The 57,671-nt window shown below is 31.5% G+C and carries 66 protein-coding genes (2 of these 66 cut by a window edge); 1 reads left to right on the forward strand and 65 read right to left on the reverse strand.

Going from position 1 to position 57,671, the window contains the following annotated elements; genetic code table 11:
• The 24 genes from malQ to cdaA form a co-directional block, all read right to left on the reverse strand.
• Positions 1 to 1,231, reverse strand: partial view of a 4-alpha-glucanotransferase gene (gene malQ / locus T483_RS0109315; protein WP_026886621.1) — the 5' portion only. 260 nt of this gene lie to the left of the window's left edge; only the first 1,231 of its 1,491 coding nucleotides appear in the window; it begins with the start codon at positions 1,229 to 1,231; its stop codon lies off the left edge, out of view.
• A 303-nt stretch (positions 1,232 to 1,534) separates the two neighbouring features.
• A complete protein-coding gene (locus tag T483_RS0109320; protein WP_026886622.1) occupies positions 1,535 to 2,434 on the reverse strand; it encodes a carbohydrate ABC transporter permease in 900 nt (299 codons plus the stop codon).
• Complete coding sequence (locus tag T483_RS0109325; protein ID WP_026886623.1) at positions 2,434 to 3,300, reverse strand: carbohydrate ABC transporter permease; 867 nt, start codon at positions 3,298 to 3,300, stop codon at positions 2,434 to 2,436. The genes T483_RS0109320 and T483_RS0109325 overlap by 1 nt, the downstream gene beginning before the upstream one ends.
• Positions 3,301 to 3,408: 108 nt before the next feature.
• The gene (locus T483_RS0109330; protein ID WP_026886624.1) at positions 3,409 to 4,722 is read right to left on the reverse strand and encodes an ABC transporter substrate-binding protein; all 1,314 of its coding nucleotides are present in this window, start codon (positions 4,720 to 4,722) and stop codon (positions 3,409 to 3,411) included.
• A gap of 369 nt (positions 4,723 to 5,091) precedes the next feature.
• Positions 5,092 to 5,355 (reverse strand): GIY-YIG nuclease family protein, encoded by a 264-nt coding sequence (locus T483_RS0109335; protein ID WP_023974783.1) that lies wholly within the window; start codon positions 5,353 to 5,355, stop codon positions 5,092 to 5,094.
• Positions 5,356 to 5,478: 123 nt separating this feature from the next.
• Positions 5,479 to 6,483 (reverse strand): ketol-acid reductoisomerase, encoded by a 1,005-nt coding sequence (gene ilvC, locus T483_RS0109340; protein ID WP_026886625.1) that lies wholly within the window; start codon positions 6,481 to 6,483, stop codon positions 5,479 to 5,481.
• 174 nt (positions 6,484 to 6,657) lie between these two features.
• The gene (gene ilvB / locus T483_RS0109345) at positions 6,658 to 8,322 is read right to left on the reverse strand and encodes a biosynthetic-type acetolactate synthase large subunit (RefSeq protein WP_026886626.1); all 1,665 of its coding nucleotides are present in this window, start codon (positions 8,320 to 8,322) and stop codon (positions 6,658 to 6,660) included.
• A gap of 69 nt (positions 8,323 to 8,391) precedes the next feature.
• The gene (gene leuB, locus T483_RS0109350) at positions 8,392 to 9,474 is read right to left on the reverse strand and encodes a 3-isopropylmalate dehydrogenase (protein ID WP_026886627.1); all 1,083 of its coding nucleotides are present in this window, start codon (positions 9,472 to 9,474) and stop codon (positions 8,392 to 8,394) included.
• Between the two features lie 140 nt (positions 9,475 to 9,614).
• Positions 9,615 to 10,100 (reverse strand): 3-isopropylmalate dehydratase small subunit, encoded by a 486-nt coding sequence (leuD, locus tag T483_RS0109355; RefSeq protein WP_026886628.1) that lies wholly within the window; start codon positions 10,098 to 10,100, stop codon positions 9,615 to 9,617.
• Between the two features lie 13 nt (positions 10,101 to 10,113).
• Positions 10,114 to 11,373: a 3-isopropylmalate dehydratase large subunit gene (leuC, locus tag T483_RS0109360; protein ID WP_026886629.1), complete on the reverse strand. Its 1,260-nt coding sequence runs from the start codon at positions 11,371 to 11,373 to the stop codon at positions 10,114 to 10,116.
• Between the two features lie 13 nt (positions 11,374 to 11,386).
• Positions 11,387 to 12,982: a citramalate synthase gene (gene cimA, locus T483_RS0109365; protein ID WP_026886630.1), complete on the reverse strand. Its 1,596-nt coding sequence runs from the start codon at positions 12,980 to 12,982 to the stop codon at positions 11,387 to 11,389.
• Positions 12,983 to 13,046: 64 nt separating this feature from the next.
• On the reverse strand, positions 13,047 to 13,556 hold the full coding sequence (ilvN, locus tag T483_RS0109370) for an acetolactate synthase small subunit (protein WP_026886631.1): 510 nt from the start codon (positions 13,554 to 13,556) through the stop codon (positions 13,047 to 13,049).
• Between the two features lie 540 nt (positions 13,557 to 14,096).
• The gene (locus T483_RS0109375; protein WP_026886632.1) at positions 14,097 to 14,522 is read right to left on the reverse strand and encodes a hypothetical protein; all 426 of its coding nucleotides are present in this window, start codon (positions 14,520 to 14,522) and stop codon (positions 14,097 to 14,099) included.
• A 310-nt stretch (positions 14,523 to 14,832) separates the two neighbouring features.
• On the reverse strand, positions 14,833 to 16,179 hold the full coding sequence (gene glmM / locus T483_RS0109380; protein WP_026886633.1) for a phosphoglucosamine mutase: 1,347 nt from the start codon (positions 16,177 to 16,179) through the stop codon (positions 14,833 to 14,835).
• Between the two features lie 215 nt (positions 16,180 to 16,394).
• The gene (locus T483_RS0109385) at positions 16,395 to 16,703 is read right to left on the reverse strand and encodes a YerC/YecD family TrpR-related protein (RefSeq protein WP_023974792.1); all 309 of its coding nucleotides are present in this window, start codon (positions 16,701 to 16,703) and stop codon (positions 16,395 to 16,397) included.
• Between the two features lie 416 nt (positions 16,704 to 17,119).
• On the reverse strand, positions 17,120 to 17,956 hold the full coding sequence (locus tag T483_RS0109390) for an AIM24 family protein (protein WP_026886634.1): 837 nt from the start codon (positions 17,954 to 17,956) through the stop codon (positions 17,120 to 17,122).
• Between the two features lie 42 nt (positions 17,957 to 17,998).
• Entirely contained in the window at positions 17,999 to 18,820 is an 822-nt protein-coding gene (gene folK, locus T483_RS0109395) for a 2-amino-4-hydroxy-6-hydroxymethyldihydropteridine diphosphokinase (protein ID WP_026886635.1), read from the reverse strand.
• 12 nt (positions 18,821 to 18,832) lie between these two features.
• Positions 18,833 to 19,642: a dihydropteroate synthase gene (gene folP, locus T483_RS0109400; protein WP_026886636.1), complete on the reverse strand. Its 810-nt coding sequence runs from the start codon at positions 19,640 to 19,642 to the stop codon at positions 18,833 to 18,835.
• 16 nt (positions 19,643 to 19,658) lie between these two features.
• Positions 19,659 to 20,132, reverse strand: coding sequence for an HD domain-containing protein (locus tag T483_RS0109405; protein WP_026886637.1), 474 nt, complete (start codon positions 20,130 to 20,132; stop codon positions 19,659 to 19,661).
• A gap of 147 nt (positions 20,133 to 20,279) precedes the next feature.
• Positions 20,280 to 21,347, reverse strand: a complete 1,068-nt coding sequence (gene buk, locus T483_RS0109410; RefSeq protein ID WP_026886638.1) for a butyrate kinase — start codon at positions 21,345 to 21,347, stop codon at positions 20,280 to 20,282.
• 144 nt (positions 21,348 to 21,491) lie between these two features.
• Entirely contained in the window at positions 21,492 to 22,409 is a 918-nt protein-coding gene (ptb, locus tag T483_RS0109415) for a phosphate butyryltransferase (protein WP_278247418.1), read from the reverse strand.
• Positions 22,410 to 22,674: 265 nt separating this feature from the next.
• Positions 22,675 to 24,276 carry an NAD(P)/FAD-dependent oxidoreductase gene (locus tag T483_RS0109420; protein WP_026886640.1) on the reverse strand — a complete coding sequence of 534 codons (1,602 nt, stop codon included), beginning with the start codon at positions 24,274 to 24,276 and terminating at the stop codon, positions 22,675 to 22,677.
• A 171-nt stretch (positions 24,277 to 24,447) separates the two neighbouring features.
• A complete protein-coding gene (locus T483_RS0109425; RefSeq protein WP_026886641.1) occupies positions 24,448 to 25,668 on the reverse strand; it encodes a CdaR family protein in 1,221 nt (406 codons plus the stop codon).
• Positions 25,641 to 26,489, reverse strand: a complete 849-nt coding sequence (gene cdaA / locus T483_RS0109430) for a diadenylate cyclase CdaA (RefSeq protein ID WP_026886642.1) — start codon at positions 26,487 to 26,489, stop codon at positions 25,641 to 25,643. The genes T483_RS0109425 and cdaA overlap by 28 nt, the downstream gene beginning before the upstream one ends.
• Before the next feature lie 241 nt (positions 26,490 to 26,730).
• Between cdaA and T483_RS0109435 the strand changes: the two genes are divergently transcribed.
• Positions 26,731 to 27,336, forward strand: coding sequence for a cell wall hydrolase (locus tag T483_RS0109435; protein WP_026886643.1), 606 nt, complete (start codon positions 26,731 to 26,733; stop codon positions 27,334 to 27,336).
• Between the two features lie 70 nt (positions 27,337 to 27,406).
• Here the strand turns inward: T483_RS0109435 and iadA are convergent, their stop codons facing one another.
• The 41 genes from iadA to rplP form a co-directional block, all read right to left on the reverse strand.
• Complete coding sequence (gene iadA / locus T483_RS0109440; protein WP_026886644.1) at positions 27,407 to 28,582, reverse strand: beta-aspartyl-peptidase; 1,176 nt, start codon at positions 28,580 to 28,582, stop codon at positions 27,407 to 27,409.
• 161 nt (positions 28,583 to 28,743) lie between these two features.
• A complete protein-coding gene (locus tag T483_RS0109445; protein ID WP_026886645.1) occupies positions 28,744 to 30,009 on the reverse strand; it encodes a tetratricopeptide repeat protein in 1,266 nt (421 codons plus the stop codon).
• Positions 30,010 to 30,160: 151 nt separating this feature from the next.
• Positions 30,161 to 31,780: a phosphoenolpyruvate--protein phosphotransferase gene (ptsP, locus tag T483_RS0109450; RefSeq protein WP_026886646.1), complete on the reverse strand. Its 1,620-nt coding sequence runs from the start codon at positions 31,778 to 31,780 to the stop codon at positions 30,161 to 30,163.
• A gap of 230 nt (positions 31,781 to 32,010) precedes the next feature.
• Positions 32,011 to 33,045, reverse strand: a complete 1,035-nt coding sequence (locus tag T483_RS0109455; RefSeq protein ID WP_026886647.1) for a ribonucleotide-diphosphate reductase subunit beta — start codon at positions 33,043 to 33,045, stop codon at positions 32,011 to 32,013.
• 263 nt (positions 33,046 to 33,308) lie between these two features.
• On the reverse strand, positions 33,309 to 35,540 hold the full coding sequence (locus tag T483_RS0109460; protein ID WP_026886648.1) for a ribonucleoside-diphosphate reductase subunit alpha: 2,232 nt from the start codon (positions 35,538 to 35,540) through the stop codon (positions 33,309 to 33,311).
• 196 nt (positions 35,541 to 35,736) lie between these two features.
• Positions 35,737 to 37,092 (reverse strand): sensor histidine kinase, encoded by a 1,356-nt coding sequence (locus tag T483_RS0109465; RefSeq protein ID WP_026886649.1) that lies wholly within the window; start codon positions 37,090 to 37,092, stop codon positions 35,737 to 35,739.
• Entirely contained in the window at positions 37,064 to 37,756 is a 693-nt protein-coding gene (locus T483_RS0109470; protein ID WP_023974808.1) for a response regulator transcription factor, read from the reverse strand. The genes T483_RS0109465 and T483_RS0109470 overlap by 29 nt, the downstream gene beginning before the upstream one ends.
• A 63-nt stretch (positions 37,757 to 37,819) precedes the next feature.
• Positions 37,820 to 38,581 (reverse strand): tetratricopeptide repeat protein, encoded by a 762-nt coding sequence (locus T483_RS0109475; RefSeq protein ID WP_026886650.1) that lies wholly within the window; start codon positions 38,579 to 38,581, stop codon positions 37,820 to 37,822.
• Positions 38,582 to 38,621: 40 nt separating this feature from the next.
• Positions 38,622 to 39,179, reverse strand: coding sequence for a Fe-S-containing hydro-lyase (locus T483_RS0109480; RefSeq protein ID WP_026886651.1), 558 nt, complete (start codon positions 39,177 to 39,179; stop codon positions 38,622 to 38,624).
• Between the two features lie 207 nt (positions 39,180 to 39,386).
• Positions 39,387 to 40,229: a fumarate hydratase gene (locus T483_RS0109485; RefSeq protein WP_026886652.1), complete on the reverse strand. Its 843-nt coding sequence runs from the start codon at positions 40,227 to 40,229 to the stop codon at positions 39,387 to 39,389.
• Positions 40,230 to 40,802: 573 nt separating this feature from the next.
• Positions 40,803 to 41,465 (reverse strand): N-acetylmuramoyl-L-alanine amidase CwlD, encoded by a 663-nt coding sequence (cwlD, locus tag T483_RS0109490; protein ID WP_026886653.1) that lies wholly within the window; start codon positions 41,463 to 41,465, stop codon positions 40,803 to 40,805.
• Positions 41,466 to 41,898: 433 nt separating this feature from the next.
• The gene (gene rpsI / locus T483_RS0109495; protein ID WP_026886654.1) at positions 41,899 to 42,291 is read right to left on the reverse strand and encodes a 30S ribosomal protein S9; all 393 of its coding nucleotides are present in this window, start codon (positions 42,289 to 42,291) and stop codon (positions 41,899 to 41,901) included.
• Between the two features lie 26 nt (positions 42,292 to 42,317).
• Complete coding sequence (rplM, locus tag T483_RS0109500) at positions 42,318 to 42,752, reverse strand: 50S ribosomal protein L13 (protein WP_008426634.1); 435 nt, start codon at positions 42,750 to 42,752, stop codon at positions 42,318 to 42,320.
• A gap of 160 nt (positions 42,753 to 42,912) precedes the next feature.
• Positions 42,913 to 43,647, reverse strand: coding sequence for a tRNA pseudouridine(38-40) synthase TruA (gene truA / locus T483_RS0109505; protein WP_026886655.1), 735 nt, complete (start codon positions 43,645 to 43,647; stop codon positions 42,913 to 42,915).
• Between the two features lie 16 nt (positions 43,648 to 43,663).
• Positions 43,664 to 44,470, reverse strand: a complete 807-nt coding sequence (locus T483_RS0109510; RefSeq protein ID WP_026886656.1) for an energy-coupling factor transporter transmembrane component T family protein — start codon at positions 44,468 to 44,470, stop codon at positions 43,664 to 43,666.
• 8 nt (positions 44,471 to 44,478) lie between these two features.
• Entirely contained in the window at positions 44,479 to 45,348 is an 870-nt protein-coding gene (locus T483_RS0109515; RefSeq protein WP_026886657.1) for an energy-coupling factor transporter ATPase, read from the reverse strand.
• Positions 45,333 to 46,184, reverse strand: coding sequence for an energy-coupling factor transporter ATPase (locus tag T483_RS0109520; RefSeq protein WP_026886658.1), 852 nt, complete (start codon positions 46,182 to 46,184; stop codon positions 45,333 to 45,335). Before T483_RS0109520 ends, T483_RS0109515 begins: the two co-directional genes overlap by 16 nt.
• Positions 46,185 to 46,419: 235 nt before the next feature.
• Complete coding sequence (gene rplQ, locus T483_RS0109525; protein WP_011967534.1) at positions 46,420 to 46,761, reverse strand: 50S ribosomal protein L17; 342 nt, start codon at positions 46,759 to 46,761, stop codon at positions 46,420 to 46,422.
• 12 nt (positions 46,762 to 46,773) lie between these two features.
• Positions 46,774 to 47,721 carry a DNA-directed RNA polymerase subunit alpha gene (locus T483_RS0109530; RefSeq protein ID WP_026886659.1) on the reverse strand — a complete coding sequence of 316 codons (948 nt, stop codon included), beginning with the start codon at positions 47,719 to 47,721 and terminating at the stop codon, positions 46,774 to 46,776.
• A gap of 102 nt (positions 47,722 to 47,823) precedes the next feature.
• Positions 47,824 to 48,444: a 30S ribosomal protein S4 gene (gene rpsD / locus T483_RS0109535; RefSeq protein WP_026886660.1), complete on the reverse strand. Its 621-nt coding sequence runs from the start codon at positions 48,442 to 48,444 to the stop codon at positions 47,824 to 47,826.
• A 30-nt stretch (positions 48,445 to 48,474) separates the two neighbouring features.
• Positions 48,475 to 48,870 (reverse strand): 30S ribosomal protein S11, encoded by a 396-nt coding sequence (rpsK, locus tag T483_RS0109540; RefSeq protein WP_011967531.1) that lies wholly within the window; start codon positions 48,868 to 48,870, stop codon positions 48,475 to 48,477.
• Between the two features lie 15 nt (positions 48,871 to 48,885).
• Positions 48,886 to 49,254, reverse strand: coding sequence for a 30S ribosomal protein S13 (gene rpsM / locus T483_RS0109545; protein ID WP_026886661.1), 369 nt, complete (start codon positions 49,252 to 49,254; stop codon positions 48,886 to 48,888).
• 216 nt (positions 49,255 to 49,470) lie between these two features.
• The gene (rpmJ, locus tag T483_RS0109550; RefSeq protein WP_003156543.1) at positions 49,471 to 49,584 is read right to left on the reverse strand and encodes a 50S ribosomal protein L36; all 114 of its coding nucleotides are present in this window, start codon (positions 49,582 to 49,584) and stop codon (positions 49,471 to 49,473) included.
• A gap of 57 nt (positions 49,585 to 49,641) precedes the next feature.
• Positions 49,642 to 49,860, reverse strand: a complete 219-nt coding sequence (gene infA / locus T483_RS0109555; RefSeq protein ID WP_002582630.1) for a translation initiation factor IF-1 — start codon at positions 49,858 to 49,860, stop codon at positions 49,642 to 49,644.
• A 7-nt stretch (positions 49,861 to 49,867) separates the two neighbouring features.
• The gene (locus T483_RS0109560; protein ID WP_026886662.1) at positions 49,868 to 50,149 is read right to left on the reverse strand and encodes a KOW domain-containing RNA-binding protein; all 282 of its coding nucleotides are present in this window, start codon (positions 50,147 to 50,149) and stop codon (positions 49,868 to 49,870) included.
• 87 nt (positions 50,150 to 50,236) lie between these two features.
• Positions 50,237 to 50,986 carry a type I methionyl aminopeptidase gene (gene map / locus T483_RS0109565; protein WP_026886663.1) on the reverse strand — a complete coding sequence of 250 codons (750 nt, stop codon included), beginning with the start codon at positions 50,984 to 50,986 and terminating at the stop codon, positions 50,237 to 50,239.
• Positions 50,986 to 51,636 (reverse strand): adenylate kinase, encoded by a 651-nt coding sequence (locus T483_RS0109570; RefSeq protein WP_026886664.1) that lies wholly within the window; start codon positions 51,634 to 51,636, stop codon positions 50,986 to 50,988. Before T483_RS0109570 ends, map begins: the two co-directional genes overlap by 1 nt.
• Before the next feature lie 25 nt (positions 51,637 to 51,661).
• Positions 51,662 to 52,960, reverse strand: a complete 1,299-nt coding sequence (gene secY / locus T483_RS0109575) for a preprotein translocase subunit SecY (RefSeq protein WP_026886665.1) — start codon at positions 52,958 to 52,960, stop codon at positions 51,662 to 51,664.
• Between the two features lies 1 nt (position 52,961).
• On the reverse strand, positions 52,962 to 53,402 hold the full coding sequence (rplO, locus tag T483_RS0109580) for a 50S ribosomal protein L15 (RefSeq protein ID WP_026886666.1): 441 nt from the start codon (positions 53,400 to 53,402) through the stop codon (positions 52,962 to 52,964).
• Between the two features lie 21 nt (positions 53,403 to 53,423).
• Positions 53,424 to 53,603 (reverse strand): 50S ribosomal protein L30, encoded by a 180-nt coding sequence (gene rpmD, locus T483_RS0109585; RefSeq protein WP_011967524.1) that lies wholly within the window; start codon positions 53,601 to 53,603, stop codon positions 53,424 to 53,426.
• 12 nt (positions 53,604 to 53,615) lie between these two features.
• On the reverse strand, positions 53,616 to 54,113 hold the full coding sequence (gene rpsE / locus T483_RS0109590) for a 30S ribosomal protein S5 (RefSeq protein WP_011967523.1): 498 nt from the start codon (positions 54,111 to 54,113) through the stop codon (positions 53,616 to 53,618).
• Between the two features lie 20 nt (positions 54,114 to 54,133).
• On the reverse strand, positions 54,134 to 54,493 hold the full coding sequence (gene rplR, locus T483_RS0109595; RefSeq protein WP_026886667.1) for a 50S ribosomal protein L18: 360 nt from the start codon (positions 54,491 to 54,493) through the stop codon (positions 54,134 to 54,136).
• 18 nt (positions 54,494 to 54,511) lie between these two features.
• Positions 54,512 to 55,054, reverse strand: coding sequence for a 50S ribosomal protein L6 (gene rplF, locus T483_RS0109600; protein WP_026886668.1), 543 nt, complete (start codon positions 55,052 to 55,054; stop codon positions 54,512 to 54,514).
• A gap of 68 nt (positions 55,055 to 55,122) precedes the next feature.
• Positions 55,123 to 55,521: a 30S ribosomal protein S8 gene (rpsH, locus tag T483_RS0109605; protein WP_008426597.1), complete on the reverse strand. Its 399-nt coding sequence runs from the start codon at positions 55,519 to 55,521 to the stop codon at positions 55,123 to 55,125.
• Positions 55,522 to 55,553: 32 nt separating this feature from the next.
• Positions 55,554 to 55,739: a type Z 30S ribosomal protein S14 gene (locus T483_RS0109610; RefSeq protein WP_026886669.1), complete on the reverse strand. Its 186-nt coding sequence runs from the start codon at positions 55,737 to 55,739 to the stop codon at positions 55,554 to 55,556.
• 16 nt (positions 55,740 to 55,755) lie between these two features.
• Positions 55,756 to 56,295, reverse strand: coding sequence for a 50S ribosomal protein L5 (rplE, locus tag T483_RS0109615; protein ID WP_026886670.1), 540 nt, complete (start codon positions 56,293 to 56,295; stop codon positions 55,756 to 55,758).
• Positions 56,296 to 56,317: 22 nt separating this feature from the next.
• A complete protein-coding gene (rplX, locus tag T483_RS0109620; protein WP_011967519.1) occupies positions 56,318 to 56,632 on the reverse strand; it encodes a 50S ribosomal protein L24 in 315 nt (104 codons plus the stop codon).
• Positions 56,633 to 56,647: 15 nt separating this feature from the next.
• Positions 56,648 to 57,016 (reverse strand): 50S ribosomal protein L14, encoded by a 369-nt coding sequence (gene rplN, locus T483_RS0109625; protein ID WP_026886671.1) that lies wholly within the window; start codon positions 57,014 to 57,016, stop codon positions 56,648 to 56,650.
• A gap of 28 nt (positions 57,017 to 57,044) precedes the next feature.
• Entirely contained in the window at positions 57,045 to 57,299 is a 255-nt protein-coding gene (rpsQ, locus tag T483_RS0109630) for a 30S ribosomal protein S17 (RefSeq protein WP_026886672.1), read from the reverse strand.
• A 23-nt stretch (positions 57,300 to 57,322) separates the two neighbouring features.
• A complete protein-coding gene (rpmC, locus tag T483_RS0109635) occupies positions 57,323 to 57,535 on the reverse strand; it encodes a 50S ribosomal protein L29 (RefSeq protein ID WP_009167820.1) in 213 nt (70 codons plus the stop codon).
• On the reverse strand, positions 57,535 to 57,671 hold the final stretch of the coding sequence (gene rplP, locus T483_RS0109640; RefSeq protein WP_008426579.1) for a 50S ribosomal protein L16. The gene runs 298 nt beyond the window's last position; the window shows 137 of its 435 coding nt (coding positions 299-435); its start codon lies off the right edge, out of view; its stop codon occupies positions 57,535 to 57,537. The genes rpmC and rplP overlap by 1 nt, the downstream gene beginning before the upstream one ends.

The raw sequence follows: 57,671 nt of genomic DNA on the forward strand, positions 1-57,671 counted from the left end.
GAACTTCTTCTTTAGGTGCTGTTGTTTCAATCCATCCTCGTACAGTATCATTATCATGTGTACCAGTATAAACTATAAAGTTGTTTTCATAATTATGAGGTAAAAAAGGATTTGAGCTATCTGTATCAAACCCAAATGTTAATATCTTCATTCCTGGGAATCCCGTATCATTTCTAAGTTTTATTGTTTCTTCAGTGAGTGTACCCAGATCTTCTGCAATTATATTGACGTCCCCAAGATGATTTTTAATTGCATTGAAAACTTTTATTCCAGGGCCTTTAACCCATTCACCATTTTCTGCTGTTAGGTCTCCATAAGGAATTGACCAATATGATTCAAATCCCTTAAAATGATCTATCCTTAGTACATCATATAAGTTCAAACTTTGTCTTATACGATCAACCCACCATCTATAGTCCGTTTTCTTCATATAGCACCAATCATAGATTGGATTTCCCCATAATTGTCCTGTGGCAGCAAATATATCCGGAGGACATCCAGCAACTTTTAATGGTTTTAGTGTCTTTTTATTAAGTAGGAATGCCTCAGGATTCCCCCATACATCAGCACTGTCCTCTGCCACATATATAGGCATATCTCCTATTATTTCAATTCCCAAATTATTAATATAGGCTTTTAAATGATTCCATTGTTTATAGAACTCATATTGCAAAAACTTCCAAAATCCCATTTCATCTTCTAGTAAGATTTTATACCTATTTATTGCCTCTGGTTTTCTTAACCTAATGTCTTCATCCCATTCATACCAGCTCTTCAAATCAAAATGTTTTTTTACTGACATATACAATGCATAATCATCAAGCCAATAGGCCTCAGCTTCTTGAAACTTAATTAAGCCCTTATCTTGTCTTAATTTAAATTTTTCGTATGCTATTTTTAATACCCTTAATTTTTCTTTAAAAATCAAACCATAATCTATATCCTCTGAATTTTCCCCAAAGCTCACTGAATAATAATCGCTTGCATCTAAAAATCCATCCTGTCTTAAAATATCAAAATCTATAAAATATGGATTCCCAGCAAATGCCGAGAAAGATTGATATGGTGAATCTCCAAAACTTGTAGGCCCAAGCGGTAGTATTTGCCAATACTTCTGACCAGCCTTTTTTAGAAAATCTCCAAACTTATATGCTTCTTTACCAAATGTCCCTATTCCATACTTTCCTGGCAGAGAAGCAATGTGCATTATTATACCACTACTTCTATTCATATCTTCCTCCTAATTTCCACCTTTTGCTTAAAATTTATTTTTATAACCGCCCTCTGTTCTTCTCACGCTTTAAGCAATCGCTTGCACAAAGAATCACATTAAATTAAACTAATAAAATATAGCCGTCAAAGACCAAACCCCATATCAAAAGCATTTTAATTTTTTAGGTTTTTTAACTAAAATTTAAATTATATTTCCTTAATTTCAGTAAATTCTTTAACTAGGATAAGTTGAATTTTGATTAAAAAACCTTACCTATTACCTCTCTATACCTTCACGTTATTCTCAATTCTTTATTAATAACTATTTTATAGATCCTTGAACAATACCTGCAATAATATGCTTTTGAACAAAGAAATAGAATATGATTATTGGAATTATTGCTAAAATTAACGCTGCCATTGCTAATTCCCATTGCTTTGAGAATGCTCCGAAGAAGTTGTTCATCGCTAATGGTATAGTATTTATCTTTCCATTTATAGTTAGGAACGGAAGTAAGAAGTCATTCCATATCCATATACTATTTAAAACTGTAACTGTAACAGTGATTGGCTTCAATAATGGTAATATAATTTTCACATATGTTTGCCATTTACTGCATCCATCTATGGTTGCGGCTTCTTCAACTTCTTTTGGAACTCCTTTAATAAAGCCATGATATAAAAATATGCTCATACTAACGCCAAACCCTATATACATAAATATGAGTCCATAGTGCGTTCCTAGCATTTGAAATGGTCCAAATTGAATTTTTGCCATCCATTTTACAAGTGGTATCATTACTGCTTGAAATGGAACGATCAGCCCTGAAGTAAATATATAAAATATTATCTTACTCTTTCTTGACTGATCCCTTACTAACACCCATGCACCCATTGATGACAAAAGAATTATTAGTACCACACTCCCTATAGTTATTATCATAGAATTTGCAAATGAACTTATTATACTCATTTTTTTCATAGCATCTAAATAATTCTGAAAGTTCCATGTGTCAGGAAGACCAGTTGTGTTTGAAAAAATCTCTCTTCTTGTCTTAAATGAATTTATAAGCATCAAGTAAAATGGTGTCATATATGCTATCAATAGTAACCATGAAAATACTTCTAATAGTTTTAATCTGCCAGTATAACTATCTAGTGTCTTTAGCTTTTTATTTGCTTTAACTTTTTCTATGTTATTAACAACTTTACTTGGCTCCATTATACCTCTACCTCCTTTTTCTTATTAAAGTAAACTTGAGTTAAAGAAATAGTAGTTACTAGTACAAAGAATATAATAGCTTTTGCTTGTCCTATTCCCATATTGTTCACAATAAACGCTTCATTGTAAATATTTAATGCTAACATTTCAGTGGTTTTCATTGGTGTAAGTGAAAAATTCAAATCAAATAACTTAAATGAATTTGCTAAAGTTAAGAATAAGCAAATTGTAACCGCTTGTCTAACCATAGGTATTGTTATATTTTTAAATGTATGCCATCCATTAGCTCCATCAATATGAGCTGCTTCTATTAAATCAGTTGGAACATTTTCAAGGGCTGCCACATAAATAACCATTATATACCCAGCATATTGCCATGTTGAAACGATTAGCATTGCTAGCATTGCCGTAGTTGGAGCTTGTAAAAGTGATGTTGAAAGCGTCGCACTTCCCAATGCTTTACCGACTCCTGTAAATACTGAATTGAACATAAATTGCCATATAAAACCTAAAATTAATCCTCCTATTAAGTTTGGCATAAAGAATCCTGTTCTTAAGAAACTACTAGTTTTTAATTTTCTTGTTACTATATACGCTAGTCCAAACCCCATTATATTTATAGTTATTACACTTGCAATTGTATATAATACTGTTATTTTTAGAGAATAGATAAATTGTGCATCTTTAAAAATTCCTGTATAATTTTTTATTCCAACAAAATCATAATGAGGATTAGCACCATTCCAATTTGTAAATGTATAATATATACCTATTATAAACGGAATTATTACAACCATTGTCATAGCGAATAAAGCTGGTCCAACAAAAATCCAAAAATCTTTAATATCTCGTGATTTCTTACTCATACACTTACTCCTTTCCTAATAATATTTAGCGCTGTCTTATAATTTAAAATACTTATACAAAATTCATGAGGAGGTATTAATCCCCTCATGAATAAATCTTATCTAATATTATTTGGCTTTTGTAGCATCCTGAATTCCTTGTAACATATCTTTCTTTGCTTGTGGCCCCATATCAGTATTAATAAATTTAGAGAATAAAGGAGCTAAGCTATTCTTGTTAAATCCATCTGGTAGGTTAGTAAATGCCCAAGGAAGAGTCTTTCCTTCTTTGTTATATTCAGAAATTGATTTATTTAATTCATTATCACTTTCAACTGTGAAGTTTGTAAATGCTGGGATCATATTCATATCCTTAACTAATGCCTCTTGACCAGTTTGACTTGTAACCATCCAATCTAAGAATTCTTTAGCTTCTTTATTAATTCTAGAATCTTTATTTACTACCCAATACATTGGAACACCTACTGAAATAGATCCACTCATTTTTGAATCATTATTAATTGCAAGTGGTGCAAATCCCATGTGAAATTTTTCATTTGGATCCATTATTTTACTTACATCTCCTGCTACCCAGTTACCTTGATGCAAGAATGCAGTTCTTCCAAGTGCAAAATTACCAACTTGAGTACTATAATCTATAGTGTCTAGATTCCTTCCTCCACCATATTTACAAAGTAATTCAACTAAATTCATCCAGTCATTAAATTGCTTATTATTAACTATATCTGCTTTACCTGCAAGATAGTCCTTTGTAAATTGAGCTGGATTATCTTGAGTTGCAAGTGGTATATTAAATGTATGATTACCAGTAACCCAGAATTCTTTTGTTGTATAAGAAACAACATTATCAAGTCCTAATTCCACTTTTTTACTATCTAATGTCTCAAATGCTGCTTTTAATTTATCAAAAGAATCTAAGGATTTGGGATCGATACCAGCCTTGTCCAAAATGTCTTTATTATATAACAAGCCATACCCTTCTGTTGCTGCTGGCATTCCATATACTTTTCCGTCGATAGTTACTGTATCTAGTGTTCCTTTAACAGCATTTTTAACCCAGCCTTGATCACTTAAATCATCAATTTTATGTTTCCAAGTTTCATAATCCCCAGCACCTTGAATCATAAATATATCTGGTTCCGTACCTTTGGCGAACTCTGCCTTTAACGATGCTCCATAATCAGCTCCACCGCCCACTGAAGTAACTTCGACTTTTACACCTTTTTCTTTCTCATATTTTTTAGCAAGTTCTTGAAGTGCATCATTAATTTCAACCTTTAATTGATATACTTTAATTGTTTTTCCGCTTCCAACATCGCTTGAACTTTGCGAACTTACTCCTGATGAGCTTCCGCATCCAACCATAGTCCCAGCCAATAATGTAGAAGCTAAAATTGTTGATAATATTTGTTTTGTTTTCATTTAAATACCCCTCCATTAAAACTTTGTTTAGCATCCTGAATAACTTTCAAAAATACTAAGCATTTATTTATATAACACATATCTAGAAGTCAATTTAGATATATAATGTTACTCAATTGCCATCTTCGCAATCGTTTGCGAAACCTTTAAAAAAATTTAGTCTTTTTAGCGTATTAAGCTATCCAGACTCCATTTGTTAACCTTTTCTCAAGTAAATCTACTTCTTAATGATATAAGTATATCAACCAAAGAAAACTTTTACAACCTATATTTTCCTTTGTTTTCGATTAAATTTAATAACTTTCCTATGTTTTATTAAGATTTACTCAATTATAGACCATTTTATAAAAACGGTTGCATGATTTTTTTTTATTTATATTTACTTTTACCATTATAAATACTGATTAATATTAGCTTATCTTTTCTTGTTAGTTTTTTTATCTGGTACTCTCTTTTCATTGCATCTTTTTTATTTTCAAATACTTCATGATATACTAATTTAACAGGTCCCCTACCCTTCGTATATTTTGCTCCACATCCTTTTGAATGCATTTGAATTCTTTTGTCTAAGTTATTTGTCCACCCTGTATAAAGTGTTCTATCTGAACATTCTACAATATATACATAATTCATATATTACCTCAACTCTTGATCTATAATTTAACATGTTAATAAAATTCAAAATCTTCGCTAATAAAATTATATCAAAAAAGAAGACGATCATCTACGAATCTCGTCTTCTAAAAACTTTAAATATTAATCTACCTTTGCTGTATCAATCCAGCTCATCATACCTCTTAGTTCCTTACCAACCTTTTCGATTGGATGTTCTGCTTCCATTCTTCTTCTTGCATTAAATCCTGGTCTATTAGTTGCATTTTCTAACAACCAGTTCTTAGCAAATGTTCCATCTTGAATTTCAGTAAGAACTTTCTTCATTTCCTTCTTAGTCTCATCAGTTATTATTCTTTTACCAATTTGGTAATCTCCGTATTCAGCAGTATCTGAAATTGAGTATCTCATCATGCTTAATCCACCTTGATATAATAAATCAACAATTAATTTCATTTCATGCATACATTCAAAGTAAGCATTTTCTGGAGCATATCCTGCTTCTACTAAAGTTTCAAATCCAGCTTTGATAAGTTCTGAAACACCACCACAAAGTACTGCTTGCTCTCCGAAAAGATCTGTTTCTGTTTCATCTTTAAAAGTAGTTTCAAGAACACCAGCTCTTGCTCCACCAATTCCATTTGCATATGCTAAAGCATATTGTTTTGCTTTTTCCGATGCATCTTGGTGTATTGCTATTAAGCAAGGTACCCCAGCGCCTTCTGTATATGTTCTTCTTACTAAATGTCCTGGACCTTTAGGTGCAACCATGAATACATCAACAAATGATGGTGGTTTAATTTGTCCAAAATGTATGTTGAATCCATGAGCAAATACTAATGCATTTCCTTCTTCTAAATTAGGAGCTATTTCTTCATTATATATTTTGGCTTGTTTTTCATCTGGTAATAAAATCATAATAAGATCAGCTGCTTTTGCTGCATCTGCAACTGTTGCAACTTTTAATCCTGCTGCTTCAGCTTTTTCCCAAGACTTACTTCCATTATATAAACCAACAATAACATCTATTCCACTTTCATGAAGATTTAACGCATGTGCATGACCTTGGCTACCATAACCAATGATAGCAACTTTCTTTCCTCTTAATAAATTTAAATCTGTGTCTTTTTCGTAATACATTTTTGGCATTTTTATGACCCTCCTAGTTATTATTTGGCACATTGAACAAAATAATATCCCAAAGATGTGACATATATTTTGTATCAGACAAGGAAGCAAGTTTTACTAATATTAAGAACACTTGCTGCACAGTATGATGCAAAACAGACAAACATACCGGTCTATTATTTTATTGATTGTGCCTTAGATATCTTCTTCACTTATTATTTGATTAATTGGTGCACCAGGTGCAACCATAGGAAAAACTTTTTTATCACTGTTTATTAAATAATCTATAAGAACTGGACCTTCTGAATCCAGAGCTTTTCTAAGTATATCGTCTATTTCATCTACTTCAGTTATTCTAAATGCTTTAGCTCCAAAAGCCTCAGCAAGCTTAACATAGTCCGTCGGTCTATCTAACGTTGTCTCAGAATATCTTCCTTCATAGAAAAAATCTTGCCATTGCCTTACCATCCCTAGACAATTATTGTTCATAACAACTTGAATTAATGGAAGATTATTTTTAACAGCAGTAACTAATTCATTACAGTTCATTCCAAAGCTTCCATCCCCTGCAATGTTGAATACTCTTCTATCAATTCTGCCTATCTGAGCTCCAATTGCTGCCCCCAGACCATATCCCATGGTTCCAAGTCCACCGGATGTTATAAATGTTCTTTCACTTTTAAAATTGAAATATTGAGCGGTCCACATTTGATGTTGCCCAACTTCAGTAGATATTATGAAATCTCCATCATTTAATTCATTTAATTTATCAAATAATAATTCTGGAGTTAACTCTGAATTCGATGCTATTTTCTTATTTTCTTTCAAATTATTTATTGTATTAAACCATTCCTCATTTTTCTTTTCATCAATTAGTGGTATTAATTGGTTTAATGCCACTTTTAAATCTCCTACAATACATGTATCAACTTTTATATTTTTATTTATTTCTGCCGGATCAACATCTATTTGTAAAATCTTTGCATTCTTTATATGATTTTGATTACCTATAACTCTATCGCTAAATCTAGCTCCAAGAGTTATTAATAAATCACACTTAGTTGCAGCAATATTTGATGCTTTTGTCCCATGCATTCCTATCATACCAGTGTATAATTCATGATCATTTGGAAACTCAGACATGCACATAAGCGATGTTGATACAGGAGAATTAATCTTTTCTGCAAATCTTATTAATTCAGATGTTGCTTCAGATATACCTATCCCTCCACCTGCGTATATTAGAGGTTTTTTGCTTTGATTTATTAACTCAACAGCTTCCTGCAATGATTTTTCTGTAATATGCTCTGATTTTCTAACAATCTCTTTAGGAATTATCTTATTATATTGAGTCTTTTCAGCAGTAACATCTTTTGGAATATCTATTAATACTGGACCTGGCCTACCTTCCTGTGCTATATAAAAAGCTTCTCTTATTATATCCTGAAGTTCATTAATATCCCTTACAATATAATTATGTTTTGTTATAGGCATTGTAATTCCAGTTATATCAACCTCTTGAAAACTATCCTTTCCAAGTAATGGCTTCGCTACATTTCCAGTGATAGCAACCATTGGAACTGAATCCATATATGCAGTAGCAATACCTGTTACTAAGTTGGTAGCTCCAGGTCCTGAAGTTGCAAGACAAACTCCAACTTTTCCAGTGGCCCTTGCATATCCATCAGCTGCATGTGATGCTCCCTGCTCATGACAAGTGAGAACATGACGAATTTTATCCTTATATTTATATAGCTCATCATATATATTTAATACTGCCCCACCTGGATATCCAAATATAGTCTCTACTCCTTCATCAAGCAATGACTTTATTAATATTTCAGCCCCCGTCAATAACATTTTATTCACTCCTTTGCTTATAAAATGATCTCTGTTTGATAACTAGCAATGTATAAATTGATTTAGATTCTATTTTATTGCCTCTAATTTCTCACGAACTAGATTTCCCATTTCAACTGTTCCAACCTTTTTCTTACCCGCAGTCATTATATCACCAGTTCTATAACCATCTTCTAGAACACCAAGAACTGCTTTTTCAATTAATTTAGCTTCTTCTTCTAATGAAAAACTATATCTTAGCATCATTGCTGCAGAGAGAATAGTTGCTAACGGATTAGCAATTCCTTGTCCTGCGATATCAGGAGCGCTTCCATGAATTGGTTCATACATTCCAAGGGTTCCTTCACCAAGAGATGCTGAAGGTAACATACCTATTGAACCTGTAACCATACTTGCTTCATCTGATAATATATCCCCAAAAATGTTAGATGTAACAATTACATCAAATTGATTTGGGTCTTTTACTAGCTGCATAGCAGCATTATCAACATACAAGTGGTTCACTTCCACTTCTGGGTAATCCTTAGCCATCTCATTAACTACACTTCTCCAAAGTCTCGAACTTTCTAATATGTTAGCTTTATCTACACTTGTAAGCTTCTTATTTCTTTTCATTGCTGTTTCAAATCCTATTTTAGCAATTCTAGTTATTTCATTTTCATTATATCTTTCAGTATCATAAGCACTCTTTACTCCAGCGACTTCTTCCAATCCTCTTTCTCCAAAGTAAATTCCGCCTGTTAGTTCTCTAACTATGCAGATATCTATGCCATCTTTAACAATACTATCTTTAAGTGGTGATTCGTTTTTTAGCGGAGCATATAGTACTGCTGGTCTTAAATTACAGTAAAGATTTAGTGCTCCCCTTAATCCTAACAACGCTTGTTCCGGCCTTATCTTAGCAGTGGGATCATCCCACTTAGGTCCCCCAACAGCTCCAAGTAGAACTGCATCACTTTTTTTACAAGCTTCTAAAGTTGATTCTGGAAGTGGAGTTCCTTCTTTATCTATAGCACATCCACCTGCTAATACATATTCATATTCAAATCTATGTCCAAACTTATCCCCAATAACTTTTAAAACTTTTATTGTTTCATCTACCACTTCCGGACCAATTTCATCTCCTGGTATTACAGCTATATTATATTTCATTATGCTAATCCCCCTCTTATAATTATCTATTTCTTATTGCCTTTTTCACTAAAACTTAATTATGAATTCGAGTTATTGCTATCTTTATCTTAAGAAAATATATTAATTTAATTTGATTATGCTCTTAAGAATAAATTTTTCTATTTATTTTTTATATACCCAATTAATCCATCGTTATCGATGATCTTTTGCATAAATTCTGGGAATGCTTCTCCTTGATATTCTTGACTCTTAGTTAAATTTCTAATAAGACCTGTAGAGAAATCAACTTCTAATTCATCTCCTGCATCAATATTTTTTACAGCTTCTTCACATTCTAAAATTGGTAAGCCAATATTGATTGCATTTCTATAAAATATTCTTGCAAAAGTTGATGCAATTACGCAGCTAACCCCGGCTGTTTTAATTGCTAAAGGTGCATGTTCCCTTGAGGAACCACATCCAAAGTTTTTATTTGCAACAATTATATCCCCACTTCTTACATTTTTAACAAAATCCACATCTATATCTTCCATGCAATGTGCAGCAAGTTCTTTAGCATCCGAAGTGTTTAAATATCTCGCTGGAATTATTACGTCTGTATCTACATTATCTCCATATTTGAATACTTTACCTTTTACGCTCATTAATAAATACCTCCTACACCAATTCAGGATCAGTTATTTTTCCAGTTAAAGCAGATGCTGCTGCCACTGCTGGACTTGCTAGATATACTTCTGACTCAACGTGTCCCATTCTTCCTACAAAATTTCTGTTTGTTGTTGATACACATCTTTCACCTTTAGCTAAAATCCCCATATGTCCACCTAAGCATGGTCCGCAAGTCGGTGTTGAGAATGCTGCTCCAGCCTCAACCAAATCTGTAACTATTCCTTCTTTTATTGCTTGTAAATAAATCTTTTGAGTTCCAGGAATAACTATGCATCTGATACCCTTTTTAACTTTCCTTCCTTTTAAGATATCTCTAGCTATTCTTAAATCTGAAATTCTACCATTAGTACATGATCCAATTACAACCTGATCAATAGCTACATCACCAGTATTATCAATTGTTCTCGTATTATCTGGTAAATGTGGAAATGAAACCGTTGGTCTTAATGTGCCTAAATCAATTTCAAATACCTTATCATACTCTGCATCTTCATCAGCTTCATAAACCTTCCATTCTCTAGACGCATGGTCTTTTAAATATTCCTCAGTTTTATCATCAACTGGGAAGATTCCATTCTTTCCACCAGCTTCTATTGCCATATTAGCCATTGTAAATCTATCATCCATTGAAAGATATTGTAATCCTTCGCCTACGAATTCCATTGATTTGTATAGAGCCCCATCAACACCAATCATTCCGATTATGTGCAAGATTATATCCTTACCACTCACCCATTTTGCAGGCTTATTCTTAAGAACAAATTTTAAAGCCGATGGTACTTTAAACCAACACTTTCCTATAGCCATACCAGCTGCCATATCTGTTGATCCTATTCCTGTTGAAAAGGATCCAAGTGCGCCATAAGTGCATGTATGTGAATCAGCCCCTATAACAACATCTCCAGCGACAACCAATCCTTTTTCAGGAAGCAAGCAATGTTCAATTCCCATTTCTCCAACTTCAAAGAAATTTTCTATTTCCATCTTTTGAGCAAATTCTCTAATATATTTAACCTGTTCGGCTGCTTTTATATCTTTATTAGGAGTAAAGTGATCTGGAACTATAGCTATTTGGCTTTTACTAAACACCTTATCTGTTCCGAATTTCTTAAATTCATTTACAGCTACTGGAGTTGTAATATCATTTCCTAATACTAAATCAAGATTTGCTTCAATTAATTGTCCAGCTTTTACAGATTCCAATCCTGCATGCGCTGCTAAGATTTTTTGAGTCATTGTCATTCCCATGTTTTAGTCCCCCTTAAAAATATGCTTTTACTTTTCTTTCAATATCTTTTATTAATTTATATTCTATTGAATCTACTAGAGCTATCCAACTAGCTTGAATTACATCACGAGATACCCCAACAGTACTCCAACTTTCAATCCCATCTGTTGATTCAATCAATACTCTTACCTTTGCCTCAGTTGCACTTTCTGAATCCAAAACTCTAACTTTATAATCCACTAATCTTGCCTGTTTTAATTCTGGATAAAACACTTCAAGCGCTTTCCTAATAGCCTTATCTAAAGCATTCACTGGTCCTTCGCCTTCTGCTGCTGTCATCTCATTTTGTCCATCAACTGTAATATTTATTACTGCTGTTGATGAAAAATCCTCTGATCCATAGGGTTGTTCATCAATGATCTTAAAATGATTCAATTTAAAGAACGGTTTGTACTTTCCAATAATTTTTCTTATAACTAATTCAACTGTTCCTTCTGCTCCCTCAAACTGATACCCATCATACTCTAGTTCTTTCAATCTATCTGTAATTTTTTGAACTGATTTATCATCCTTAGATATATTAGGAAATATCTTTTGTATTTCCTGTAAAATTGTACTTTTACCACTTACCTCAGATACTAAAAATCGTCTTTTATTTCCTACCAACTCTGGCTCTATATGTTCATATGACTTTGGTGATTTAGTTACTGCATCTATATGCATTCCACCTTTATGAGCAAACGCTGAATTTCCTACAAATGGATCTTCATCTGATAATGTGATATTACAAATTTCAGCAATATACCTAGATGTTTTTGTTAGATTTACTAGCTCGTTATCATTTAATACTTTATATCCAAGCTTTAGTTTTAATGCAGGAATTATTGTACTCAAATTCGCATTCCCGCATCTTTCTCCTATTCCAATAAAAGTTCCTTGAACCTGACTTGCTCCTGCCTCCACTGCCATAATCGAATTTGCAACTGCCATCCCCATATCGTCATGACTATGAATTCCTAGCTCCACCTTAATTGCTTCTTTTATTCTTTTAGTTATGCTATATATCTCTTGAGGTAAAGTTCCTCCGTTAGTATCACATAACACAACCACTTTTGCCCCTGCTTCTTCTGCTGCCTTTAAAGTTGCCATTGCATACTCTTTGTTAGCTTTATATCCATCATAAAAATGTTCTGCATCAAATATTACTTCTTTCCCCTTAACACACAAATACTCAATTGTATCTTTTATCATATTTACATTTTCATCTAAAGAAGTTTTTATAATATCTGTTACTTGAAAGTCCCATGACTTTCCAAAAACAACAATTGTATCTGCTCTCGATAATAGTAAATCCTTTAAATTTTTGTCATCTTTTACGTTAACTTTAGGCCTTCTTGTCGATCCAAATGCTACGACCTTTGCATTCTTAAGTTCCACATTCTTAAGCCTTTTGAAGAATTCCATATCTTTTGGATTTGATCCCGGATTACCAGCTTCAATATAATCTACCTGTATCTCATCCAAAACTTTTACTATTTTGATTTTATCTTCTAATGAAAATGAAATTCCTTGACCTTGGGCTCCATCTCTTAGAGTAGAATCAAATATCCTTACCTGATTCCGGGCCATATATCATTATCCCCCTTTTTATTTTATTGCTTTATTGCTTTTAATTATTTGCAGTTATTATTCATCAGTAAGATTCAATTGAATTCTTTATAGTTTTCTCGCCTCTTTGCAGTGCTGTCACACCTGTTCTAACCAATTCTTCTATTCCATATTCATCCATTAAATTTATTAATGCTGATATTTTATTTTCATCCCCAGTTAATTCTATTGTTAAGGTATCTGTAGACAAGTCAACTATCTTGCTTCTAAAAATATTCACAGTCTCATTTATTGCTGCTCTATTTTCTGCATTTGCTTTTACTTTAATTAATACTAATTCCCTATAAACAGAGTCATCAGCTTTAAAGTTTATAACTCTTATCACATCTTCTAGTTTGCTCAATTGCTTCTTGACCTGCTCCAAAACATTATCGTCGCCCATAAGTGTGATTGTCATTCTTGAAATTGAAGGATCTTCAGTTCTACCAACAGTTAAACTATCAATGTTATATCCTCTTCTTGAAAACAATCCACTGACTCTACTCAAAACACCAGATGAATTCTTCACTAAGACAGATAATACATGCTTTTCCATCGCCTTCCCCCCTTAAAAATGGTTAAAAAAATCCACCCTTAATGATATAAATCATAAGAAGTGGGATAATATTCCGCCTTATATAATATCACTAGGTTCTAACAAACCCTTGCATATAACGGATGCACACCGGATATCTTTTACTCAAGGAACATTGTTCCCCTTTCTGGATTCTGCTCAGGAGTGATAATTATAAAGCTAAAGTATCGATTCTCACCAACCATCGACTCTCTGCAACTTATCTACTAGATAATTTTCTCCATCTCAGCATTTTTTATAGCTTAAGGACATATTTGATTTTCCTGTTAGACTAAATTGTACTCTCGGTTCTTATTGTTGTCAACGTTTTAGTAATATATTTTTCATTATCATTTTTTTATATATTTACAGCATACCAAAATTGACTATTTAATATTTTTTTGCGTATTTTTTTGTTTATTTATCAATACTTTATGACTTAATTTAATTATATTAATTATTAATATAGTTTTAATTAACAATTTAAATAAGAGCATCTTTTCTGACTTTTACCCCTAATTTCTACATTTTGCTAATTTTGCTTCCATAATCCTCCATATATTCAACCTCTTGAATGTTTGCTAAAACTGTATCCAGACTGTAATTGTATATGTTAAAGTTTATTTTGGCTTCGCATAACCTTGAAATTATTTCTTCTTTCTCATCTTCAAAGACTAACTCCTTATTAATTTCTTCAATGAATGATGCGGTTTTATATATTTCGCATTTTGCTCCCTCTTCAGCACCCAACTGTGTAAATACGTTGTACCTATATTCATCTCCGCCTATTTCAGTCGCATCGTTATAACCATCTTTATGGAAGACATCATCAAGCCTTAGTTCATAATATATATTGATATATGCTTTTGCTCCTTCTATGTCGTTAAATCCCTTACAGTTACCAGTTGGCATTACTACTAGATATTCATTATAAGGTTCTTTGTCCATATAAATACCTCCTTTTATCAACGTACTATTTTATATATTAATCTATTTATCCCCTTATTCATCACTTGTTATTCACAAAAAATTATGTGTAAAATTTAACAATAAAACCCGTATTTGTTTAAAATCAAAAAATACTTTTATAATGCATACTTTTGTATGTCCGCATCAAGCTTATAGTTTTACTTTACCTTACTTATGATAAACTTATAGGAATTTTTAATTAGTTTCATCTCCTCCGAATAGCTAAAAAAAGAGGAACTCATTTAATAGAATTCCTCTTAACAAAGTTATATATACTTTATTTATTTCATTAATTGTATTTCTTCTCGATTAAATTTGCTAAATTGTGAGCCATTTGATCTATTTCAACTTGATTTTCTCCCTCAAGCATTACTCTTACTAGCGGTTCAGTTCCAGATGGTCTTATAAGTACTCTTCCAACACCATTTAAAGCTTCCTCTATTTTTCTTATTTCATTTTGTATTTCATCATCTGTCAAATATAAATCTTTTTTATCATTTGGTATTGTTGCATTAGCTAAAACCTGTGGTAACTCTTTCATTATTGAACATAATTCAGATAATGTTTTTTCCTTTTTCTTAACTATCCCTGCAATTTGAAGCGCTGTTACTAATCCATCTCCAGTTGAATTATAGTCTAAAAATATAACATGCCCTGATTGTTCTCCACCTAAGACATATTTGCTTTTAACCATTTCTTCTAAAACATACCTATCTCCAACAGCAGTCTTTATAATGTTTATTTCTTCATTTTTACATGCAATATCTAGTCCAAGATTACTCATTACAGTTACAACTAATGTATCATCTTTTAGCTTACCAAGCTCTTTTAAATATTTTGCACATAGCATTAATATAAAATCGCCATTTATTAAATTACCTTTTTCATCGACAGCTAAGCATCTATCTGCGTCTCCATCAAAGGCAAAACCTAAATCGCATTTCTTTTTAATTACATACTCCATTAATTCTTCTGGATGCGTCGATCCACAATTTTCATTTATGTTTGTTCCATCTGGATTGTCATTAATTACGAATACATCAGCACCTAGTTCTCTAAATGCTTTTACTGATGATTTATATGCTGCTCCATTTGCACAATCTAAAGCTATCTTTAATCCTTTCAAGCTATAAGGTATAGTGTTCTTAGCAAATTCAATATAATCATCTAACGCTGATACTTCAATTGTCTCTCTTCCCAAATCTGTTCCTGTTGGACTTGGAACTCCTTCAAAATCACTTTCAATAACTCTTTGAATCTCATCTTCCAATTCATCCGAAAGCTTGTACCCTTTATCGTTAAAAAACTTGATCCCATTATATTCTACCGGATTGTGTGATGCAGAAATCATAACACCAGCATCTGCTCCATATTTCCTTGTCAAGTATGCAACAGCTGGTGTAGGTACTACGCCAAGCACTATTGCTTCAGCTCCAACTGATAATATTCCTGCTATTAATGCTGATTCTAACATATCTCCTGATATTCTCGTATCTTTTGCCACTAATATTTTAGGCTTATGAGCTCCTTCTGTTAATACATATGCTCCTGCTCTTCCAAGATCATATGCAATTCTTGCTGTTAATTCTGTATTTGCAACTCCTCTAACGCCATCAGTTCCAAACATTCTACCCATAATTTTACCTCACTTTTTTATTCTGTTATAGTCACTCAATTACTATAATATACTTAATCACTTACAATGGATAATATTATTTGTAATTTCTTCAGTGCCTACCTTAAATAGTATAATATTTTTAACACCTATTTACAATCTTCTCTTTATGTTATAATATTACTATTTCACAATAAATTACATATAATAATTATATTTTTAGAATCAGCATATATTTAGTCTATATTTTCATCTTTTAATCTTTCCAAAACCAAATTATATCCATCGCTTCCATAATTTAAACATCTATTAACTCTGCTAATCGTTGCAGTACTTGCTCCCGTTATTTCAGCTATTTCTGAATAAGTCTTTTTGCTTTTAAGTAACTTTGCTACATGCAATCTTTGTGCTAATGATTTAACTTCATTTATCGTAGCTACATCTTCAAAGAATTTATAGCATTCATCTATATCTTTAAGTTCTAGAATTGATTTAAAAAATAAATCTAATTCTTTACTTTTTAGCTTTGACTCTAAAGAACTCACTTTATCACCTCTTGTAACACTTATTTTCTCTTTAATTATAACCATCTAAAGCTCACTTTACAACTTTAATATATCAAAGCACATATTATGCATATGTTTTGTTAGCTGCATATTCGCTCTAACTAATTTATTGTCTCATTTAATCGGATAAACATTTATTCCAAACCATATATGTTAGGATAATAAATTCACATTTAAAACTCTAGTAAGTCAAGTACTTAATTAAGGCCAGAATGCAACTCTTACTTGTACCATACATTAACCATATTGATTGCTAAAGCACTCCATTATCAATACCTATTTTTAATATAAACCACATAAAACTTATAAAATAAAGAAGAAGCCTTTTATAAAATAAAATTTATAATAAACTTCTCCTTTAATCGAATTTCTAAAACATTCTTGACATATGCTAGCTATAAATCTTCAATATTACTAGTTGCATTTATATTACCTATTAAGTCTAATCCTTTAATATTTAAATCTTTGTATATGCTTTTTGTAGGTACTAGCCAAACTTCACCGGTACCTCTATATACATTAACCATACCTTCTCCACTAACTGCGGTCCCTATAACTGATTTAGATGACTTCTCCACTGAGAATTCTATGTTTCCTGTCCTTAAGATAGCAAAATTTCCATCTACCTTTAAAGTATCGTTAATTAATATACATTTAAATATTTCACTTTCTGGAACCGGGACTTTAAGAACAATTATTCCACTACCTTCTATCCTAGTTTGATACAATCCCTCATTTCCTAGAAACGCCGATGATACATTCTTTTGCATTGTTGCATTAACTTCTATACCTTCTTCACATGCATAAAACATATTATCTCCTATAACTATTTCGTCATCTTCTAGCTCTATCAATGCAAAATGACCAAAAGAGGGTTCTAAAAATATCTCTCCAGTCCCACTATAAGTAGGCCTAAATATATTTTCTCCTGTTAATTTACTTGATATTATTTTTTTACCAAGTCCCAATAGTCCACCTGATTTATTTGTTATTTGGATTTTTCCTTTCATATAGCTCAAAGAACCTGGCTCAAGTATTACCGAACTGTCTTCTAGCAATATTCTTACTTGCTTTAATTTTATTCCACTTTTTTTCATTATGTTAAGTCCCAAAGCAGTTTGAACATCAGTAGCTCCATCTAAATTCTCATATTCTAATATTTGAAATTTTGATTCATATTCCATTTCAGATAACATATTTAACTTGTTAGTAAACTTTAGTGAACTTCTCATAAAATTACCCCTACCTTATAATAAGTTATTTCATGTTTCTAATTAATTCTTCTTCTCTAACTCCTCTAAAAGAGTAAATACTCTCTTATTGAGCACAGGATGCATAAGATATGGTGCTATTTCGCTTAAAGGTTTTAATACAAATTCTCTCTCATGCATTCTTGGGTGTGGGAGAACTACCTTTTCATTTGAAGAAACTATTGAATCATACATAATAATATCCAGATCTATAGTTCTAGGTCCCCATTTTATAGTCCTCTTTCTATCTAGATCTGCTTCAATTCCAAGTAATACATCCATAAGTTCTTCTGCTTCTAATATAGTTTCTATTTCCACAACACCATTTAAAAAATCTTCCTGTTCTAAGTATCCCCATGGTTTTGTTTTAATAAACGATGACTTTCTTATTATTTCAATATTTTTTTCTGCAGATATTTTATTTATTGCATCTTCTAAATATTGTTCTTTATTCCCAATATTAGATCCTAAACTTATATATGCTTTGTGCCTTCTTCTTTCAATCATTATTTCTACAGTATCTAAATGTTTTTTTATAGGTGCCCAGGGCTTTTTTAAAAACACCTTAACCCCTTCTATTATCTTATATTCATTAAGAATAAAGTCAGCTAAATTTAAAGTTGCTGTTTCTATAAGATCATAGTTCTTTCTTTTAAATTCATCTTCAATTTTTTCACACAATTCACCATAATGAACTGTTTTAGTTAAATCTCCAGTTTTTCCTGCTAATTTTAAATCTATATCTAGCTCAAAAGATAAAATGAACTTTTGACCTAATCTTTTTTCCTCTTCGAAAACTCCATGAAAGCCAAATAACTCTAACTCCCTTATATACATCTTATCCAAAACTCATCCATCCTATCTTCTTACGATTATATCAGTCATCTTTGCTGCTCTTGAATTTTCAAGCACATCATGAACTCTTACAAAATCACAAGCATCTTTCATTATTCCAATAACTGTTGTTGCAACTGTCCCCTCTATTCTTTCCTCTACAGGCAAATTAAGAGCTAATCCTATCATGGACTTTCTGGAAGTTCCAAGCAATATCGGATATGCCAACTCTTTGATTCTTTCTAAGTTATTCATAGTCTCTAAATTTTGTTCATAAGTCTTTCCGAAACCTATACCTGGATCTAATATTATATTTTCATCTTTTACTCCAGCATCCTTAGCAATATTAATACATTCTTTCAAATCATTTAATATATCTTCCACTAAATTTTTATACTCTGTATTATCTCTATTATGCATTAGACAACAAGGTACATTATATTTTGCCGCAACTTTTGCCATATCTTTATCTTTTTTAAATCCCCATATATCATTAATAAGGTTCGCACCAGCTTGTATTGCCTGCTCTGCAACTTTAGCTTTATATGTATCTATTGATACTGGTATATCAAAATTTTCTTTTATAGCTTTTATTATAGGTACAACTCTTGAAACTTCTTCTTCTTCACTTACTATCTCATATCCAGGTCTTGTAGATTCCCCTCCTATATCTATTATGTCAGCTCCATTATCTATCATTTCTTTCACATGTTTTACAGCAACATCGATGTCATTAAATTTTCCTCCATCTGAGAAAGAATCTGGAGTAAAATTTAATATTCCCATAATATATGTTCTTTCCCCTATATTAAATTCCTTACTTCCTATTTTCATTAACTTATAGCTCCTTCTAATAATATATTTTAAAATTTTTCTTTTCATCTCCCCAATTACATTCATCAATAGACTTACAGCTAATACATAGCCTTGAGAGTTTATCAGCTCTATACATGAGCTGTGCAAAGTTTTCACTTTTTTTATCTCTATGACCTAGTATTCCTTGTTTTATAATTTCAATTTCTTCCTCATTATATCTGTAATTATGTAAAATTTCTTTTGAAATCTCCCATGATGCTATTTCATGAGGTGTTCCATTTTCATACTGAAGCGACTTTCCTATATCATGGAGAATTGCAGTAGTATATATAATTTCTTTGTTAAATCCTAGACTTTCTTCGAGATTTATTAATTGTGCTATTCGTGCTACATCTAAAAAGTGTTTTAAATTATGCTTGCAAAATTTTCTATCTTTTTCAAACTTTTTATTTCTTTTTATATAATATATATATTCTGTGTCATTCAAAATACAATTAAATCTATCCATATCATACCCCAATTAAACTTATTCTTTACTAAATATCATTACGATTATTTTATTATATCATTTGGCCACAGTTTAGTGATATAAATATAAGGATTTTGTATAAATAAAAAATGCACCTAGAAAATATCTCTAGGTGCATTTTTACTTCTAATAAACTTTAGCTTGTTCTTCTCCATCAAGTACTCTTATAGCACCTTGAGCTAGAGCAAGTAATTCATCTTCTCCAGGATAAACTGTAACTGGGGCTATCCATTCAACCTTTTCTTTAAGGTCCGGAACAAGTGTTGGAGAGTATGCAATTCCTCCGGTAAAAATAATCTGATCAACTTTACCTTCTAATACAACTGACATTTCTCCAATTGCCTTTGAAATTTGATAAACAAATGCTTTATATATTGATTCACATTCCTTATCTCCTGATTCCATATTATCAATAACACCTTTTACATCATTTGTGTTTAGATAACCAACAAATCCACCTTTTCCTACAACCTTGCCATATACTTCTGCCTCACTATATTTTCCACTAAAACACATTTTAACCAAATCACCAATTGGAACTGATCCAGCTCTTTCTGGTGAGAATGGGCCATCTCCATCCAATGCATTGTTAACATCTACAACTTTTCCATGATTGTGAGCACCAACTGAAACGCCTCCACCCATATGTACAACTACAAGATTTAAGTTTTCATATCCTTGTCCGCTTTCTTTTCCATATCTTTTAGCTACTGCTTTTTGATTTAAAGCATGAAATTTACTTTTTCTTGGCAATTCTGGTACTCCGGATAATCTTGCTACATCTGCTAACTCATCTGTAACAACTGGATCTACTATAAATGATGGAATATTTAACTCATCCCCAATTGACTTAGCAATTATTCCGCCAAGATTAGAGGCATGAGGTCCTTGAACACCAACTTTTAAATCTTCCACCATTGCATCATTTACTGCATATGTTCCACCTTCAACTGGTCTAAGCATTCCGCCTCTACCAACAATAGCACTTAGAGTCTTTATATCAAAATTCTTTTCTTTAAGAACATTTAATATAACTTCTTTTCTAAATTCGAATTGATCATATATTGTATCATATCTCTTTATTTCTTCATTTGTGTGTCTTAAAGTTTCTTCAAATAGTTCCTTTTCACCTTCGTAAACACCAATTTTTGTTGATGTTGAACCCGGATTAATTATTAATAGCTTATATGACATTCTGAATCCCCCTTAAATTTAATGCATTCTATACAGTCTCAATGCATAATCTTCGGAAGAAATTATTATAGAATCTAAAAGTGCATTGCAAATTCCATATAAATCTCTCCATTAATTATGCATTAATAATTATGGATTGATTTATTACTTATTCCTTGCTGCAACTAATGCTGCAAGAGCAATTGAATTAACTTTAGTTTCGAACGAATCCGCTCTTGAAGTTAAAATTACTGGTGCTGATGTACCTACTAAAAGTCCACCATTTCTTGATTTTGAGAAATATGTTAATGTCTTATACATTACATTTGCGGCTTCTATATTTGGTAATAATAATATATCTGCTTTACCTGCTACTGATCCTGTAACGCCTTTATGATGAGCTGCTTCTTCTGATATCGCATTATCTAAGGCAAAAGGTCCATCAATTATGCATCCTTTAATTTGTCCTCTATCACTCATTTTAGCTAATAATGCAGCATCAACTGTTGATTGCATACTTGTATTTACAACTTCAACTGGGCATATAGGTGCTATTCTTGGAACATCTATTCCGCATGCATGAGCAACTACAACTGCATTGTTTATCATTCCAACTTTATCTTTAAATTCTGGGTATGTATTAAATGCTGCATCAGTTAAAAATAATAGTCTATCCCAACCTTCCACATCAAACACAGCTACATGTGACATTAATTTTCCTGTTCTAAGACCAACTTCTTTATTTAATACACTTCTTAAAAATGTTGCAGTATCAACTAGACCTTTCATTAACATATCTGCATGACCACTTGAAACTAATTTTACTGCTTCTAATGTTGCTTTCTTTGGATCTTTAATATCCATTATTTCATAATCAGATAAATCCAAATTTATTTTCTTTGCAATCTCATGAATTTGTTGTTTATCTCCAACTAATATTGCTTCTGCTATGTTATTTTCTGTCGCTTCTTTTATAGCTTCTAATACTGGTTCATCTTGTGCTACAGCCACAGCCACTTTTTTGGTTGGAACTTCTTTTAATCTTGATAATAACTCATCAAAGTTTTTACTCATTTTCTGCACCTCTACTTTAATAATTTTTAACTTTATATATAATTAATTTAATTGTTTGTTAAATTTGTGTCAATCAATGCTATGAATATTTCTTTATACCTTATTGTAACAAAAAATTACTGGAAATGTTGAATTTTCAGAATATTATTTTTATTATCTTACTAAATTTACATATTTATTTTTATAAAATTTTACAACATGATGAGTGAGATATGATATATCTTCCTCATCTTCTGAAAAGATTATACTAATCCCACTCATATTATCTATAATCTTACTTTGGTAAATCAAACTTTTCAATTATATGTTCGGCTACTTTTATCCCATCAACAGCCGCTGATATTATACCGCCTGCAAAGCCTGCACCTTCTCCGGTTGGATAAAGTCCACATACATTTATACTTTCAAGCGAAGCATTTCTATTTAATCTAACTGGTGCTGATGTTCTTGTTTCAATTCCAGTTAATATTGCATCTTCTCTTGCATATCCTTTTATCTTTTTATCAAAATTTATAATTCCTTCTTTAAGAGCTTCTACAACATAATCAGGTAGACATTGTTTTAATTCCCTAAATTCATACCCTGCAGTATAACTCGGGATGACCTCTCCTAGTTTAGTTGACACTCTATCCTTCATGAAGTCTCCTACTAATTGAACAGGCGCTTTATACTTTCCACCACCTAGCTTAAATGCTAAACTTTCATAATGCCTTTGAAATTCCATTCCTCTGAGTGGTGAACTTCCTTCAAAATCTTCTGGAGATACAGTTACCACTAGTGCTGAATTTGCATTATCTAAATCCCTTGCATGATAACTCATACCATTAGATACAAGCCTTCCTTCCTCTGATGATGCTGCAACTACCACTCCACCGGGGCACATACAAAAAGAATATACACCTCTTTTTAGCTTCTCACTTTGATATGTAAGTCTATAATCTGCCGCATGTAATTTAGGATGATTATGATTATCTCCATATTGGTTAACATTTATTAATTCTTGTGGATGTTCAATCCTTACCCCTATGGCAAATGCCTTTGCATCCATTGATACATTTTCTTTATGTAACATTTCATATGTATCTCGTGAACTGTGCCCTATAGCGAGCACTAAAGCCTCACATGGAATATCCTTTCCATTAACAGCTATACTCTCTAGTTTACCCTCTTTATATGTTATCTTCTCTAACTTAGAATTAAAATTAACCTCTCCACCAAGTCTCTTTATTTCCTCTCTTATATTCTTAACCACACCTTTTAAGAGATCTGTTCCAACATGAGCCTTGCTCTCATATTTAATTTCTGCTGGTGCCCCTGCTTTTATTAGTTCATCGAGAACAAATGAACACCTATGATCTTTAATTCTGGTAGTTAATTTCCCGTCAGAAAATGTACCTGCTCCTCCTTCTCCAAATTGAACATTTGATTCTAAATTAAGATCTCCATTCTTCCAAAACTTTTCCACAGTTTCTGTTCTTTTATCTACATCTTCCCCACGTTCATACACAACTGGTTTATATCCATACCTTGCTAATGTTAATGCTGCGAAAATTCCTGCTGGACCAAATCCTACAACTACTGGTCTAGCTTTAAATTCTTCAGTTCCACCTTTTATTGATTCAACTTCTCTAATTTCCTCAAAACTTATATCTTTATCGTGTATCTTTGATAATAACTTTTTCTCTTTATTGCAAAATACATTAACGCTAAAGTTTATTTTTATATCATTCTTTTTTCTTGCATCTATACTTCTCTTAATTATATCTAACCTGCTAATATCTTCTTTTGATACATTTAGCTTTTTACAGATTTTTTTTTCTAAAGTACTCAAATCATCATCTAAACTTAGATTTATATTATTTATTCTTATAGCCACAGACTTTTCACCATATCCTTTCAACAATAAACCTATAATCATACATCTATTCAGTCAAACTTCATATTTTATTTATTATTCCCAATCCTATCTTTCTCCAAACTAATTCAAAAAAATTATATCATAAAAAATCACAGTATTAACAAATTAATTAATACTGTGATTTTATTATTATCCTTTTTTCTTTATTGTTACGCTAACATTTCCAACATCTGATACTGTTACATTATTAGCATTAGCAAGTGTTGCCTGCGGTGTATAATCAAAAGTTCCTTCTTCTTTTATACTAGCTAAATCTAGTATAACGCTTATATTTTGTGAACTTACTTTATCTAATGCTTCTTGTGTACCTGATAACTTTACATTAGCTGTTAAATTTTGATTTGCTACCAAAAATGCATCATTTAAATTCTTGTACTGAACATTGCATTCTATATTTTTAGTTACATTCTCTTCTTTTTTTAGTTTAAATTTAGCCTTGATAACTCCATCTCCATCCCCCATTGAAATCCCCTCTGGTAAATTAAGTTTAACATCAACTTCACTATCAGGCTGCAAAGACGACATGTCCACGGCTTCTGTATCTATTGACTCCAACTTACCTAAAATCTGACTATCACCTAAAATAGTTACGTTATTTCTACTTAGTTCATAACCATCTAAAACGAATCCTTGAGGCACATTTCCTGTAGTCTTTAAATTAATTGGTACACTCTTACCATTTGTTACTGTAATTGATAGCTTTGCAGTTTTAATATTAGATTCAATATTGCTAATTGCATTTCCAAATGAATCCATAAACTGTATATTATAATCACCTTGCTTATTTTTATCTACATCCTTTTCTTCACCAGTCAGAATGGCTTCGGTAACCTTATCTACAGAACTTTTTCCTCCCGTTATTGTTACAGTCTTTGGATTTATAGTTTGCTCTTTTTCATAAATATTCTCTTTATAAGTTACTTTTACTTTTGAGCTTATTGTAAGCTCCTTTTGAGTCAATTCTTCTAAATTGACTTTTATACCTAAAATTCCGTTATTTTTTATAGTTATATTTTCAGGGTAACTCACTATTTGGACTGGTATAGTGTTTTCTCCTACTTTTAAAGCATAGGCTGACATATCAGCTACAATCTTAAAATCCTCTTTTTTTACCTTCAATATTTCACTTGATGGACCTTCTAATTTTAAATCTACCGTAAATGGCTGCTTATTTACAATTGCAAATTTTGAATCCACTAGAGAATCTTCATTAGTTAATTCTACTGGTATTCCTTTTAATTCATAAGTCCTGAGCGGGTTCTCAACATTCGAGATATATAGCCACAGAACCACTGATAACAGTAAACAAATAATTTTAACAATTAACGTTCCGTTTTCACTTTTATCCATGACCTCACCTTCTCTCCCGCAGTTTTAACTTTTTTCTGATTTCTATTTTCTACTACCTTAGTTAGTATAAGTTTCAATCTATCTTTATCATAGCCTCGTGTAATTTTCCCATTAATCGCTAGCGACACTACACCTGTTTCTTCAGATACGATTATAACCAATGCATCGGATACTTCAGATAAACCTATTGCTGCCCTATGCCTTGTTCCCAACTTCTTATTTATAGAATTATTACTAGTAAGCGGTAAAACGCATCCAGATGCTAAAATTCTATTATTTCTTATTATTGTTGCTCCATCATGTAGAGGAGTGTTAACAACAAATATATTTTCCAAAAGATTCGAGGTGATTTTGGCGTCTAATACGGTTCCTGCACCAATTAATTCGTTTAAACCAGTGCTTTGCTCCATTACAATTAGAGCTCCTGTTTTACTCTCTGCTAAGTTTTGTACCGCAATTGTAATTTCATTAATCATAGTATTAAAATCTTCTCTATTATTAAGATAATGATCATCAAAAGCACTTCTTCCCAAATGTTCTAAAGCCCTTCTAATCTCTGGTTGAAAAATTATAACTACAGATAATACCCCTATGGTTAATGTTTTATTTAGTATAAAATATAACATATCTAACTTTAATAAATAACTAATTGGAATAAGTGCTATGATTAATACTATTCCCTTTAATAATTGCTCTGCCCTTGTTTCCTTTATTAACATATATCCTTTATAAAATATATAGGATACTACTAGTATATCTAATATGGACCATATCGATATATTAGAAAAGCTTTTTACTAACATTGTTAAAAGTTCTTGCAAATTTCTCACCTCTTTTTCTCTCACAATAAAATTATACAACAAATACTATGATATTAGATATAAAGAGAATTATTATTTTCTTACTTTTTAATTATTTTTATAGTAATTTTTTATTAATCTTAATTAATTATAGTTTATATCGTTATAAAACCCTATAAATGATTATAAGAATAAATAGTGTATATAATTACTTTCTTTGGCAATAATATTATTTGTTGCACTATACCGAAGGAGGTTTTTTATGAAAAAGACATATAGTATTTTTGTAACTGCTTTAATACTATATCTTTCCGTTATTAATATAAATCCAGCATTTGCGTCTAATTTAGCTGGATCTTATAGTGAGACTAAGACTACTTATGAAAATCAAAAAATGAGAGTAAACTATTTAAGTACTAATATAAACAGTTCTCAATCTAATGAGAAAAACAATGGAGTTTTAGAAGTTTTCAAACATGATACTCAACAATTATATATAACGGGTGAAGATATAGATCTAATGGCAAAACTTGTATTTGCTGAAAGCGGTGGTGAACCATATGCTGGAAAGGTTGCTGTAGCTTCTGTAGTATTAAATCGTACTATTGATCCTCATTTCCCAAATACTATCAGAGAAGTTATATTCCAAAAAAATGCCTTTTCTTGCGTTAAGAATGGTAAAATAACCGCTAATCCAGATCAAGATTGCTATAATGCAGTATACGATGCGATTAGGGGCGCTGATCCAACAAATGATGCCTTATTTTTCTATAATCCGGCTACCGCAACATGTCATTGGATGAAAGAAACACAAAAAGTAAATGAAAAAATTATAGGGCATCACACTTTTTTCAAAGTAAAAGTGTAGCCTCTATATATTAATTTAAAAATAATGGGTTATATCAAATAAAAATGATATAACCCATCTCTTATTATAATTACTTTTCAAAAAATCCTTTTACCATTACTTTTCCATTCTCCATCATTTTCTTTCCATTTGCGAAAACCATTTCTATATCTAAGGACTTTTCGTCCACTATTACTAAATCTGCATCTTTTCCTGCCTCAACCATTCCTTTATTACTAAATTTCATGATTGATGCAACATTTGATGTTACTACTTTAATTGCGTCCTCAATTGGCACATTTTGTTCAGTAATTGCATATTTAATTTCCCTATATAATGTTGAAACTGAGCAAATTTCATATCCTTCTAACTTTCCGTCTTTATCAAATTTCTCCATACTTCCATTTCCATCTGAAGTAAAAGTTATATGATCTATAGGCAATTTTTCATCTAAATACTTTTTTAACCCTTCACCAGCTCTAAGTTCACCTTCTGCTAAATTTTCTAGGTCGCAGCTGGTTGTTAAGTCAATAAAACCACCTTTTTTAACATATTCTAATCCTTCCTTAAATAGCTTACCGTTTCTGTTAATATGAGTCGGTAACAACTGAGTTTCAGGAATTTCCGTCTTATCTAGCAATTCAAATAAATAGTTTAATTTCCTGTCCCCTTCGCCTAAATGTATATTAACAATTCCACACTTGTTTGATAGAAGACCTCCAACTCTACTTTCTGCTACTGCGTTTGCAAATACTTCAAATGTTTGCTGAGAACTTCTATGATCTGAAATAGCTATCTCCCCTATTCCAATTATTTCTTCAATCAACATTAAATCGCTTTTAATTGAATCTGTTACAGTCTTAACAGGCAACTCATACGAACCAGTTAAGCAGTATGCAGACATACCATCTTGCTTTAACGCTTTTGCTTTTGCTATCAATGCTTTCATGCTTCTGCATATTCCATCCGTTCCTATACATCCTACAACCGTAGTTATTCCTGCCTTAACCAAACTAGACAATGGCATTTCAGGTGTCCTTGTATTATATCCACCTTCGCCTCCAGCACCTATAATATGAACATGGCCATCTATAAACCCTGGAAAAAGTAATTTATTTCTTCCATCAATAACCTCAATATCTATAGGCGCATTTTTAATATTAAGATTGTCATATATTCCTTCTATTTTCCCCCCGGCTATCATAATATCTTTTATTCCAAGGTTCTTAGGTGCATACACATTACATCCTTTAATTATTGAAATCATATTTTCACCTATCCTTTATTTTAAATAAATACTCTAAATCATCACATCTAATAATAAAATGCCGATTATGTGATTATCTTTTCCTAATAGATATATTAATATGACAGTAATTTGCTTTTAAATTAAGAAGAATAAGTAATTTTTAATTTGAAACTTATTTCTTATTCCTTAAGTATATTTTTTATATTATTATTAGCATACATTGAATCTGGATAATTATTTATTAGTATACTTGCATACTGCTTACTCTTATCCTTATTTATAGAACTGTTTAATAATACCAGATCATAGAGTGCTTCCTCTACATATACACCATTAGGATACTGACTATAATATTCCTCATATTGCTTTATAGCTGCAGAGTTGTCAGATAGCTTTGAAGAGCTGCTTGCTCTATAAAATAATATATGTTCTTTTAAACTATTTCCTTCACAGTATGCATACGCTTTATCTAAAAAAACTTTAGCATCTGAATATTTATTTTCATTAAAACTCTTTAATCCATTTTCATAAAATATTGAAACGCCTTGATCTTTCATTAAAGCAACGGCTTGCTTGTATACTTCCTGATCATCACTACCTATAGATTCTTGCTTAATATCCTTTAGTTGCTCATATATGCCATCCAAATCATTGTTATTTATTAATTCTATTATTTTATCCTTATTAAAGTTAATACTACCATGTTCATCTTTCACTTCTTCTTTTAAGCTTTCTGAACCAGATTCTGTATTATCCTTTGTCTCATATGTATCAGCTTCTTTATTAATATCACTTTCATCTTTCGTTGTTTCTTCAACAGTATTATTTAAACTCTTATATTTTGATACAGCTGCATATCCACCCACTACAATAGCGGCCACTATAACTATAATTATTATTCCAAATAACCCCTTTGAGGAGTTTCTTTCCTCTATAAATGTTCCACTGTCTTTCAATTCTTTCTCGATATTTTTTGCTGTAATTGCATTCTTATCGACATTTAGTGCTTTCTCTGCATATTCTCTTGCTCTATAAAAATCACCTTTTTTTTGATAACACATAGCGATTCCAGTATTCACCTTAATAGAATTAAAATCACTTTCTGCACATCTCATAAATATGTCTAATGCTTTATCAACCTTTAACTGCTTTAGCGCCTGCTCTCCTTGTCTGTATAACTCTAATCGCTTTCTATCTACGATCGAATCATTTACGTAACTTTTTGCAATACTATCGTTATTTAAGTCACTATTCATTTTCCATACTGTAATTGCTTCGTCTAAATTACCCTTTTGATATAATAAGAGCCCTTTAAAGTTTAATACATCTGGATTATCCAAACCTTCTAGTAATATATCTTCACATATCTCTAAAGCCTTATCTATTTGTCCCATCTCATAGTAACTCATAGCTTTGTCATGAGCCCTTTTAACCTTTTTATTCATAAGATTCCCCTTTGTTATTCTTAGTGCAATATGTTTTATTCTTTCATAATATATATTATATCGCACTCAATTATAATAATTAAATATAAAAATTAAAGCTACCTCAATTAATTTTGAGATAGCCTTAATTACATAAACGATATATTATATATTATTCTTGTTCTAACATTATCTTTTTAGCATTTAAGATTGATGTAGCACTCATTGAGAATTCATCTAATCCATATTCAACTAATGTTGCGATAGCTGCTTCATCTCCAGCCATTTCTCCACACATTCCAACCCATTTACCATGTTTATGAGCTCCATCAATAGTCATCTTTATTAATCTTAATACTGCTGGATGCATTGGATTATAAAGATACGAAACCTTTTCGCTCATTCTATCAGCTGCTAATGTGTATTGAATTAAATCATTAGTTCCTATTGAGAAGAAATCAACATGCTTAGCTAATTCATCTGCATAAACTGCTGCTGCTGGAATTTCAACCATTATACCCCATTGAATCTTTTCTGAGTATTCTTTTCCTTCAGCTTTTAATTCTGCCTTACATTCTTCAACAACTTCTCTTGCTTGCTCAAATTCTTCTAAACCAGAAATCATTGGGAACATAACTGCAAGATTTCCATATATAGAAGCTCTAAGCAATGCTCTTAACTGAACTTTAAATATGTCTTTTCTATCTAAGCAAAGTCTTATTGCTCTATATCCTAAGAATGGATTCATTTCTTCTGGTAATGGTAAATATGGAAGCGTTTTATCTCCTCCGATGTCTAAAGTTCTTATAACAACTTGTTTACCTTCCATTTTTTCAAGAACGAATTTATATGATTCATATTGTTCGTCTTCTGTTGGAGCACTATCTCTATCCATATATAAGAATTCTGTTCTGAATAATCCTACACCGTCTCCACCATTTGCCAAAACACCTAATACATCTTCTGGCTTACCGATATTTCCGCAAACTTCTATTCTTCTACCTGATTTAGTAGTTGTTTTAACATCAATTAATTTCTTTAATTCCTCTTGTTCTGCTTGGAATTTTGCTTTTTTCTCTTTATATTCTGCTAAAACTTCTTCTGATGGATTTATAATAACATCTCCTGTTATTCCATCAACTATAACTGCATCTCCTGTTTTAACAGCTGTAGTTATATCACCTAATCCAAGTACTGCTGGAATTTCTAAAGTTCTAGCCATTATAGCTGCATGTGAAGTTCTTCCACCTATATTAGTTATAAATCCAACAACCTTAGTTCTATCTAGTCCTGCTGTATCAGATGGAGTTAAATCGTGAGCTACAACTACTGTGTTTTCTTCAGTAATTGCAAAAGAATCTCCGCCCTTACCTGCAAAATTTGATAATATTCTCTTAGATACATCTTTAATATCAGCAGCTCTTTCCCTCATATATTCATTATCCATAGATTCGAATATAGCGACAAAAGTATTAGCCACACTCTCAATAGCCTTTAATCCATTTAAGCTATTGTTTTCAATTTCCATCATCATTGCTCCAGTAAATTCTGGATCATCTAGTAATGTAATGTGTGCTTCAAATACAGCCGCTTTCTCTGCACCCATTTCTTTTTCTGCCTTATCTTTAATAGCTTCTAATTGTGTTTTAGAATCATCTAATGCTTTTTGCATCTTTGCTTTTTCTGCATCTATATCTGCAATCTTACTATCATTTATAATGATTTCCTCATGCTCTTGTAAAAATACTTTTCCTATTGCATATCCTTTAGAAGCAGCAATACCTTTTTTCATAATATGGAACTCCTCCTTGATTGTAAATTTCATTTATTAAGTAAGTATTTCTTACATTAATTCGTGTATCTGTAAATTTTATTTTAAGTATAAACCTTTTCTATTATAACATAATTCACAAAAAAATTAACTTAAATTTAATCGTTTTTTATGATTTTTACTAAAAAAAGTATCTCTTCATTTATTCATTACTATTTATTTCCTATTATTTTTATATTTTATAAATTTATTTATAAATCATCAATTAAAGTTGTTATTTTTGCATATGCTGTAGATCTTGCTTCGAAGAAATCAGTTTTAACAGAATTTGCATTTGATTGAGTATCTACCCATGAAGCTGGGTTCTTATCTTGATCTTTGAATAATGGAGATAAATTTATTTCTTTTAATCTTTTATTTCCTAAATATTTTATATAACTTTCAATTAATTGTTTATTTATCCCTTGTATCTTATCACCTATAACATAATGTCCCCATAAAATTTCTTGTTCTACACCAATCTTCATCATATTCCTTAATTCATTTTTTGTATCTTCAGTAAATAGCTCTGGATTTTCATTTTGTAACTCTTTTATAATATTTCTAAAAAGCCAAAGATGAGTATTTTCATCCCTATTTATATATCTAATTTCCTGTGCAGACCCTGGCATCTTACCGTTTCTCTCCAAGTTGTAGAAAAACATAAATCCAGAATAAAAATATATACCTTCTAATATATAGTTAGCCATAAGTGTTCTCAACAAATTGTATCCTGTTGGATTCTCTATAAATTCATTATATAGGTCTCCTATAAATTTATTTCTGTTCAAGAGTATCTCATCATCTTTCCACTGATATAATATTTCATTTCTCTTTTCAGGAGAACATATACTATCAAGCATATAGCTATAGCTTTGTGAATGAACTGCCTCTTGAAAACTTTGAATTGTTAAACAAAGGTTTATCTCACTTGCCGTTATATAATTATTTATATTACTTAAGTTTGCTGTTTGTATAGAATCTAGGAATATTAAAAATGACAATATTTTATCATATGCGATTCTTTCTTCTTCTAATAAGTTTTGATAATCCTTTAAATCTTGCGAAAGATTTACTTCCTCGGGTATCCAGAAATTATTCATTCCTTGTCTATACCAGTCTGAAACCCAGCTATATTTCATATTATTAAAATCATTTAAATTCGTAGTATTTCCATTTATAATTCTCTTTTTACTGATTTCTCTATCTCCAAATTCATTAAAAAGAGGTTTTTTATTTATAATCATATCTACACCCCTAATCTCTAATCATTAATTACTATATAGCTAACATGTGTTAGTTATATAGTAACTAATACTAAATATTTCATACTTAAATAAAACATAATTATTCATTTATATATTCTTTTTTCATAAATTCAAGTGACCAACTAATATTTAAGGAACTAAATAAGCTTGATAACCCAAATATAAGATTTGAGTTCTTTGCTTATTAATTCACTATGTATAACTTCTGCTGACCAAGTACTGTCACGGAACATAAAGCACACTTATGCTGAACAAGTTTCACATTCCGTCACTTCCAATGACTTTGATCTAACATAATATATAGATTTAACTCCACATTTACAAGCCTCTATATATAAGTTCATTATTTGCCTCATTGTATAGCTATTCGTTATATATAAATTAAAGGATTGGCCTTGATCTATATGCCTTTGACGTATTCCATTCATTTTAACACACCACATTTGTTCTATATTATAAGCTGAATTATAATACCAATAATTATCTTCTGAAAGATTTGGTGCAGTCTTAGGAATTATACTTCCCTTCTTTTCTTCTAAATAAAATCTTGCCATAATAGGATCAATTCCTTCTGTTGTCCCTGCAATTGTTGCCGTCGAACCATTTGGAGCTACTGCAATTAAATATCCATTTCTTGTTCCGAATTTGTGAACTAACTCCTTTAGTTCATTCCATTTGGAACTATTGTAGTTTCTTAATCTAAAATACTCTCCAGTATCCCAATCAGATTCCTTAAATAATTCATAACAACCTTTTTCTTTTGATATTTTCATACTAGCCTTTATAGCATAGTAGTTTATCTTCTCGTAGACTTTATCCACAAAACTTTTATGCTCTTCTTCTGTCCAATGTATCTTATTATTAACAAGCATATGATGATATCCGCTAGTCCCAAGACCTATTGCCCTATACTTTTTATTAGTAATCTCAGCAAAAGGAACTGAATAATAGTTTAAATCAATTACATTATCCATTGCTCTAATCTGAGTTTCAACAACATATTCTACTTCCTCATCATTGCACACATCTATATTTCCAAGCACTACTGATGAAAGATTACATACAACAAAATCTCCTGGTATTATTTTCTCAACTACTGCATATTCATCTTTATCACTAAGAATTTGACTCTTTTGTATCTTCATTGGGCTCATATTCTGCATGATTTCAGTACATAAATTTGAAGAATATATCATTCCTTTATGCTTATTAGGATTCATCTTATTTGTAATATCTCTATAAAATGCAAATGGTGCTCCTGTTTCAACCGCACTCTTTATTATTAATCTCACTAAATCTTTTACTGACATTACTCTTTTCTCTATTCGCTCATCACTTACACATTCATAATACTTTTCTTCCCATTGATCTCCATAAAAATCTTCTAATGCATATCCTTTAACTGCCTTAATCTCATGTGGGCACATCATATACCAATTAGCATCTATATCGCTTTCAGCAAGCCTCCAAAATAGATCTGGATAGCAAATGCCTGGAAATACATCGTGTGCCTTTTTTCTATCATCCCCATTATTAGTCCTTATTTGAAGAAACTCAGGAATATCCTTATGCCATGCATCTAACCATATTGCCACCGAGCCATTTCTAACACCTAATTGATCTACAGCTATTGCTGTATCATTAAATAATTTAACCCATGGTATTACCCCTCCAGACGCTCCCTTAAATCCTCTTATTGGCGAACCTAATGCTCTAATTTTCCCCATATAGATACCCATTCCACCACCGAATTTAGATACTTTAGCAAAATTATCAAGCGATTTATAGATTCCCTCTAAACTATCTTCCACTGAATCTATAAAGCATGAACTTAATTGATAAAATGGCTTTCGTGCATTAGACATTGTCGGAGTCGCCATAGTTGCTTTTAATGAGCTAAGTACATCATAAAATCTCTTTGCCCAATATACTCTATTTTCTTCTTTCTCTGGAATTGCAAGATGCATAGCTATTCCCATAAACATTTGCTGAGGAAGCTCTATGGGATTTCTATTATAATCTTGAACTAAATATCTACTTGCTAAAAGGTTTATTCCGCTATAATTAAATAAAAAGTCTCTTTCTGGCTTTATATCCTTTTCCAGTTCTAAAATATCATCTCTTGAGTAATTTTTTAATATATATTCTCCATAAAGACCTTTTTCAGTTAGATACTCAATAAATTCGTAATAATCCTGGTATAAATTCTTACCATTTTCTAAATCTCTAGAATTTCTAACTCTATCATAAAGTTCATGCGTATATGCCCTAGAGGCCACATATTGCCAATTTGGTTCCATATCTGTAGTTAATTCTAGTGATACTTGTATTAATGAATTTCTTATTTCTCTTTTATTCATATCTTTTCTTATAATTTGATTTAACGCATCTAATAGTTTATCTTCTGTATAAATCCCCTCATTATCTTTAATTGCATTAATAGCATCTTTGCATAATTCACTCAAAAGCGACATTTAGTTATCTCTCCCTACTACATATTGTGTTTTTTGTATATAATTTATTTCTCCTATACAATATATCGTATATTATAATTGTTAGCATGATAATTGTAAAACCTTAAAATTTATAGATATATATGAAAAAAGTAGCTAATCTTTAGTTTTCTATAGATTAACTACCTAATTGATAAAATTTATTTATTAATATTTTTTATTTCTTATTTACTGGAAGTATAAGATAAATTTTAAACATATCTCCTTCTTTTTTTATCTTAACTTCTCCACCGTGAAGCTCAACTATACTCTTTGTAATTGCCAGACCTAACCCAGAACCTTCAACTTTAGAATTTCTAGACTTATCTCCTCTTGCAAATCTTTCGAACATTTCGTCTTCATTAAAATCCATCTCATAATTAGCAATATTCTTCACACCAACATTAACATAATCTTCTTCTATTTTTACATTAATATAAACCCTAGTATTGTTCATTGAATACTTTAGTGCATTAATTATTATATTTTCTAAAGCTCTTGACATCATCTTTCCATCAAGTTCCATATATACAGCATCTTCTTCACTTGTTACTTTAAAGGAAATATTTTTTTCCTCATATAAAGTACTGTATTCACCTATGCCTTGATGTATTAATGATAGTATATCTATTAACTCTCTATTTAACTTAATTTTTCCACTATTGATTTTTGACATTTCAAATAAATCTTCAATTAAAACTTTTAACTTTAGTGACTTTCTTTCTAATATTAGTAAATACTCTTCCCTTTCTTCCTCTGTTATATCACTATTCTTAAGTATATTAACATAATTTATAATTGACGTTAATGGAGTTTTTAAATCATGAGATACATTTGATATTAATTCTGTTTTCAATTTTTCATTGTGTACACCATTTTCCAATATTTCTTTATATCCTGCTTTTATCAAATTAATATTTTTAGCTAGCTCTTTTATTGCAGGAGATCCATCTAACTTAATATCATCTTGCAAATTTCCTTCACTGACTCTTCTAAGTGCATCATTTACAACTATTATATCTAGAGTCTTTTTTAATGCATACATCATAGTAAAAAATAAGATTATAATAACAAATACGCTTCCTTTAAACGGATAAGTTTGGAAGAACTTCACAAATATATTATTTTCATATCCTCCGGTAGCAAGAAAATATAAATATGCAATTAATAATATCAACGCCAATGCAATTGATATTATTAATGTGCTCCTTGTTTCCTTATAATGAAATCCATTTTTAATTACAAAAATCATGTTATTAACAAAATTAGATTGTATTTTAGATGAACTTTGATTCTTTTTTAATATAAGGGCCATCTTTGCAATAAACGTCACATATATAACAGCTAGCAAGATTAAACCTCTTAAATCACCTTTAATTCTATTAACTGCTAGGCTATGTTGTGATCTATTAATCTGTATATAATCACCCAATGTTGAAAGTAAAATTAATGTTATTAGTGCTACAATTATTATATCAACTAAATAGACACTACTAAAATATATCTTAATCTTCTTTTTCAATCTTGTATCCAATTCCCCACACCACCTTGATATATTCAGGCTCTTTTGTGTTTATTTCAATTTTTTCTCTTATTCTTCTAATATGTACAGTTACTGTATTTTCACTTTTGTAAAAAATCTCTTCCCATACATTTTCATATATCTCTTTTATAGAAAATACTTTTCCTAAATTTGACGCTAACAGATATAATATTTTATATTCTGTTGCCGTTACCTTAACATCTTCTCCACGTAAAGTAATTTTTTTTGCAACAGTATCTATTACTAAATCTTTAACTTTAATTATATCCTTACCTTCTTCTACATTTAGCGGTTTTTCATATCTTCTTAATTGAGATTTAACTCTCGCTACTAATTCTAGGTGGTTAAATGGTTTCGTTATATAATCATCTGCCCCCACATTTAATCCTAATATTTTATCTGAATCTTCACCCTTTGCAGATAACATTATTATCGGCAAGTTTTGGCTTTCCCTTATCTTTAAACAAGTACGTATTCCATCAAATCTAGGCATCATTATATCTAGTATAATTAAATGTATTTTTTCTTTTTCAAGAATATCTAAAGCTTCCAATCCATCCTCTGCTTTAAATACCTTTAAATTTTCACCTCTTAAATATATTTCAATTGCATCTCGTATTTCCTTTTCGTCATCAACTACTAATACATTGAACATACAAATTCCTCCTAAAGTTCACGTTTCACATAATATGCTTTACAATGAACTTATATTCTAATATTAATTATACACTGCTTTCTGAAATTCTTCTGAATTCTTAACTGGATCAAAATCATGCTCTGCCTTTGCAATTTCCTTTATTGATGTATCCATTTGTATTGCTTTCTTTAAATATAGCATTGTATTTTTTACATCTCCTCTTCTCCCATAAATAGATGCTATACCGTAGTAACTCCATTCATAATCTTCAATATCTAAAGCTTTATTATACCATTCAAGTGCATCATCCATTTTTCCATACAACTCATATGTAAGTGCCTTATTAAACCTTGCATATCCATATTTAGTATTAATACTTAATGCCTTATCTATATCATCTATACCGCTATCAAACTCTCCATTATACGCCTTTGCAATTCCTCTTATATTATACCCCATTGCATTACTTGGGAATTCATTTATAAGTAAATCTGCTTTGCCAATTGCATCAGTGTACTTATGGGAAAAAAACAAATTATATGCTTCATCGTATAACTCATTCTCCCTTGCCGAATAACTGGACTTTTCATTTGTTTCATCATTATCCGCCTTTTTAGAACTATTCTCCATATCTATATTTTCTAGCTCTTTATTGGTTACATTATTACCTGATTGTTGCGTTCCTTCAGGCATTGTTATTTCTTTTTCTTCTTTATATTTAATATTCTTGCTGTTTCTATTTTCTATAAATTCATGAGCCATTATCCCCAATGCTATTAATACTAGCACCGATAATATAATTTTTTTATTCTTTTCTCTTCCTGGTAACTTAATCCTGCTCATATATTTCTCCTTTTAATACGGCCTAATATATAATTTCAATTTATTTTACCGAATTTAAATATTCTCTTTGGCCAATTTCATATAAGTTATTTCCTTGAGCATCGATAATAACAACTAGAGGCATATCTTTAACTTCCATTTTTCTTATAGCTTCAGCACCTAAATCCTCATAAGCAATTATTTCTGACTTAATAATACTTTTTCCTATTAATGCAGCTGCGCCTCCAATGGCTCCAAAATATACTGCCTTATTCCTTTTAATTGAACTAATTACTTCTTCATTTCTTGCACCTTTGCCTATCATTCCCTTTAAGCCAATATTCATTAATTTAGGCGCATAGGCGTCCATTCTATAGCTAGTTGTTGGACCAGCAGATCCTATAACAGTACCAGGCTTAGCTGGTGATGGTCCAACATAGTATATGATCTGATCTTTTATACTAAAAGGTAACTCCTTACCTTCATCAAGCAATTCTATTAATCTTTTATGTGCGGCATCTCTAGCAGAATATATTGTTCCACTTAATAAAATACTATCTCCTGCTCTTAACTGTCCTATCTTTTCTTCATTAAGAGGTGTTTCTAATTTAATTTCCATTCTTTTTTCTCCAATCATACATATTATTTTAGATCTTTATTTTTAATGCACTCTTGCTAAATTTATACTTTTAAAAATATATGTGGATTCTAAAAAATTTAATCTATCACAATTTATCTTAAGCCGTGAGATAGCACAAGCAAGATAATTTATAGAGAATGAATTATCTTATTTAGAACTTATATATATCTTTTTAAAACATAAACTTTATAGTATTACCTCTTTATGTCTAGTAGCATGACAATTTATATTTACCGCAACGGGTAACCCTGCAATGTGAGTTGAATAAGTCTCTATATTTAATCCCAATGCAGTTGTTTTACCTCCGAAGCCTTGTGGTCCAATTCCTAATTTATTTACTTCTTGTAATAGCTCTAATTCTAATTCCTTATAAAATTCATCTTCATTTCTTATATTTATAGGTCTTAATAATGCTTTCTTAGCTAAATATGCAGCTTTATCGAAAGTTCCTCCGATTCCAACACCTATTACCATAGGTGGGCATGGGTTGGGTCCTGCCGCTTTAACTGTATCTATTATGAACTTCTTCACTCCATCTAGTCCATCTGATGGCTTTAGCATGCCTATTTTGCTCATATTTTCAGAGCCAAATCCCTTTGGTGCTAATATAATCTTAACCTTATCTCCATCCACTATATCATAATATATTATAGCCGGAGTATTATCCTTTGTATTAACTCTTCTGATTGGATCTTTTACTACCGATTTTCTTAAAAATCCTTCCTCGTATCCCCTACGTACACCTTCATTGATAGCATCTTCGATGCTTCCACCAACTAAATGTACATCTTGTCCCACTTCAATAAATACACATGCCATTCCCGTATCTTGACACATAGGCATTTTCTCATTTCTTGCAATTTCTGAATTTATTAATATTTTATCTAAAACATCTGATGCTAATTTCCATGGTTCTTCTTTCTTCGCATTTAATAATGCATCATTAATATCCGATCCTAAGAAATAATTAGCTTCAATTGATAAATTTTTAATAGCTTCTGTTATAACATCAACATTTATTTCTCTCATTCTTACAGCTCCTTTATTATCGCTTACAAACTATACATTTATACTTATTACTACATATAAGTTTAAAAGTATTTCTTACTATTTACAACCCCAAATAAATTTTATTTAATCCAATAATTCTCAGAATTAAATGTAAATAATCTTAGTATATCTATACATCATACGCAAAGCATTCCTTATAGTCATTTTTTAAGATCTTCTTGTTTTAGTATTGCTAAATACCTTCTCTATTTTTAAATTTATCGCTCATAATCATAGTTCATTAATACTATAATTATATATATGTTGCAATAATAAGCTTACATTTAAACTTCTTATACGCTAAGTGCTGGATTAAGATAAAATGTAGAAACTCAATTGCAACATATATAACTAATTTATATATTTGAGAGGTTAACTTATGAACCCTAAAAATTTAGACAAATTCCTAACTATACTAATTTACTTTTTAATTGTGCTTTTGACCTGTTTGCTGTTGTATAATCTGCTTTTATTAGTAAACAAATTATATTATTCTTATGGATATCCAGGAAATAGCATAAAAGTTGGTCCTATTTTTATGAAATTAAGTAACTAACTATTTTTATTCTCGAAATATTTATTGACACCATTTGTTATTCCTTTTGCTATTTTATCTTGATGCTCATCGCCTTTTAGTTTTTGCTCTTCTTCATAATTAGATAAGAAGCCACATTCTACGAGAACGCATGCACCTTCATATCCATCTCTAAGTATTCTATATTGTTCCTTTGCAGCCTTAGGAACCCTCTTATTATTATCATTTATTGTTTCTTTAAGTGATACTTGAATATTTTCCGCTAAAGACTTACTGCTCTCATTGGATGAATACCAAACTTGAGAACCAAAACAACTAGACTGCGGAAACATATTCTGATGTATAGATATAAATACATCACATTTAACATCTTTTTTCATTTGGCATCTGACATTAAGGTCTTTAACTTTCTTCGCATCTAATTGAGAATCCCCTTCTCTTGTCATATATACAGCATATCCAGCATCTTCTAATTCCTTTTTTAGCTTTAAAGATATAGATAAATTTATATCCTTCTCTATAGTTCCACTCTTTGATTTTGCTCCACCGTCAATTCCTCCATGACCTGGGTCTATTAATATTATTCTTTTATCTTTATTCTCTTCAGAATTTGTTCTTACCGGAATCCCAGAAATTAAGCAAAATATACAGAATAATGCTATCCATTTTTTCATTCTCATAAAACTATTCCTCCAAATCATTTAGACTTACATACTGTATTGTTTGCTATACAATCTTAATTATTCAAATTCATTTACATTAATAAACTTTTATTTTTATTAAACTTATTATATGTAGCACTTAATAAAGATCTAATTACAATCTCCTTAATGTATTATTTAAAAATATTGATTCGTAAGAATTTATCTTAAGCTACAAAGTACTAGAAAACAAATAACTTCATAAATGATAAGCTATATTGTTTACAACCTACATCTATTGCAACATATAATAAAAGAGTTTATAACTATATTAGGAAATAATATAAGACTCTTATTCCTAGAAATGTAATAACTATTCCCTATATTTGCTCTTATTCAAGATGTTATATATTTCTATATAACATAAAAATCCCACAAACACCGCGTTTGTGGGATTTTTGATCTCCAAATATTATCTCTTTGAGAATTGTGGAGCTCTTCTTGCTGCTTTAAGACCGTATTTCTTTCTTTCTTTCATTCTTGGGTCTCTTGTTAAGAATCCAGCCTTCTTTAATTCTGACTTTAAAGCTTCATCAGATTTAACTAGTGCTCTAGCTATACCATGTCTGATAGCTCCTGCTTGACCTGTAAATCCACCACCGTGAACATTTACTAAAACGTCAAATCTATCCTTAGTTCCAGTTAAAACTAATGGTTGATTTACGATAACTCTTAATGTTTCTAAACCAAAAAAGTTTTCTATTTCTCTTTTATTTACAGTAACCTTACCATTTCCTGGTACAAGTCTTACTCTTGCAACTGATTTCTTTCTTCTTCCAGTTCCCATGTATTGAACTTTTGCCATTTCTTATTCCTCCTCCCGAGATCGTATTAGTATCTTAATTCTAGTACTTCTGGTTTTTGAGCTGCATGATTATGTTCTGCACCTCTGTATACATTTAATTTCTTCAACATTTGTCTTCCTAATACACCATTTGGAAGCATTCTTCTTACTGCTTCTTCAAAAGCAAATTCAGGCTTTTTATCTAATACTACTCTATAAGGAGTTTCTTTTAATCCGCCTGGGTAAAGACTATGCTTTCTCATTAATTTTTGATCTAACTTCTTACCAGTTAAGACTACCTTTTCTGCATTAATTACAATAACAAAATCTCCGCAGTCAACATTAGGTGTAAATGTTGGTTTATTTTTACCTCTTAAAATTGAAGCAACTTGGCTAGCAACTCTACCTAGTGGCTTACCAGCAGCATCAACTACATACCATTTTTTTTCAATTTCACTTGCTTTAGCAATGTATGATTTCATCTGTTTCCCTCCCTGAACTTACATTAATTCTTTACTTATTATTTTAAGTAAGATTTTTTATGTCAAGACCCGGGGCTAGTGGATCTTATATACATAAATGTTTTAACAAACAAACCTATTATAATACACGCACACGGGCGTGTCAACACATTTTTATCATTTAATAGAAAACTTTTTCTAATATTAATCCATTTGGTGGTACACACATTCCTGCCTTTTTTCTATTTCCTTCTTTTATTATTCCCTCTATATCTTCAGCTTTTAATTTTCCATTTCCAACCTTTATTAATGTACCTACTATTATTCTTACCATATTATACAGGAATCCATCGGCTGTAATAAATATTTTTATTTCATCTCCATTTTGTTCTATGTAGAGATTCTTAACAGTTCTTATAGTAGTTTTTATTGAACTTCCAGGTGACATAAATGCCTTGAAGTCATGGATACCTATAAAATACTCACACGTTCTTCTCATCTCATCTATATCCAATTTATACCTATAATGATACAGATATTGATGCCCCAGAGACAACCTTTCATATCTATTTATAATTGTATATGAATACGTCTTACCTTTTGATGAATATCTTGCATGAAAATTCTCATTTACTTCTTCCGATTTAATTATAGATACATCCTCTGGTAATCTTGTATTAATAGCTTCTCTAAACTTATTTCCAGGTATTGAACAATTAGTTAAAAAGTTTGCAACCATCTCTCTTGCGTGAACTCCCGCATCAGTCCTAGAGCTTCCATTAATCATAATCTCTTCGCCTGTAGCTTTAAATATTGCTGTCTCTATAACCTTTTGAACAGTTCTTCCTTTTGGTTGCCTTTGCCACCCAGAAAAGTTACTTCCATCAAACTCAATAATTAATTTTATATTCCTCATCTGACTTATCTTACTCCTATAGTACAATGAATCTTACAGCTATACACCATAAAACTAAAATACAAAATACAATAAAAGCAACTAAGTCTCTATACGAAAACTCAAGTATTTTCATTCTAGTTCGACCAGCACCACCTCTATAGCCTCTCGCTTCCATTGCCATTGCTAATTCGTCAGCTCTTCTGAATGAGCTAATAAATAAAGGTACTAGTAACGGTACTAAACTCTTAGCCTTTTTTATAATTCCACCTGATTCAAAATCAGCTCCTCTAGCCTTTTGAGCTTTCATTATTTTATCAGTTTCATCTATTAAAGTAGGTATAAACCTTAAGGCTATTGTCATCATCATAGCAAGTTCATGAGCCATCTCTTTTCCAATTGGCCTTAATAACTTTTCGATTCCATCCGTTAACTCAATTGGAGATGTGGTTAATGTTAACAGCGATGTTCCTACTATCAATAAAATTAGTCTGATAGCCATAAACGCTGCAATACTTAACCCCTCTGGATACACCTTTAAAAATCCTACGCTAAAAACCTCTGTCCCTTCAGCGCCCCTAACCATAAATATGTTTAGAATAGCTGTTAATACTATTAATAGAAAAATTGGCTTCAAACCATTAAAAATAAATCTAAACGGCACCTTTGCAATCAATATTATAGATAGTAAAAAAATAACAACAACAGTATAGCCAATAAATTTATCTATGATAAATAAACAGGCAATAAAAAGTATTGATATAAGTATCTTTGTTCTAGGATCTAATTTATGAATAAAGGACTCTCCAGGTAAATATTGTCCTATTGTAATATTCTTCAACATAGTTTTGTCTATTCCCCTTTCACTTTATTTATCCTTAGAGTAGATAAAAGCTGCCTTTTTGCTTCCTCTATTGTAAATATATTATCTGGAATATCAAAGCCTCTTTTTCTTAATTCTCTTATCAGATATGTTACTTGAGGAACTCCAAGTCCTATTTTCTCTAGCACATCTACTTCCTTAAATACATCTGCTGGAGTTCCTTGCAATGCTATTCTCCCACCATTCATTACAATAATTCTTTCCGCAATCTTTGCAACATCCTCCATACTATGGCTAACTATAATTACCGTCATATTATAGTCCTTATGTAGCTTACTTATTTGATCTAATATATCATCCCTACCCTTTGGATCTAATCCTGCTGTAGGCTCATCCAATATTAGTGTTGTAGGCTGCATTGCTATAACCCCTGCAATTGCTACCCTTCTCTTTTGACCACCACTTAAGTCAAATGGTGATCTATCTTTATAAGTCTCGTAATCTAGACCAACCATTTCCATTGCCTTAATTACCCTATCATTAATTTCACTGTCAGAGAGCCCTAAATTTCTAGGCCCAAATTCAATATCCTTAGCTATAGTCTCTTCAAAAATCTGATATTCTGGATACTGAAACACTAATCCAACCTTTTTTCTTATATCTATTAGTTTTGCTTTCTTATCAGTAATATCTATTCCATCAACGATTATTTTTCCACTAGTTGCTTCTAGCAAACCATTAAAATGTTGTATCAAAGTGGATTTACCAGAGCCAGTATGCCCAATTAATGCTACAAATTCGCCATCCTTTATTTCTAAAGATACATTATCCAATGCAGTCTTTTCAAATGGGCTTTTAGGCATATATATATGTGTTAAACTTTCTACTTTAATTGACATAACTCATTCACCATCTCATCCACATTTAATATTTTTTCATTTATATCTATTCCTGCCTTTTTTAACTCATAAGCTAATTCAGTAACCTGTGGAACATCCAAACCTATCTTTTTCATTCGCTCTACCTGCGGAAAGATTTCTCTAGGAGTCCCCTCCATTTTTACACTTCCACCATCCATTACTACAATTCTATCAGCTTGAGCTGCCTCATCCATATAATGTGTTATTAATACTATAGTAATACCATGAATTTTATTTAATTCATTTATGGTTTTTAGAACTTCTCTTCTTCCTGATGGATCCAACATTGCTGTAGGTTCATCAAAAATTATGCATTCAGGTTGTATTGCAAGTATTCCTGCTATAGCAATTCGTTGCTTTTGTCCACCAGATAAAAGGTGTGGTGCATGCCTCTTATATTTGCCCATTCCAACCTTTTCCAAGCTCTCATCAACTCTTTTTCTTATCTCTGATGGTTCTATTCCTAAGTTCTCTGGTCCAAAGGCCACATCTTCTTCTACTATAGTAGCCACTAATTGGTTATCAGGATTTTGAAAGACCATTCCTGCTCTGGATCTAATCTCCCATACATTCTCCGCTTTACTGGTGTCCAACCCATCTACAATCACTGTACCCTCTGATGGTACAACCAATGCATTCATATGCTTAGCTATCGTGGATTTACCTGATCCATTATGCCCTAAGACTACCAAAAACTCCCCCTTTTTTACTTCTAAATCTACATCTTTTATTGCATATTTTTCTTGCCTAACTCCCTCTGTATCCTTTACATATTTAAAAGATACTTTTGCACACTTTATCATCGCATCACTCATAGTGTACCTCCCCATGATGTTTATAATTTTAATATATTATACAAATGTTTTTTATAAAAAACATTATTATCCCTGCATGTTAAATTATTATTTTCATTATATCTCAAAATCTAACATATTCAACAAAAAAATATATATCTCTTGAATAAGAAAACATCTCTATAATAAATTAAACCCTAATTTTATTCTTTATGTCAAAATGGGGATTAAGTTTAAACTTAATCCCCCATTAGTATTATACTAATTCAAGTATTACTATCTCAGCTCCGTCCCCTCTTCTAGGACCCTTTTTAATTATTCTTGTATATCCGCCATTTCTTTCAGTATACTTTGGAGCTACATTATCAAATAAATTCTTAACAACTAATTCTTCTTGAACATAAGATAAGACTTGTCTTCTAGCATGAAGATCTCCTCTTTTTCCAAGAGTAATCATTTTTTCTGCTATTGATCTAGTTTCCTTAGCTCTTGTTTCAGTTGTCTCGATTTTACCATGTTTTAATAGACTAGTAACAAGATTTCTTAGCATAGCTCTTCTTTGGTCTGTAGGAAGACCTAATTTACGATGACCTGCCATGGATTTACCTCCTTACTCCTCGGTTAGTTTTAGGGCTAAACCTAATTCTTTAAGCTTTCTTTCAACTTCTTCTAAAGATTTCTTTCCTAGATTCCTTACTTTCATCATATCATCCATAGATTTTGTAGCAAGTTCTTGGACTGTATTAATTCCGGCTCTCTTTAAACAGTTATATGATCTAACTGATAAATCAAGTTCTTCTACAGTCATTTCTAGGACTTTTTCTTTCTTATCGTCTTCTTTTTCTATCATTATTTCAACATCATTAGTATTATCTGTTAATGACATGAATAATTTAAAGTGTTCAATAAGTATTTTTGCTGATAAACTAATAGCTTCATCTATTTTTATAGTACCATTAGTCCAAATTTCTAAAGTTAATTTATCATAATCAGTAATTTGACCAACTCTTGTATTATCAACAGTAAAATTAACTCTTTTTACTGGTGTATAAATAGAATCAACTGCTATAGCAGAAATTGGTAATTCATCACTCTTATTTTTATTCTGAGTAACATATCCTCTTCCTTTATTAACTGTCAATTCCATATAAAGTCTTCCATCGTTATCCAAAGTTGCAATATGTAAATTCTTATTAACAACTTCAACATCACCATCAGTCTTTATATCTGCTCCAGTAACTTCTCCTGGTCCTTTAGCATCAATATAAATAACTTTTGGACCTTCACCATTCATTCTCAGAGCTAATAATTTAATATTGAGAATTAACTCAGTAACATCTTCTTTAACTCCTTGAACAGTAGAAAACTCATGAAGCACACCATCAATTTTGACAGAGGTTGTTGCAACTCCTGGAAGAGATGATAATAGTATTCTTCTTAGAGCATTTCCTAATGTAATACCGTATCCTCTTTCAAGTGGTTCAACAACATACTTACCATAAGTACCATCTTCATTAGCTTCTATACATTCTATTATTGGCTTTTCGATTTCTAACATTGACAAACCCTCCTTATTTTAAAAATGGCAACCTTATTATGAGGGCAACTGATTCTATATTTGCATATATTGTGATAAATTTCTCTAACAAATATAAATATATTATTTACTGTATAACTCAACAATAAGCGTTTCGTTAACAGGCACATCTATATCTTCTCTTGATGGCTCTGCAACTACTTTTCCTTCATAGTTATCAACATTAGCTTCTAACCATTTTGGTAAAGTTTTTGGATTTTCAACAAAAGTTTTGAATTTCTCACTTGATCTGCTCTTTTCGCATACAGTAATTATATCATTAACTGAAACATGATATGAACAAATGTCAACCTTTTTACCATTTACTAAGAAATGTCCGTGAGTTACTAATTGTCTTGCTTCATTTCTTGATGAACCATAACCTAATCTATAAACTACGTTATCAAGTCTCATTTCTAGTAATTTAAGTAAGTTTTCACCTGTTATACCTTTAATATGCTCAGCTCTTTCATAATATGTTCTAAATTGGCCTTCTAATATGCCATAAATTCTTCTTGCTTTTTGCTTTTCTCTTAATTGAACTCCATAGTTTGATACTTTCTTCTTGCTAGCCCCATGTTGTCCTGGTGCGTAGCTTCTTCTAACGAAAGCACACTTATCTGTAAAACATCTATCACCTTTAAGGAAAAGTTTCATACCTTCTCTTCTACATAATCTACATGTAGCGCCAGTATATCTTGCCATTAAATTACACCTCCTATTACTACAGTTATATTAGACTCTTCTTCTCTTTGGTGGTCTACAACCATTATGTGGTATTGGAGTAACATCTTTAATTAATGTTACTTCTAGTCCTGCTGCTTGTAAGGATCTTATAGCTGCTTCTCTTCCTGAACCAGGTCCCTTAACATAAACTTCTATACTTTTTAAGCCGTGTTCCATTGCTACTTTAGCTGCAGTTTCTGCTGCCATTTGAGCTGCAAATGGTGTGCTCTTTCTTGATCCTCTGAAGCCTAGTGCTCCTGCACTTGACCATGATAAAGCATTTCCTACTGCATCTGTTAAAGTAACTATTGAATTATTAAAAGTTGACTTAATGTGCGCAGCACCATGCTCAACATTCTTTCTTTCTTTTCTTCTTCTAGTTTTCTTAACTGTTTTAGCTGCCATTATCTTCCCTCCTTACTATTTCTTCTTATTTGCTATTGTCTTCTTAGGACCTTTTCTAGTTCTTGCATTAGTCTTAGTCTTTTGTCCTCTTACTGGAAGACCTCTTCTATGTCTAATTCCTCTATATGATCCTATCTCTACTAATCTCTTGATATTCATAGCGACATCTCTTCTTAAGTCACCTTCAACCATTAAATTCTTGTTGATATAAGTTCTGATTTCATTAACTTCTTCTTCTGATAAATCCTTAACTCTTGTATCTGGATTAATTCCTGTTACAGCTAAGATCTTTTGTGAAGTTGATAATCCTATTCCATATATATATGTTAAACCTATTTCAACTCTTTTTTCTCTTGGTAGGTCAATACCTGATATTCTTGCCATTAAAATTTACACCTCCTGATAATTGAAATGTATAAAAGTTGATTTTATAATTTATAATTTATAATAAAATTTTAGGTCAATAGACGATTCTATTGCCAGCCGCCCTAAAATTTATTTTTGATTAATTAAACGACTATATAATCATATTTGACTTTTGCTGAAATGTCAATATTATTTACATTTATTTTAATGTAAATAATATTGTAAACTTGATCATTAGCCTTGTTTTTGCTTGTGCTTAGGATTTTCACAGATTACCATTACTTTTCCTTTTCTTCTGATTACTTTGCACTTTTCACAAATAGGCTTAACTGATGGTCTTACTTTCATAGCTAACCCTCCTCATATTACTTTTGTAGTAGATCTTAAATGTAAGTTATATCTACTTTATTTTGCTCTCCACGTAATTCTACCTCTCGTTAAATCATAAGGAGAAAGTTCCACTGTAACTTTATCTCCTGGTAAAATTCTTATGAAGTTCATTCTTAATTTACCTGATATGTGTGCTAGAATCTTATGGCCACTTTCAAGCTCAACTTGAAACATAGCATTTGGTAAAGATTCTAGGACCGTACCTTGCATTTCTATAACATCATCTTTTGACATAAGGTAATCAACCCTCCTTAACAATGCCTCTAAGCTTTAGGAATCTCTTAATCTTTAAATTAGTACTCTTATCGCATGAGTTTATTAATGATGATAATTCATCATCTACATCTTCTAAAATACTTAAGTGTTTAATTTTTTTCTTCTTAGGCATCTCAATCAATTTTGTATCTCCATTAGCTAGTAATACATAATCATCATCTATCTGCCTAACAACAACATATAAGTGATCTTTATCTCTTCCTGCTTTTGAAAGTACTACTTTTCCAATCAAGTCATTGTTTTGCAAATTTTTCACCTCTATGATTACCTTAGTATAAATTAACACTACCACAACGGTATTATGCAAATTTATAACTAAGCAACACTCTTTATTCTACTTAATCAGTGTTAATATTTCAGGTCCATCTGATAAAATTGCAACTGTATTTTCATAATGCGCCGATAAAGAAGAATCTGCTGTTACAACTGTCCATCCATCTTTTAATGTTTTAACCTTATAAGTACCTGCATTAACCATAGGTTCTATTGCTAACACCATACCATTCAGTAATTTCGGACCTCTACCAGACTTTCCGAAGTTAGGTACATTAGGATCTTCATGAACTTTGCGTCCAATCCCATGACCCACAAAATCTCTTACAACTGAGAAACCTGCTGCTTCTACGTAGCTTTGTATCTCATGTGATATATCAGTTAATTTATTTCCTTGTTTTGCAAACTTTATACCTTGGAAAAAACTTTCTCTTGTTATATCAATTAATTTTTGAGCTTCTACCGAAACTTCCCCTACAGAGAAAGTTCTTGCAGCATCTCCATGGAATCCATCAAAATATGCTCCACAGTCAACACTAACTATATCGCCTTCCTTAAGAACATATTCTCCTGGAAACCCATGTATTACTTGCTCATTTACTGAAATACATAGTGACGAAGGAAAACCATATAAGCCTTTAAATGAAGGTTTTGCTCCATGCTTAGTTATAAATTCTTCTGCTATTCTATCCAAATTTGCAGTTGTTACTCCGGGTTTTACCTCTTTTTCAAGCAATAGCAATGTTTCTCCTACTATTCTACCTGCTCTTCTCATTATGGCTATTTCATCATGATTTTTTATAGTAATCATTACTTGTTGTTCCCCAACAATTCACATATTCCTCTGAAAACTTCATTAATAGCTTTTGTGCCATCAACTTCTGAAAGCAAGTTTTTTTCACTGTAAAATTCAACTAGTGGTTGTGTTTCCTTTTGGTATACATCAAGTCTTTCCTTTACAGTTTCCACTGTATCATCTTTTCTCTGTATAACCTCACTTCCACACAAATCACATTTTCCTTCATTTGTTGGAGGATTAAATTTAACATGATAACTTGCTCCGCATGATGGGCATACTCTTCTACCAGTCATTCTTTCTAGAATAAATTCATTAGGTACCTTTATTAATAATGCAGTATCTAATTGTTCATTTTTCTCTACAAGAAAGTTGTTAAGAGCATCAGCTTGAGCTACAGTTCTAGGAAAACCATCTAATAAATATCCGACCTTACAATCATCCTGTTGCAGTCTATCCTTAACCATATTAATTGTTACTTCATCAGGAACTAATTGCCCGTTATCAATATAACCTTTTGCTTCTATTCCTAAAGGAGTGTTTTCAGAAATATTCTTTCTGAAAATATCACCTGTAGAAATATGTGGTATTGAATATTTATTGCTAATTGATTTAGCCTGTGTTCCCTTCCCAGCTCCAGGAGGACCTAGTAATACTATCTTCACTGGCTTCATCTCCATTTATTCTAATCTATTTAAGAAATCCTTTATAGTGCCTAACTACCATTTGTGATTCTACTTTTCTAGTAAAATCTAACGCAACATTTATAACAATTAATAATCCAGTTCCTGAAAAAGCTATATTTTGAAATTGTGTATAATTTTGTATCATAACTGGAGTTACAGCTAACACCGCTGCTAATATACCTCCGATAAACGATAATCTATTTAAAACTCTTTCAAAATATGTTGTGGTTTCTTCACCTGGTCTTACTCCAGGCACAAATCCTGCCGATTTATGCAAATTCTCAGACATTTCATCTGGTTTAAATGTAATCTGAGTATAGAACCAATTGAAGAATATTGTTAGTAATGCATATAATGCTACATACATCCAACTTTTCTGATTAAAGATAGATGTAGGATTATTTAATATCCACTTTGCCCACTCTTTTTGACTTTCCCCTGCTCCACCAAACAATGTAGCAATTGTCTTTGGAAAATCCATTACTGACATAGAAAATATAATAGCAAGAACTGCTGATCCAATTATGCTTAATGGTATATGCGTTGATTGCGATTTAACCATATTACTATTGCCTGATGCAAATTTACCAGCATATTGCACAGGTATTCTTCTTTCTGACAAAGAAAAATATAGTATAGTAGCAAGTAAAAGCACAATAAATACTCCAAATAGTACGATTTCCACAATACTCGCACTTCCTGCTTGCTGAAGTGTCATCATTGAAGCAATTGTTGCTGGAACTCTTGAAATTATATTAACAAATATTAATATTGAAGTACCATTTCCAATGCCTTTAACTGTAAGTTGATCACCTAACCACATACAAAATGTTGTTCCAACCACTAGTGCAAAAACAACAATAATCTTTTGAATTGCAGTTAATCCAATCGTTGCTCCACTGCTTGAAATTGTTGCAAAAATTCCATAAGCCAAGATAAAAGCTATACCAAGAGATACATAACGTGTTGCATTTTGTATCTTTTTCCTGCCAGTATCTCCCTCTTTTGATAGTTGCTCCAATTGCGGGATAGCAACAGTTAATAATTGAATTATTATTGATGCATTAATGTATGGCATAACTCCTAATGCTAATATACTAGATCTGCTAAACGCACCTCCAGAAAGCATATCATAAAATCCCAATAGTCCACCGGACTGAGATAGATTCTTTAAAAAATCAGAGTTAATTCCAGGAAGAGGAATATGACTTCCCATCCTGAAAACTGCAACTAATAATACTGTCCATAAAATCTTTTTTCTAAGTTCAGGAACCTTGAATGCATTGCTTAAAGTTTGAAGCACTTTACATCACCTCAACTTTTCCCCCAGCTGCTTCAATTTTTTCTATAGCAGACTTAGAGAACTTACATCCTTTAACCGTTAAGCTTTTTTCTAATGTTCCGTTTCCAAGAATCTTTACCCCATCTAAAACCTTACTTACAACTCTTCTTTCAAGTAAGACTTCTGGAGTAATTTCTGTACCATTTTCAAAAATATTTAATCTATCAAGATTTATGCTAACAATCTTCTTTGCAAAAATGTTTGTAAAACCTCTCTTAGGAAGTCTTCTATATAAAGGCATTTGACCGCCTTCAAAACCAGGTCTTACGCCACCACCTGATCTTGCATTTTGACCTTTTTCACCTTTACCAGCATTTCTTCCTAAGCCAGAACCAGTACCTCTACCAATTCTTTTAGGTGCTTTTTTGCTACCTGCTGCTGGTTTTAATTCGTGAAGTTTCATATTCAGTGCACCTCCTTATTTTTATACTTCTTCTACTTTTAATAGATATTCAATCTTTTTTATCATACCTTGTACTTGAGGTGTTGCCTCAGGTTCTACTGTTTTTCTTATCTTTGTTAGTCCAAGAGCATTTGCAGTAGCGATATGGTCTTTTTTTCTACCTATTAAGCTCTTAACTAATGTAATTCTTAATTTAGCCATTGCAATATCTCCTTAACCTAATATTTCTTCAACAGATTTGCCTCTTAATTTAGCTATATCTTCTACTGTTCTTAAACTAGCTAATCCGTTAATTGTAGCATTTACCATGTTATTAGGATTATTTGATCCTAATGATTTAGCTCTAACATCCTTTAACCCTGCTAATTCAAGTACTGCTCTTGCTGGACCCCCAGCAATAACTCCTGTACCTTCTTTAGCTGGCATAATTAGAACATTTGCTGTTCCGAACTTACCATTAACTTGGTGAGGAATTGTTGTCCCTACCATTGCAACACTTACTAAGTTCTTCTTAGCATCTTCTATTCCCTTTTTTATTGCTTCTGGGATTTCGATTGACTTACCCATTCCAACGCCAACGTGTCCGTTCTCGTCTCCGACAACAACTAGAGCGCTGAATCTGAAGTTTCTACCACCCTTAACAACCTTAGTAACTCTGTTTATGAAAACAACCTTTTCTTTAAGGTCTAGTGTACTAGGATCGATTCTCATTTATTTCCCTCCTTGTTTAATTAGAATTTCAAGCCAGCTTCTCTAGCTGCTTGTGCTAATTCTTGAATTCTTCCGTGATATATGTATCCGCCTCTATCAAATACCACTACATCAATTCCCTTTTCTATAGCTTTTTTAGCTATTAACTCACCTACAAGTTTAGCACCTTCTTTGTTTCCGCCTTTTGCAGCAAAATCTTTTTCTAAACTTGAAGCAGCTACTAATGTAACACCATTTATATCATCGATAACTTGTGCATATATATTCTTTTCACTCTTAAATACTGAAAGTCTTGGTCTTTCCGCAGTTCCAAAAACTTTTTTACGAACTCTAAGGTGACGTCTTTCTCTGCTCGCCTTTTTGTCTACCTTTTTGAACATAAAACTCACTCCTTTCTATTATTTCTTACCAGTCTTACCTTCTTTACGTCTGATCACTTCATTTTCATACTTAATACCTTTACCCTTATATGGTTCTGGTACTCTCCATTTTCTTATATCTGCTGCTGCAAATCCAACTTTTTCTTTGTCGATTCCACTAACTATTACTCTAGTTGCAGCTGGAGTTTCAAATGTGATTCCGTCAATAGGTTCAATTTCAACTGGATGTGAATATCCAAGGTTCATTACAAGCTTTTTACCTTGTAATTGAGCTCTATAACCAACACCAACTAAATCTAAAGTTTTTTGGTATCCTTGCTTTACTCCAATTACCATATTATTAATTAATGCTCTTGTTAAACCGTGAAGAGCTCTGTGATCTTTTTGTTCACTATGTCTAGTAACAATTACTTCATTGTTTTCAACAGCTATGCTAATATCTTTATGCATAGTTTTAACTAATTCACCTTTTGGTCCCTTAACTGTAACTACATTGTCTGGTGTTACAGTAACAGTTACATCAGCAGGAATAGCTATTGGTAATCTACCTACTCTTGACATAATTGCACCTCCTGTATTATTTTAAAATTGTATTTTACAATTTTATCTAGTTTAATTTATCTGAGATATTACCAAACGTAGCAGATTACTTCTCCACCTAATCCATTCTTTCTAGCTTCTCTATCTACCATTATTCCATTTGAAGTTGAAACAACAGCGATACCTAATCCATTAAGAACTTTTGGTACCTCGTCTTTCTTGCAATAAACTCTTAACCCTGGTTTAGAAATTCTCTTAATACCAGTTATAACTCTTTCTTTATTAGCTCCATATTTAAGAGATAATCTTAACATTGGAACAACTCCATCGTTATATTCATTTATTTCTTTTATATAACCCTCTTGTAATAATATATTTGCAATTTCCTTCTTTACGTTTGAAGAAGGTACTTCTACCACTTCATGTCTTACAGCATTAGCATTTCTTACACGAGTTAATAAATCTGCTATAGGATCTGTCATAACCATTTAATGTGCCTCCTTTCGTTACATCGTATATCTTACCAACTTGCTTTTCTACAACCTGGAATTTCGCCCTTATAAGCAAGTTCTCTAAAACAAATACGGCATACTCCATATTTTTTTAATACAGCATGTGGTCTTCCACATATTCTACATCTTGTATAAGCTCTTGTTTGGTATTTAGGAGTTTTGCTCCACTTTTCAATAATAGCCTTACGTGCCAATGTGTTTCCCTCCTTATTATTGAGCGAATGGCATTCCAAGGAATCTTAATAATTCCCTAGCTTCTTCGTCAGTGTTAGCTGTAGTAACGAAGATTATATCCATTCCTCTAACTTTATCTATCTTATCATATTCTATTTCTGGGAATATTAATTGTTCTTTAATTCCTAATGAATAATTTCCTCTACCATCAAAAGCTTTGCTAGAAACCCCTCTGAAATCTCTAACTCTTGGTAGTGCGATACTCATTAGTTTATCAGCAAATTCAAACATGTTAGCTTTTCTTAGAGTAACTTTGCAGCCTAATGGCATATCTTCTCTAATTTTAAAGTTAGCTACAGATTTTTTAGCTCTTGTTAATACAGGCTTTTGACCTGCTATTAAAGTCAAATCATTAACAGCTGATTCTAGCACTTTTTGATTTTCTTTAGCTTCTCCAACTCCCATGTTGATTACTATCTTTTCTAGCTTTGGTACTTCCATTATGTTTTTATATCCGAACTTTTCAATCATAGCTGGAACTACTTCTTTTTGATATTTTTCTTGAAGTCTTGTCATATTAGTTACCTCCTTTCAAATTCTAGAATGTTTCTCCGCATTTTTTACATACTCTAACCTTAGTACCATCATCTAAAACTTTGTTACTAATTCTAGTCGCATTCTTACATTTGTTACAATATAACATAACTTTTGAGCTGTTGATTGCCGCTTCTTTTTCAATTATAGCGCTTTCAACTTGACCCTTATTAGCTTTTTGATGTTTTTTAACTATATTAACTCCTTGAACAAGAACTTTTCCTGTCTTTGGATACGCTTTTAACACTTCACCAGTTTTGCCTTTATCTTTTCCAGATATAACAATAACTGTATCATTCTTTCTTACATGTATCTTCAAGTTGGCCACCTCCTCTTATAGAACTTCTGGTGCTAATGATAAAATTTTAGTGAATTCCTTATCTCTTAGCTCCCTAGCAACAGGTCCAAAGATACGAGTTCCCTTTGGTTGCTTATCATCTTTGATTATAACTGCTGCGTTTTCGTCAAATTTAATATATGAACCATCAGCTCTTCTTACACCTTTTACTGATCTAACTACAACTGCCTTTACAACATCACCTTTTTTAACAACTCCACCTGGTGTTGCACTTTTAACGCTAGCAACTATAACATCGCCGATATTACCAAACTTTCTTTTAGATCCACCTAATACTCTGATACACATAATTTCTTTTGCACCTGAATTATCTGCAACCTTTAATAAGGTTTGTTGTTGTATCATTAAATTACCCTCCTTTCAGTTTTAAAGCTTATTTAGCCTTTTCAACTATTTCAACAAGTCTCCATCTCTTATCTTTAGATAAAGGTCTAGTTTCCATTATTGATACTCTATCATTAATTTTAGCTTCATTCTTCTCATCATGTACTTTAAACTTTGTAGTTTTATTAACTGTCTTACCGTATAATGGGTGTCTAACCTTAGTTTCAACAGCAACTACAATAGTCTTTTCCATTTTATCAGAAACAACCCTACCAATTCTTTTTTTTCTTAATGATCTTTCCATTAGGGCTTACCTCCTTCCAACTTTTATTGTTCCAATGCTTTTAATTCTTCTTCTCTTAAGATGGTTTTTATTTGGGCTATAGATTTCTTAACTTCTCTTATTCTCATTGGATTTTCTAATTGTCCTGTAGCTAATTGAAATCTTAAATTAAATAGCTCTGCTTTAAGATCGCCCAATTTAACTGTTAAATCTTGAGGATTGCTTGATTTCAATTCTTTTAATTCTCTAGCCTTCATTATTCTTCACCACCCATTTCCTCAAAATCTCTTTTTGAAACAAATTTTGTTTTTACAGGAAGTTTATGTGAAGCAAGTCTCATTGCTTCTCTTGCAGTTTCTTCTGGTACTCCTGATAATTCAAATAATACTCTAC

The organism is Clostridium beijerinckii HUN142 (assembly GCF_000621745.1).
Classification (GTDB): Bacteria; Bacillota; Clostridia; order Clostridiales; family Clostridiaceae; genus Clostridium; species Clostridium beijerinckii_A.

Coding starts and splice junctions, on each gene's coding strand:
- ilvN (WP_026886631.1), bottom strand. CDS start 13,556: ATGGAAAAGCATGTATTATCTGTCTTAGTGAAGAATTCATCTGGTGTT.
- cimA (WP_026886630.1), bottom strand. CDS start 12,982: ATGGCCCGGAATCAGGTAAGGATATTTGATTCTACTCTAAGAGATGGA.
- T483_RS0109320 (WP_026886622.1), bottom strand. CDS start 2,434: ATGGAGCCAAGTAAAGTTGTTAATAACATAGAAAAAGTTAAAGCAAAT.
- T483_RS0109375 (WP_026886632.1), bottom strand. CDS start 14,522: ATGGACAAAGAACCTTATAATGAATATCTAGTAGTAATGCCAACTGGT.
- T483_RS0109530 (WP_026886659.1), bottom strand. CDS start 47,721: ATGTTAGAAATCGAAAAGCCAATAATAGAATGTATAGAAGCTAATGAA.
- rpsE (WP_011967523.1), bottom strand. CDS start 54,113: ATGAGAATCGATCCTAGTACACTAGACCTTAAAGAAAAGGTTGTTTTC.
- rplM (WP_008426634.1), bottom strand. CDS start 42,752: ATGAAATCATACATTGCTAAAGCAAGTGAAATTGAAAAAAAATGGTAT.
- T483_RS0109475 (WP_026886650.1), bottom strand. CDS start 38,581: ATGAGCAGGATTAAGTTACCAGGAAGAGAAAAGAATAAAAAAATTATA.
- map (WP_026886663.1), bottom strand. CDS start 50,986: ATGATTACTATAAAAAATCATGATGAAATAGCCATAATGAGAAGAGCA.
- T483_RS0109455 (WP_026886647.1), bottom strand. CDS start 33,045: ATGATTATAAATAAAAAACCTCTTTTTAATGAATTTGGAGATAGAGAA.
- rplO (WP_026886666.1), bottom strand. CDS start 53,402: ATGAAACTTCACGAATTAAAACCAGCAGCAGGTAGCAAAAAAGCACCT.
- rplQ (WP_011967534.1), bottom strand. CDS start 46,761: ATGGCAGGTCATCGTAAATTAGGTCTTCCTACAGACCAAAGAAGAGCT.
- rplN (WP_026886671.1), bottom strand. CDS start 57,016: ATGATACAACAACAAACCTTATTAAAGGTTGCAGATAATTCAGGTGCA.
- T483_RS0109520 (WP_026886658.1), bottom strand. CDS start 46,184: ATGAGTGATGCGATGATAAAGTGTGCAAAAGTATCTTTTAAATATGTA.
- rpmC (WP_009167820.1), bottom strand. CDS start 57,535: ATGAAGGCTAGAGAATTAAAAGAATTGAAATCAAGCAATCCTCAAGAT.
- T483_RS0109460 (WP_026886648.1), bottom strand. CDS start 35,540: ATGTCGCTTTTGAGTGAATTATGCAAAGATGCTATTAATGCAATTAAA.
- infA (WP_002582630.1), bottom strand. CDS start 49,860: ATGTCAAAAGATGATGTTATAGAAATGCAAGGTACGGTCCTAGAATCT.
- T483_RS0109405 (WP_026886637.1), bottom strand. CDS start 20,132: ATGGATAGATTTAATTGTATTTTGAATGACACAGAATATATATATTAT.
- rplE (WP_026886670.1), bottom strand. CDS start 56,295: ATGACAAGACTTCAAGAAAAATATCAAAAAGAAGTAGTTCCAGCTATG.
- rpsM (WP_026886661.1), bottom strand. CDS start 49,254: ATGGCAAGAATATCAGGTATTGACCTACCAAGAGAAAAAAGAGTTGAA.
- rpmD (WP_011967524.1), bottom strand. CDS start 53,603: ATGGCTAAATTAAGAATTACATTAGTTAAGAGCTTAATAGGTAGAAAA.
- T483_RS0109470 (WP_023974808.1), bottom strand. CDS start 37,756: ATGTTCAATGTATTAGTAGTTGATGACGAAAAGGAAATACGAGATGCA.
- ilvC (WP_026886625.1), bottom strand. CDS start 6,483: ATGCCAAAAATGTATTACGAAAAAGACACAGATTTAAATTTATTAAGA.
- T483_RS0109435 (WP_026886643.1), top strand. CDS start 26,731: ATGAAAAAGACATATAGTATTTTTGTAACTGCTTTAATACTATATCTT.
- rpsH (WP_008426597.1), bottom strand. CDS start 55,521: ATGGTTATGACAGATCCTATAGCAGATTTATTAACTCGTGTAAGAAAT.
- rpsK (WP_011967531.1), bottom strand. CDS start 48,870: ATGGCAGCTAAAACAGTTAAGAAAACTAGAAGAAGAAAAGAAAGAAAG.
- T483_RS0109330 (WP_026886624.1), bottom strand. CDS start 4,722: ATGAAAACAAAACAAATATTATCAACAATTTTAGCTTCTACATTATTG.
- glmM (WP_026886633.1), bottom strand. CDS start 16,179: ATGGGTAGAATGTTTGGAACTGATGGCGTTAGAGGAGTTGCAAATACA.
- ilvB (WP_026886626.1), bottom strand. CDS start 8,322: ATGTTATTGACGGGGGCTGAAATATTAATAAAGTCATTGCTTGATGAA.
- rpsD (WP_026886660.1), bottom strand. CDS start 48,444: ATGGCAAGATATACTGGCGCTACATGTAGATTATGTAGAAGAGAAGGT.
- ptsP (WP_026886646.1), bottom strand. CDS start 31,780: ATGAAAAAAGGTATTGCTGCTTCTAAAGGATATGCAATAGGAAAAGTA.
- truA (WP_026886655.1), bottom strand. CDS start 43,647: ATGAGGAATATAAAATTAATTATTGAGTTTGATGGAAGTAACTTTTCT.
- T483_RS0109335 (WP_023974783.1), bottom strand. CDS start 5,355: ATGAATTATGTATATATTGTAGAATGTTCAGATAGAACACTTTATACA.
- T483_RS0109485 (WP_026886652.1), bottom strand. CDS start 40,229: ATGAGAGAAATAAATGTTGATGTTATAACAGAAGCTATTAAAAATTTA.
- T483_RS0109480 (WP_026886651.1), bottom strand. CDS start 39,179: ATGGAAATTAAATTAGAAACACCTCTTAATGAAGAAAAGATAGGACAG.
- T483_RS0109510 (WP_026886656.1), bottom strand. CDS start 44,470: ATGTTGAAGAATATTACAATAGGACAATATTTACCTGGAGAGTCCTTT.
- rplF (WP_026886668.1), bottom strand. CDS start 55,054: ATGTCAAGAGTAGGTAGATTACCAATAGCTATTCCTGCTGATGTAACT.
- rpsI (WP_026886654.1), bottom strand. CDS start 42,291: ATGGCAAAAGTTCAATACATGGGAACTGGAAGAAGAAAGAAATCAGTT.
- T483_RS0109445 (WP_026886645.1), bottom strand. CDS start 30,009: ATGAATAAAAAGGTTAAAAGGGCTCATGACAAAGCTATGAGTTACTAT.
- T483_RS0109325 (WP_026886623.1), bottom strand. CDS start 3,300: ATGAGTAAGAAATCACGAGATATTAAAGATTTTTGGATTTTTGTTGGA.
- leuB (WP_026886627.1), bottom strand. CDS start 9,474: ATGAAATATAATATAGCTGTAATACCAGGAGATGAAATTGGTCCGGAA.
- cwlD (WP_026886653.1), bottom strand. CDS start 41,465: ATGAGAATGAAAAAATGGATAGCATTATTCTGTATATTTTGCTTAATT.
- rplR (WP_026886667.1), bottom strand. CDS start 54,493: ATGTTCAAAAAGGTAGACAAAAAGGCGAGCAGAGAAAGACGTCACCTT.
- rpmJ (WP_003156543.1), bottom strand. CDS start 49,584: ATGAAAGTAAGACCATCAGTTAAGCCTATTTGTGAAAAGTGCAAAGTA.
- buk (WP_026886638.1), bottom strand. CDS start 21,347: ATGTCATATAAGCTATTAATAATTAATCCGGGTTCAACATCAACAAAA.
- T483_RS0109515 (WP_026886657.1), bottom strand. CDS start 45,348: ATGTCAATTAAAGTAGAAAGTTTAACACATATATATATGCCTAAAAGC.
- folP (WP_026886636.1), bottom strand. CDS start 19,642: ATGAAAATAGGAAGTAAGGAATTTAATATAGGGGAAAGAACATATATT.
- iadA (WP_026886644.1), bottom strand. CDS start 28,582: ATGATTTCAATAATTAAAGGATGTAATGTGTATGCACCTAAGAACCTT.
- T483_RS0109390 (WP_026886634.1), bottom strand. CDS start 17,956: ATGAGAAGTTCACTAAAGTTTACTAACAAGTTAAATATGTTATCTGAA.
- T483_RS0109425 (WP_026886641.1), bottom strand. CDS start 25,668: ATGGATAAAAGTGAAAACGGAACGTTAATTGTTAAAATTATTTGTTTA.
- rpsQ (WP_026886672.1), bottom strand. CDS start 57,299: ATGGAAAGATCATTAAGAAAAAAAAGAATTGGTAGGGTTGTTTCTGAT.
- leuD (WP_026886628.1), bottom strand. CDS start 10,100: ATGAGCGTAAAAGGTAAAGTATTCAAATATGGAGATAATGTAGATACA.
- leuC (WP_026886629.1), bottom strand. CDS start 11,373: ATGGGAATGACAATGACTCAAAAAATCTTAGCAGCGCATGCAGGATTG.